Raw genomic sequence first — 57671 nt, forward strand, 5'->3', positions numbered from 1 at the left:
CTGCTGCGGATCGGTTGCGGCCGCTTCGCGGGGCGAGATCCCGAAGAAGCCCGCGTCGAAGTCGTCCACATCGGACAGGAAGCCGCCCTCCCGCACATAGGTGCGGCCCGGTGCGTCGGGGTCCGGGTCGTAGAGCGCGTCGGCGTCCCAGCCGCGGTCGGCCGGGAATCCGGAGACCAGATCGGCCTCGGCCACCAGCAGCCGCCAAAGCTGCTCCGGCGTGCGCACCCCGCCGGGGAAGCGGCAGCCCATGGCGACCACCGCGACCGGGTCGGGTGCCCGGTCCTGCACCTCGGCGAGCCGTCGGCGGGTCTGCCGCAGCTCCGTGGTCACTCGTTTGAGATAGTCCCGGAGTTTCTGTTCCTCAGCCATTTGCGCGGATCCCCCGTCAGGCACTGCCGAACTCGGCGTCGATCAGGTCGAATATCTCGTCATCGGTGGCGAGGTCGAGGCCGTCGTCGGCCGTCGGCTCCGCGGTACCGGTGAGGTCGGTCCACTTCCACACCATCGACCGCAGCCGGGCGACGATCTTGGCGGCCGCCTCGTCGCCGGTCTCCGCGCCGAACAGTGCCGCTTCGATCCGGTCGAGCTCGTCGAGCGCGGGTGTGGTGCGCGGGATCAGCCGCGCGTGGACATGGCGGGCCAGCGCCGCCGGGCTCGGGTGGTCGTAGACCATCGTGGCCGGCAGCCGGATCCCGGTCGCCGCGGTCAGCTTGTTGCGCAGCTCGACCGCGGTCAGGGAGTCGAACCCCATCTCCTTGAACGGCCGGGCGGGAGCCACGGCGTCGGGTGCGGAGTGCCCGAGCACGACCGTCACCTGTGCGCGGACGAGGTCGAGTACGACACGTTCGCCGTCGGCCGCGGCCGCCACCCTTCGCACGAGATCGGACCCGGCCGTTTCGGGCACGGTGCCGGCCTGGACCGCGCCTTGGCCCTCGGGCAGGTCGTCGAACAGCGGCCGCGCCCTGGTCGAGGTGAAGACCGGGAGGAACTTCGCCCAGTCCACGTGGGCGACGGTCAGGGTGGTCTCGTCGTGATCGAGGACATGCTGGAGCGCGGTGAAAGCGAGCTCGGGATCCATCAGCGGCAAGCCGCGGCGGCGCAGCTGATCGTTGTCGATGCCCTCGATGGCCCGGTCCGTGTCCCAGGGGTTCGCCGCGGCCCAGACGCCCCAGGCGATCGACGTCGCGGTGCGTCCTTCCGCCCGGCGCCGCGCCGCGAGCGCGTCGAGGAAGGCGTTGGCCGCGGCGTAGGCACCGTGGTCGCCACTGCCCCACACCCCGGCGATGGAGGAGAACAGCACGAACGCGTCGAGGTCGTCGTCACGGAAGATCTCGTCGAGATGTCGGGCGCCGTCCGCCTTCGCACCGACGACGTCGGCGAAGTCGGCCAGCGTCGTCTCGTCGAGGGAACCGAGGCCGATCTGGGCGGCGGCGTGGATGACGGCGCGGATCGGCGGACCGCTTCGCCGTACCCGCGACACGAGCTCCTCCAGCGCCGCCCGGTCGGCCACGTCGCACTCGGCCGGTATCAGCTCGACGCCCCGCTCGGCCAGTTCCGCGGTCAGCTCGGGCATGCCCGGCGCGGCCGGTCCGCGCCGGGACGGCAGCACGATACGGGTCGCGCCGTTGCCGGCGAGCCATCGCACGATATGCGTGCCGAGTACGCCGGTCCCGCCGGTGAGCAGGACCGTGTCGCTCGGCCGCCAGGTCCGGGGCGGCTTGCCCGGCCGCGCGGCCCTGACCAAGCGGCGGACGAGGATGCCCGCTTTCCTGATCGCCAGCTGATCCTCGGTGCCGGCCAGCACCGAGCGAAGACGGACGGCGGCCACCTCGTCGAACTCGGCGGGCAGGTCGATCAGGCCGCCCCAGCGGCTCGCGTGTTCGAGCCCGGCGACGCGCCCGACTCCCCATGTCTGGGCCTGTAGCGGGTTGGTCAGCGGGTCCCGCGGTCCGGTGGTCACGGCACCGCGGGTGAGAATCCACAGTGGAGCCTCGTGCCCGGCGTCCCCGAGCGCCTGGATCAGCTCGATGGTCCTGGCCAGGCCGTCGGGCAGTGCTGTGCCGGGGTCCGGCCGTTCGTCCAGCGCCAGCAGGCTCACCACCCCGCCGAGCGCGCCGAGCCCGCGCAGCCGGTCCGCGAGGGCGTCCCGGCCTGCGCCGACCGGTAGGACCAGGGTCTCGGCACCACCGGCTTCGAGGCTTCGGACGACCGGGGCCACGAGGTCGGACTCGGTGCCCGTGGGAACGGCGACCAGCCACCGCCCGCTCAGCGACGGTTCGGGAAGCGCGTCGATCGTCTTCCACGTCACCCGGTACCGGATGTCGTCCAGCGGGTCCGCGGCCGTGCCGCCGGTCGGCCGCTGGAGCCAGAACCGCTCACGCTGGAACGGATACGCGGGGAGGTCGGCACGGTGCGCGCCGGGGAAGGCCCGGGTCCAGTCGACCTCGACGCCCTGGACATACGCCTCGCCGAGCGACAGCAGGACGCGGTCCAGACCCCCTTCGTCACGGCGGAGCGACCCGGCCACGATCGCGTCCTCGACGGTCTGCTGGATGCTCATCGTCAGCACCGGATGCGCGCTCGTCTCCACGAACGCACCGAATCCCTGTTCCGACAACGACTTGATCGCGTGCTCGAACTCGACGGTCTGCCGCAGATTCCGGTACCAGTACCCGGCGTCCAGACCCGAGCCGTCGACCAGCTCGCCGGTGACGGTGGAGAACAGCGGGAGTCGACCGGCGGACGGCCGGACCGGGGCCAGCACGTCCAGCAGCTCGGCGCGGATCTCTTCCACCTGAACCGAATGCGACGCGTAATCCACCGGGATCCGCTTCGCCCGAACCCCATCCCGTTCGCATGCCGTCATCAGCTCGTCCAGTGCCGTGGGGTCACCCGACACCACCGTCGCCCCGGCGCCGTTCACCGCGGCGATCGACAGGCCCCCGGTCAGCCGAGCGCGGACTTCGGCCACCGGCAACGCGACGGAGACCATCCCGCCCTTGCCCGCCAGAGCCGTGATCGCCTTGCTGCGCAACGCGACCACCCGCGCACCATCGGCCAACGACAGAGCGCCACTCACACAGGCCGCGGCGATCTCACCCTGCGAATGACCGACGACGACATCAGGGCGCACACCGTAGAACTCCCACACCGCCGCCAACGACACCATCACAGCCCACAACACCGGCTGAACCACATCGACCCGCGCCAACGCGGCCTTATCACCGAGCACGTCCAGCAACGACCAGTCCACAAAGGACTCCAGCGCCACCGCACACTCATCCAACCGGGCAGCGAAAACCGGAGAAGATTGATACAACTCCAGCCCCATCCCCGCCCACTGCGAACCCTGACCAGGGAACACGAACACGACCTTGCCCGGGTCGGCCGCCACCCCCCGTACGAGACCGGCGGCGTCCCGACCGTCAGCGAGAGCGATGAGACGCTCACGGTCCGCACCCACCAGCGCCGCACGGTGCTCCCACGCCGAACGAGTGGTGGCCAGGGACAGGCCGACATCCGCCAAGCCCGCGCCGAGCGCGGGGACGAGCTGCCGCGCGGTCTCCCGGAGGGCGGCATCACTCTTGGCCGAAAACGCCAGTGGCACGATCGAGTCCACAGTGGATGGTTCGGGTTCCTCGGCCGGGACGTGTTCCAGGATCACGTGGGCGTTGGTGCCGCTCACCCCGAACGACGACACACCAGCCCGGCGCGGACGATCCACCTCCGGCCACGACCGAGCCTCGGTCAGCAACGACACCTTCCCCGCCGACCAATCCACATGCGACGAAGGCTCATCCACATGCAAAGTCTTCGGCAACACACCATTCCGCATCGCCAGCACCATCTTGATCACACCCGCCACACCCGCAGCCGCCTGCGTATGACCGAGATTCGACTTCACCGACCCCAACCACAACGGCGCCTCACGACCCTGCCCATAGGTAGCCAACAACGCCTGCGCCTCGATCGGATCACCCAACGTCGTACCCGTACCATGCGCCTCCACCGCGTCGACCTCGCCCGCCGAAAGACCCGCATTCGCCAGCGCCGCGACGATCACCCGACGCTGAGAAGGACCATTCGGCGCCGTCAAACCATTCGACGCACCATCCTGATTCACCGCCGAACCACGCACCACCGCCAACACCGGATGCCCATTACGACGCGCATCCGACAGACGCTCCAGCAACAACACGCCCACGCCCTCGCCCCAGCCGGTGCCGTCGGCGGCGTCCGCGAACGCCTTGCAGCGCCCGTCTTCCGCCAGCCCGCGCTGACGGCTGAACTCGACGAACGTGCCGGGGGTGGCCATCACCGTCGCGCCGCCCGCGAGCGCGAGCGAACACTCCCGCTGCCTCAGCGACTGGCACGCGAGATGCAGTGCGACCAGCGAGGAAGAGCACGCGGTGTCGACGCTGAACGCCGGACCTTCCAGCCCGAGGCTGTAAGCGACGCGGCCGGAGAACACGCTCGCCGCGTTGCCGGTGCCGGCGTATCCCTCGACGTCCTGGGCGGCCCCTTCCAGCAACGCCGGGTAATCCTGCCCGTTGGTGCCCGCGAAGACACCGGTCCGGCTGCCGCGCAACGACCGCGGCGCGATCCCGGCCCGCTCGACCGCTTCCCAGGCGGCCGTCAGCAGCAACCGTTGCTGCGGGTCCATCGCGAGCGCCTCGCGGGGCGAGATCTCGAAGAACGCGGCGTCGAAACCCGCCACGTCGTCGAGGAAGCCACCCTCCCGCACGTAGGACGTGCCCCGGCGGTCCGGATCGGGATGGTGGAGCGAGCCGGTGTCCCAGCCTCGATCCACCGGGAATTCGGCGATGGCGTCCACGCCATCGGCGAGCAACCGCCACAGATCCTCGGGAGACCGCACACCGCCGGGGAACCGGCAGCTCATCCCGATGATCGCGATCGGCTCGTGGTCGGCGGCCTCGGCCGCACGCAGACGCTCCTTCACCGACTGGAGCTCGGCGGTGACCCGCCGCAGGTAGTCGAGCAGTTTCGGGTCTTCCATCAGTCCGCCACTCCGAGTTCGTTGTCGATGAGATCGAGCAGTTCGTCCCGGTCGGCGTCCCACACGTCGCTCGCGGCCACCGGCTCCCCCGACCACCTGGCCAGCAGACCGTTGAGCCGGGTGGCCACACCCGCGCGGATCTCGTCGTCCGCCGCGGCCATCGCGGCCTCCAGCCGGTCCAGCTCGGTGAACGGGTCGGGCCGCCCGTCGTCCTCGTCCGGCAGCAACGCGACCCGCAGGTGGTCCGCGAGTGCCTCCGCCGTCGGATGGTCGAAGACGAGCGTGGCGGGCAGCCGCAACCCGGTCGCGGTGGCCAGCCGGTTGCGTAGCTCGACGGCGGTGAGCGAGTCGAAGCCGAGGTCCTTGAACGCCCTTTCGGCCCGCACCGAGTCCGGCGAGTGACCGAGCACGGTGGCCGCGCTCGCGGTCACGAAGCGCACCAACATGGCCTGACGTTCCGCGGGTCCGGCAGCGGTGAGCCGGTCCAGCAACGATTCCGGCTCGCCGCGCACCGTCCGCACGTTCGGCAGATCCAGCAACAGCCGGTTCGGGCGGGGCAGCCCGCCGTCGAACCGCGCCCAGTCGATGTCGGCGACGACGGCGAACGGGTCGTCCTGCCCGGCCGCGCGCCACAGCGCGTCGAGTGCCCGGTCCGGCGGCATCGGGGAGACGCCGTCGCGCCGCAGCCGCTCGGCCGCGGTGGCGTCGGCCGCCATGCCCGCCCCGGCCCAAGCGCCCCACGCCACGGTGGTCGCCGGAAGGCCGAGCCCGCGACGGTAGTGGGCGAAGGCGTCCAGGAAGGCGTTCGCGGCCGCGTAGTTGCCCTGCCCCGCGTTGCCCAGCGTGCCCGCGGCCGAGGAGAACAGCACGAACGCGGACAGGTCGAAGCCGCGGGTCAGCTCGTGCAGTTCGATCGTCGCGGCGACCTTGGGCGCGAGCACTTCGTCTAGCCGGGCCGGTGACAGCGAGTCGATGACGCCGTCGTCGAGCACGCCCGCCGTGTGCACCACCGCGTCGAGTCGCGGCAGCCGCCCGATGAGCGCGGCCAGCGCCTCGTGCTCGGTGACGTCGCAGGCGGCGACGGTCACCTGGACGCCGAGGCCGCCCAGCTCGGCCGTCAGCTCGGCCGCACCCGGCGCGTCCGGTCCCTGCCTGCTGGTCAGGACGAGGTGCTCGGCACCTCGGGCGGCCAGCGATCGCGCGACGTGCGCGCCGAGCGCGCCCGTGCCACCGGTGACCAGGACCGTGCCCCGCGGCCGCCAGCTCTCGCCCCTCGCGGGCGCACCGGGCACGAGTCGTTTGGCCAGCACCGAGGAACGGATCGCGACCTGGTCCTCCTCGCCGTCCGCGATGACGGCGCGGACCCGGTCCCACGTCCGCTCGTCCGGTTCCTCCGGCAGGTCGATCAGACCGCCCCGGAGTTCGGGGTGTTCGAGGGCGAGCACGCTGCCGAGCCCCCAGACCGCCGCCTGCCCCGGGTGGAGCGGCGTCTGCGAGCCGGCCGCCGTCGCCCCGCTCGTGACACACCACAGCGGGACTTCGGCCCCGATCTCGTTCAGCGCCTGGACCAACGCGGTGGTGAGGGCGAGTCCCGCGGGCAGCGCGCGGTGGCCGGGCAGCGTCTCGCCCGCCAGCGCGAGCAGCGAGACCACGCCGTCGATCCCGGCCGCCGCGACCTTGGCGACGACCGCTTCGCGCTCCGTGTCCGCCGCGGTGAGCACGACTTCGGTGAGCCGGGCGCCGCCGAGCGCGCGCCGCAGTCCCGCCACAGCCGGATCTTCGGTGTGCCCTTCCGGTACGACCAGCAGCCACGTCCCGGTCAGTCCGCGGTCCACCGGTTCGGTCACCGGCTTCCAGACCACGCGGTGGGTCAAGTCGTCCGAGGACGCTTGGGCCGTCGGCCCGGCCGTGAGCCAATAGTGCTTACGCTGGAAGGGATACGTGGGCAGGTCGACCCGGTTGGCGCCGGTGCCGTCGAAGAACCGGCTCCACGCGACGGGAACGCCGCGCACATGGAGCCTGCCCAGCGCGGACAGCAAGGCCTCGACCTCGGGGCGGCCGTCACGCGACACGGTGACCACGTCCGCCTCCGTCGCGAGACCGCCCAGCACGCCGCCGGGGCCGATCTCGACGAACACCGTGACGCCGTCCGCTTCCGCCGTGGCGATCCCGTCGCCGAACCGGACGGCCTCGCGGACGTGGCGGAGCCAGTAGCCGGCGGTGCACAGCTCGTCCCCCGCCACGCGGCCGGTCAGGTTCGACACGATCACCTTGTCCGGCGCGTGGAACTCGACCTGTTCGAGCACCTCGCGGAAGTCTTCGAGCATCGGCTCCATCAGCCCGGAGTGGAACGCGTGGCTCACCCGCAGGCGTTTTGTCTTGCGGCCCAGCGCTTCGAGCGCCGCGGCGACCGCGAGCACCGCCTCCTCCTCACCGGAGACGACCACCGCGTCGGGCCCGTTGACCGCGGCGATGTCGACGGCGCCGGTCAGCAACGGCGTGACCTCGTCCTCCGCCGCCTGCACGGCGACCATCGCGCCGCCCTCGGGCAGCGCCTGCATCAGCCTGCCGCGCGCGCCGACCACCCGGCAGGCGTCCGCCAGCGACCACACCCCGGCGACGTACGCCGCGGCCAGCTCGCCGATCGAGTGCCCGGCGACCACGTCGGCCGTGACACCCCAGGACTCCAGCAGCCGGTAGAGGGCGACCTCGAAGGCGAACAATCCCGGCTGGGTGAATTCGGTCCGGTGCAGCCGGTCGTCGGTGAAGATCAGCTCCCGCAACCCTTCGAAGTGCTCGCACACCTCGTCGAAGGCGGCGGCGAACACCGGGAACCGTTCGGAGAGCTCACGTCCCATGCCGACGCGCTGGGATCCCTGACCGGCGAACAGGAACCCGATCCGGTGCTCGACGCCGGTCTCGGTGCCGGTCACGACGGCCGGGTGCTGCTCCGCGCGCCCGATCGACAACAGCGCCTCGCGCGCCAGGTCCGTCGAATCCGCCACGACGACCGCCCGGTACTCCAGTGACGCCCTGGTAGTCGCCGCCGAGAACGCCACGTCGGTCAGGCTCTGACCGGGCTGTGTGCCGAGGTGGGCTCGGAGCCGGTCGGCCTGCTCCCGCAACGCTTTCTCGTCCGCGCCGGACACCAGCAGCGGCAGCGCGCCGACATGCGGTGCGGGAACCGGCTCGTCGGCATCGACCGCTTCGATGATCGCGTGCGCGTTCGTCCCGCTCACCCCGAACGACGAGATGCCCGCCCGGCGCGGCCTTCCCGTCTCGGGCCACTCCTCGGCATCGGTCAGCAGCCGGACGTCGCCGCGGGACCAGTCCACCCGCGGGGTCGGCTCGTCGGCGTGCAGGGTTCGCGGCAGGACACCGTGCCGCATCGCCTGGACCATCTTGATCACACCGCCGATCCCGGAGGCCGACTGCGTATGCCCGATGTTGGATTTGAGCGAGCCGAGCCACAGCGGGTGTTCCCGGTCCTGGCCATAGGTGGCGATGATCGCCTCGGCCTCGATCGGGTCGCCCAGCCGCGTGCCGGTGCCGTGTGCCTCGACCACGTCGACGTCGTTCGCGGACAGCCCCGCGGCGGCCAGCGCCTGCCGGATCACCCGCTGCTGGGCCGTGCCGTTCGGCGCGGTCAGCCCGTTGGACGCGCCGTCCTGATTGATCGCCGACCCGCGCAGCACCGCCAGCACCGGATGCCCGTTGCGGCGCGCGTCGGACAGCCGCTCCAGCAACACCATGCCGACCCCCTCGGCCCAGCTCGTCCCGTCGCCGCCGGCGCCGAACGCTTTGCTGCGCCCGTCCGGCGCCAGGCCGCGCTGCCTGCTGAACTCGACGAACACCCCCGGCGTCGCCATCACCGCCGCCCCGCCTGCCAGCGCCAGGGAGCATTCGCCCTGCCGCAGCGACTGGGCGGCGTAGTGCAGCGCCACCAGTGACGACGAGCACGCGGTGTCGATCGTGACCGCGGGCCCTTCCAGGCCGAAGGTGTAGGCGATCCGGCCGGACGCGACGGCCGACAGGTTGCCGGTCATCAGGTAGCCCTCGACGCCGTCGGCGGCTTCGTGCATCCGCGGCCCGTAGTCCTGGCCGACGGTGCCCACGAACACCCCGGATCGACTGCCCCGTACCGTGCCGGGGTCGATTCCCGCTCGTTCCAGTACCTCCCAGGCGGTCTCCATGAGCAGCCGCTGCTGGGGGTCCATCGCGAGGGCTTCGCGGGGCGAGATGCCGAAGAACTCGGGATCGAACTCGGCCGCGTCGTGGAGGAAACCGCCGTGCCGGACGTAGGACCGGCCCGCGCGATCCGGGTCCGGGTCGTACAGCCCGGCCACGTCCCAGCCGCGGTCGACGGGGAACTCCGAGATGGCGTCGCGGCCTTCGAGTACCAGTTCCCACAGGTCTTCCGGAGACCGCACGCCGCCCGGGTACCGGCAGCTCATCGCGACCAGGGCGATCGGTTCGTCGGTGGCGCCTGCCACGGCGGCGGTCGTGTCCGCCGCGCCGCCTGCCAGCTCGGCGGCGAGGAATTCCGCCATCGCCGCGGGGTTGGCGTGGTCGAAGACCACCGACGTCGGCAGCTTGAGACCGGTGGCGGCGCCGAGCCGGTTGCGCAGTTCCAAGGCCATCAAGGAGTCGAAGCCCGCCTCGGCGAAGGCCCGGGTGGACCGCACCGCCTCCGGCCCGGCGTGCCCGAGGATCGCGGCGACCTCGGTGCGCACCAGGTGCAGCAGGCGCCGGTCCCGCTCGGCCCCCGAGGCCCCGTTCAGCCGGGTGACGGACGGAGGTGCCGCCTCGGGCTTGCGCACCCGCGGCACGGCCGACGGGGTCGCGGACGAGGTCTCCAGCCAGAACCGCTCGCGCTGGAACGGATACGTGGGCAGATCGACCCGGCGGCCGCCGTCGAACGTGTCCGCCCAGTCGACCTCGACACCCTGAACGTGCGCTTCGGCCAACGACAGCAGGACACGGCCCAGACCGCCTTCGTTCCGGCGAAGGGTGCCGAGTGCCACCGCGTCTTCGGCGGTCTGCTGGATGGCCATGGTCAGCACCGGATGCGCGCTCGCTTCCACGAACGCCCCGAACCCCAGCCCCGACAACGATCGGACCGCGTACTCGAACTCCACCGTCTGCCGCAGGTTCCGGTACCAGTACGCGGCGTCCAGCCCCGCACCGTCGGTCAGCTCGCCCGACACCGTCGAGAACAACGGGATCCGGCCTGCCATCGGGCGGACCGCGCCGAGAACGTCCAGCAGCTCGGCACGGATCTGTTCCACCTGAACCGAATGCGACGCGTAATCCACCGGGATCCGTTTCGCGCGGACTCCGTCCTGGCCACAAGCCGCCACGAACTCGTCCAGCGCGGCGACATCGCCCGAGACCACCGTCGCCTCGGCCCCGTTCACCGCGGCGATCGACAGCGACTCGCCGAGCCGGACGCGCACCTCATCCACCGGCAACGCGACGGAAACCATCCCACCCTTGCCCGCCAGAGCCGTGATCGCCTTGCTGCGCAAAGCAACGACTCGCGCACCATCGGCCAGGGACAGAGCACCACTCACACACGCGGCCGCGATCTCACCCTGCGAATGACCGACGACGACATCAGGGCGCACACCGTAGAACTCCCACACCGCCGCCAACGACACCATCACAGCCCACAACACCGGCTGAACCACATCAACCCGCGCCAAAGCGACCTCATCACCGAGCACATCCAGCAACGACCAGTCCACAAAGGACGACAGAGCCCGGGCACACTCATCCAACCGCGCCGCGAAAACCGGAGAAGACTCATACAACTCCAGCCCCATCCCCGCCCACTGCGAACCCTGACCAGGGAACACGAACACGACCTTGCCCGGGTCGGCCGCGGTCCCCCGCACCACACCCGGTGCGCCCACGCCGTCGGCGATGGCCCGCATCCCGGCCTGGAAACCGTCCCGGTCCCCCGCCACGACGGCGGCCCGGTACTCGAAATCCGGCCTGCCGGTGAGCAGTGACCAGCCGACGTCCAGCACTCGCTCGTCGCGCACCGCCGCGCCGAGCCGGGCCGCCTGCTCCCGGAGCGCGGCCTCGCTCTTGGCGGAGAGCAGCCACGGGACAATCGCCTCCCCGGACGGCGGCTCGGTCTCTTCGGCGGGGGCTTGTTCGAGGATGGCGTGCGCGTTGGTGCCGCTGACCCCGAAGGCCGACACTCCCGCGCGACGGGCCCGGCCGGTCTCCGGCCACGGGCGCGCCTCGGTCAGCAGCGACACCTTCCCCGCCGACCAGTCCACATGCGACGAAGGTTCGTCGACGTGCAACGTCTTCGGCAGGATGCCGTGGCGCAGGGCCAGCACCATCTTGATGACCCCCGCCACGCCGGCGGCCGCCTGCGGATGCGCGATGTTGGACTTCAGCGATCCGAGCCACAGCGGGGTTTCGCGATCCTGGCCGTAGGTGGCCAGCAGCGCCTGTGCCTCGATCGGGTCGCCCAGCGTGGTACCGGTGCCGTGCGCCTCCACCGCGTCCACGTCCATTGTGGACAGACCGGCGTTCGCCAGCGCGTCCTTGATCACCCGCTGCTGGGACGGCCCACTCGGCGCGGTCAGCCCGTTGGACGCGCCGTCCTGATTGATCGCCGACCCGCGCAGCACCGCCAGCACCGGATGCCCGTTGCGGCGCGCGTCGGACAACCGCTCCAGCAACACCATGCCCGCGCCCTCGCCCCACGCCGTTCCGTCGGCCGCGGCGGCGAAGGGCTTGCACCGGCCGTCGGGGGCGAGCCCGCGCTGCCTGCTGAACTCGATGAACATGCCGGGCGCGGCCATCACCGTCGTGCCACCGGCCAGCGCCAGCGAGCAATCGCCCTGCCGCAGCGCCTGCGCGGCCAGATGCAGGGTGACCAGCGACGAGGAACAGGCGGTGTCGACCGTGACCGCGGGGCCTTCCAGACCGAAGCTGTAGGCGACCCGGCCGGAGACGACGCTGGACGACTTGCCGGTGACGAGGAAGCCCTCCAGGCCTTCTGGCGCCTCGTGCAGACGGGAGCCGTAATCCTGGTACACCATCCCGGCGAAGACCCCGGTACGGCTGCCGCGCAACGACACCGGGTCGATCCCGGACCGCTCGATCGTCTCCCAGGACGTCTCCAGCAGCAGCCGCTGCTGCGGATCGATCGTCAGCGCCTCGCGCGGGGAGATCCCGAAGAACTCGGCGTCGAAGCCGGCCGCGTCGTAGAGGAAACCGCCTTCACGGACATAGGACTTGCCCTGCGCGTCCGGATCCGGGTCGTACAACCCGGCCACGTCCCAGCCGCGGTCGTCCGGAAGATCGCCGACGACGTCGCGTTCGGCGACCAGCAGCTCCCAGAGCTCGTCAGGGGTGGTCACGCCGCCGGGGAAACGGCAGCCCATCCCGATGATCGCGATCGGCTCGTCGGCCGGTCCCCGGCTGACCGCGACCGGTGCGGCCGCCCGTCCGACACCCACGAGCTCGCCGCGGAGATACCCGGCCAGCTCGGTCACCGTCGGGTGGTCGAACAGGACGGTCGACGGCAGCCGCAGCCCGGTGGCGGCGGCCAGCCGGTTGCGCATCTCGACCACGGTCAGGGAGTCGAAGCCGATCTCCCGGAACGCTCTGGTGGTGTCGACGGATCCGGCGTCCTGGTGCCGCAGGGTCGACGCGGCGTGCGCGCGGACCAGGTCGACCAGAACGCGGAGCTGCTCAGCCTCGCCGAGTCCGGCCAGTTGCTCCGGCAGCCCCGCTTGCCGTCCGTCCGGCTGATCGGCCACCTCCGGCAGATCGCCGATCAGCGAGCTCGCCCTGGCCGCGGTGAACGCGGGAGCGAACCGGTCCCAGCGCACGTCGGCGATGACCACACAGTCGTCGCCGCGGCTCAGCGCGTCCTGCAGACCGGCGATCGCGCGTTCCGGCGCCATCCCGGGGAGACCGCGGCCGCCCATCCGGTCCTCGACGGAACCGTCGACCATGCCGCCGCCCGCCCAGATACCCCACGCCACGGACAGCGCGGGCAGACCGAGACCGCGGCGGTGCACGGCGAGGGCGTCGAGGTAGGCGTTGGCGGCGGCGTACGCGGCCTGGCCGCCGTTGCCCAGCACCCCGATGACGGACGAGAACAACACGAACGCGTCGAGATCGAGGTGCGCGGTGAGCTCGTGCAGGTTCTCGGCCGCGGTGACCTTCGGCCGGGCGACCCCGGCGAGCCGCTCCGGGGTCAGTGTCTCGATGATGCCGTCGTCCAGCACGCCCGCGGTGTGGACGACCGCGTTCGGGGTGACGGTGTCGAGCAGCGCGGAAAGCGCGTCCCGGTCGGCCGCGTCGCAGGCGGCCAGTGTCACCCGTGCGCCGAGCCGGATCAGTTCTTCGCGCAGTTCTTCCGCACCGGGCGCGGCGGGCCCTCGCCTGCCCGCCAGGACGATGTGTTCGGCGCCGGATGCGGCCAGCCAGCGCGCGACGTGCCCGCCAAGCGCGCCGGTGCCGCCGGTGACGAGCACCGTGCCGCGCGGTACCCAGGCCTCCGCCGCGGCCGGTGTCGTCGCGTGCGCGAGCCGCCTGGCGAACACTCCGGAGTCGCGCACGGCGACCTGGTCTTCCCTGCGCCAAGCCAGGACTGAGCGCATCCGCCGCCACAGCCGGTCTTCGGCGTCAACCGGCAGATCGATCAGGCCGCCCCAGCGTTCCGGATGTTCCTGTGCGACGACCTGGCCGAGGCCCCAGAGCCGGGCCCGCGCCGGATCGGCCACCTCGTCGCCGGGGCCGGTGGACACCGCGCCCCTGGTGACGCACCAGAGCGGCGCGCCGATACCGGCGTCTCCGAGTGCCTGGACCAAGGTCACGGTGCCGGCCGGGTCTTCGAGCAAGGACAGCACGCCGGTCACTTCGCGTCCGGCGAGCCGCCGAGCGAGCGGCTCCCGCCCCTCACCGGGTTCCACGATCACGACCTCGGCGTCGTCGAGCGGTGAACTGGTGTGCGCGGACGGCACCACGACCAGCCACGTGCCGGAAAGCGCCGCGGCCGCGGGCTCGGTGACCGGTTTCCAGGTCACCACGTAACGCCAGCCATCCGTCGTGGACCGGCCGCGGGCACGGCGGCGCCAGGCCGAGAGCACGGGCAGCGCGGCCGCGAGTTCGTCCCGGTCCGCGTGCTCGACCACGGCGGCCAGCGCGTCGAGGTCCTCGCTGTCGACCGCGTCCCACAACTCGACGTCGGCGGACGCCGAGGCGGGTGCTTCGAGCCAGTACCGCTCGTGCTGGAAGGCATAGGTGGGCAGTTCGACGCGGTTGCCGGACTGCACCGCGGTCCAGTCCACCGCGAGACCGGCGACGTGCGCTTCGGCCATCGAGGTCAGCAACCGCCGCCTGCCACCGTCTTCGCGGCGCAGCGAGCCGAGGACGACGGCCGGGGCGCCGTGGTCGCCGATCGTCTCCTGCACCCCGACGGTGAGCACCGGATGCGGGCTGGCCTCGATGAACGCGTCGTGGCCGTCGTCCAGCAGCGCGCGGACCGCCTGCTCGAAGCGGACGGTGTGCCGCAGGTTGCGGAACCAGTAGCCGGTGTCCAGCTCCGCGGTGTCGATCAGAGCACCGGTGACGGTGGAATAGAAGGGGATCTCGCCGGGCCGGGCCGTGATACCGGCCAGCGCGGTCATGAGGGTGTCGTGGATGGCGTCGACCTGCGGCGAATGGGAGGCGTAGTCCACCGGGATCGCCTTGGCCTGAACGCCGTCGCGGGTACATCCGGCGAGTACTTCGGCCAGCGCATCCGGCTCGCCCGCGATCACGGTGGAGGACGGGCCGTTGATCGTCGCGACACCGACCCGGTCCCCGTGGCCTTCGATCCGGGCGCGCACCTCGTCGACCGGGAGCGGTACCGAGACCATGCCGCCCTTGCCCGCCAGCGCGGACAGCGCCTGGCTGCGCAGGGTCACGATCTTGGCCGCGTCCGCGAGGCTCAGCGCGCCCGCCACGTGCGCGGCCGCGATCTCGCCTTGGGAATGCCCGACCACGGCGGCCGGGCGGATCCCGAGTGAACGCCACAACCCGGCGAGCGACACCATGACCGCGAACAGCGCGGGCTGCACGACATCGACGCGTTCGAGGGCCTCGGCGCTGCGGAGCGCCTCGGTGAGCCGCCAGTCCACGTACGGCTCGAACGCCGCCTCGCAGTCCCGCATCTTGTCCGCGAACACCGGCGAGGTCTCCATCAACTCGACGGCCATGCCGCACCATTGCGAGCCCTGGCCCGGGAAGACGAACACCGGTTTGCCGCGACGCCCCGCGACGCCTTCGACGACCGGGCCGCCGGGTTCGCCGGCGGCGAGCGCGCGCAGTCCCGCCTCGAGTTCGTCGCGGTCGCCGACGACCACCGCGCGCGTGTCGAAGCCCGGCCGGGCCGCCAGCGAGGCCGCGACGTCCGCCGGATGCGCTCCGGTCACGCCGAGCAGCCGCACGGCCTGATCGCGCAGCGCCTGGCCGGTGCGCGCGGAGATCGGCCACGCCAGCGGTCCCTCCGTCCGCGGCGACGGCGCCGGAGGCTCCGGCGCCGCTTCGAGGATGAGGTGGGCGTTGGTACCGCTGATACCGAACGACGAAACGCCGGCCCGGCGGCTGCGGCCGGGATCGGCCCACTCGCGGTTCTCGGTCAGCAGCGACACCGCTCCCGCCGACCAGTCCACGTGCGGTGTCGGCTCGTCCACGTGCAGGGTCTTCGGCAGGGTGCCGGCCCGCAGCGCCATCACCATCTTGATCACGCCGCCGACCCCGGCGGCCGCCTGCGCGTGGCCGATGTTGGACTTCAGCGAACCGAGCCACAGCGGGGTTTCGCGATCCTGGCCGTAGGTGGCCAGCAGCGCCTGTGCCTCGATCGGGTCGCCGAGCGCGGTTCCCGTGCCGTGCGCTTCGACGACGTCGACGTCGGCGGCGGTGACGCCGGAACGGGCGAGCGCCTGCCGGATCACCTGTTCCTGCGCGGGTCCGTTGGGCGCGGTCAGCCCGTTGCTCGTGCCGTCCTGATTGACCGCGGAACCGCGGATGACCGCCAGCACCGGGTGGCCGTTGCGCCGCGCGTCCGACAGCCGTTCGAGCACGACCATGCCGGCGCCCTCGGCCCAGGCGGTGCCGTCCGCGGCGGCGGCGAACGCCTTGCAGCGCCCGTCCGCGGCCAGTCCGCGCTGCCTGCTGAACTCGACGAACATACCCGGGGTCGCGAGCACCGCGACGCCACCGGAGACCGCGAGCGAGCATTCGCCGTCGCGCAGCGCCTTGGCCGCCAGGTGCAGAGCGACCAGCGAGGAGGAGCACGCCGTGTCGACGGTCACCGCCGGGCCGGAAAACCCGAGTGTGTAGGAAATCCTGCCCGAGGCGACGCTGACCGTGCTGCCCGTCAGGGAATAGCCCTCGTAACCGTCGAGCCCTTCGTGCAGGCGGGGACCGTAGTCCTGCGCCATCGCGCCGACGAAGACGCCCGTGTCGCTGCCGCGCAAGGCTCGCGGGTCGATGCCCGCCCGTTCCAGTGCCTCCCAAGAGGTTTCGAGCAGGAGCCGCTGCTGCGGATCCATCGCGGTGGCCTCGCGCGGGCTGATCCCGAAGAAGACCGGGTCGAAATCGCCCGCGTCGTAAAGGAATCCGCCTTCGCGCGTATAGGTTTTGCCGCTGCGCTCCGGATCCGGGTCGTACAGACCTTCGAGGTCCCAGCCGCGGTCGGCTGGGAAACCACCGATCGCGTCCCGGCCGTCGAGCACGAGCTGCCACAGCTCGTCCGGGGTGGTGACGCCGCCGGGGAACCGGCAGCCCATCCCCACGATCGCGATCGGCTCGTCCGCGGCCCGGCGCACCACCGTGCCGGTCTCGCGCGGCGCTTCGGTGAGCTCGGCCCGCAGGTGGCGGACGAGCGCGGCCGGTGTCGGATGGTTGAACAGCAACGCGGCGGGCAGCGACAGCCCGGTCAGCTCGGCCAGCGCGTCGCGGAGTTCGACCGCGGTCAGCGAATCGAAGCCGAGATCCTTGAACGTCAGCTCGGTGTCCACGGTGTCCGTCGCGGCGTGGCCGAGTACCGCGGCGACGTGGGTGTGCACCTCGTCGAGCAGCAACCGGTCCTGTTCCGCTTCGGACAGTCCCGCAAGCCGCTGCCGCAGCGGTGAGCCGTCCTCGGCGGGCCGGGGCGCGGCCGTGACCGGACCGTCGAACCAGTACCGCTGCCGTTGGAATTCGTAGGTCGGCAGGGCGACCCGCCGGGCACCGCTGCCGTCGAACAGCTTCGCCCAGTCGACGGTGACGCCGCGGACGTGCAGCCCGGCGACCGCCGTGACCAGTGCCCGCGCTTCCGGCCGATCCGCCCGCTGCGCGGGGTGGATCGCGACACCGGTGCCGGCGAGGCTCTCGCGGGCCATCGAACTCAAGGTGCCGTCCGGCCCGATCTCCAGGAACGTGGTGACACCCCGAGCCTCGGCCGCGATCACGCCGTCGGCGAACCGGACGGGCTCCCGCACATGCCGGACCCAATACTCCGGCGAGCACAACTCCTCCCCCGCCACCACACCCGACAGGTTCGACACGAGCACCTTCGACGGCGCCCGGAACTCCACACCCTCAAGCACACGACGGAACTCCGCCAGCATCGGCTCCATCAACACCGAATGAAACGCATGGCTCACCCGCAGCCGCTTCACCTTGCGACCACGCTCAGCGAACTCCGCGGCGACTCCCGCGACCGCGCTCTCCTCGCCGGAGACCACCACCGACATCGGGCCGTTCACCGCCGCGATACCCGCGCCTTCGGTCAACAGCGGAACCACTTCCGCCTCCGACGCCTGCACCGCCACCATCGCGCCGCCTTCCGGCAGCGCCTGCATCAACCGACCACGCGCCGCCACCACCCGGCACGCGTCATCCAGCGACCAGACACCGGCCACATACGCCGCAGCCAGCTCACCGATCGAATGCCCCACCAGCACATCCGCGACGACACCCCACGACTCCAACAACCGGTAGAGCGCCACCTCGAACGCGAACAACCCCGGCTGCGTGAACTCCGTCCGATGCAACCGATCATCGGCCAACACCAACGACCCGAACCGAGCACACACCTCATCGAAAGCCTCACCGAACACCGGGAACCGCGCCGCCAGCTCACGACCCATCCCCACCCGCTGCGAACCCTGACCCGCGAACAGGAAACCCAGCCGCCCGTCGGCGACGACCCTGCCGCGGACCACCTGCGCGGAGGGTGTCCCGGCGACGACCGCCGCCAGCCCACTGTCCAATTCGGACCGGTCCGCGCCGAGCACGACGGCCCGATGACTGTGCGCCGAACGGGTGGTGGCCAAGGACAGGCCCACGTCCACGGGATCGAGCGCCTCGACGTGCTCCCGCAACCGGGCGGCCTGTGCGCCGAGCGCCGCTTCACCGGCCCCGGAAACCAGCCACGGCACGAAGTCCATCGCGGTTCGCGGCTCGTCGGGACGATCGGGAAGCGGGGCGTCGGACAGCACCACGTGGCAGTTCGTGCCGCCCATGCCGAACGACGAGACTCCCGCCACCAGCGGCGCGTCGGGCCGGGGCCAGGCGGACAACGACCGTTGCACGGAGAGGTTGAGCCGGTCGAGCGGGATCGCGGGGTTCGGCGTCTCGAAGTTCAAGCTGGCGGGCAGTTCCCGGTGCCTGATGCTCAGGGCGGTCTTCACCAGCCCGGTGATACCCGCGCCCGCCTCCAGGTGACCGACGTTCGTCTTCGCCGAGCCGACGAGCAGCGGCGCGCCTTCCGGGCGATGCCGCCCCAAGGCCGCGCCGAGCGCCGAGGCTTCGATCGGGTCACCGAGCCGGGTGCCGGTCCCGTGCAGCTCGACGTACTGGACCTCCTCCGGCCGTACGCCGGCGCGCTCGCAGGCGAGGCGGACGGCCTCCTCCTGGGCGGCGGCGTCCGGCACGGTGAGGCCGGTGGTCGCGCCGTCGTTGTTGACCGCGCTCCCCCGGATGACACAGAGCACCTCGTCGCCGTCGGCGATCGCGACGGACAACGGCTTGAGCACGACGACGGCGCCGCCCTCACCGCGGACGTAGCCGTTGGCCCTGGCGTCGAAGGTGAAACACCTGCCGTCCGGGGACAGCGCGCCGAATTTCGCGGCCCCGATCGTGCTCTCCGGCGCCAGATTCAGGTTCACGCCACCGGCGAGGGCCACAGTGGACTCGCCGTGCCGCAGGCTCTCGCAGGCCAGGTGCACGGCGACGAGCGACGAGGACTGGGCGGTGTCGACGGTCAGGCTCGGTCCGGTCAAACCGAGTGTGAAGGAGATCCGGTTGGCGAGGATCCCGCGGTTGAGCCCGGTCAGGGTGTGCGGCCCGATGGCCTCCGTGCCGCGCAGGTTCGCCAGCGCGGCATAGTCGCTCGCGGTCGCGCCGACGAACACGCCCGTCTTCGTGCCCGCCAGACCGGCGGGCACGATCCCGGCGTCCTCGAGCGCCTCCCAGCTCAGTTCGAGCATGAGCCGCTGCTGAGGGTCCATCGCCGCGGCTTCCCGTGGCGAGACACCGAAGAACGCCGGATCGAATTCGTCTACCCGGTCGAGGAAACCGCCCCGCCGGACGGGAACCGCCGCCGGATCGGCGGCCACGTCCCAACGGCCGGCGGGCACCTCGGAGATCGCGTCCCCGCCCTCGCGCAGCAACCGCCAGAACTCGCTCACCCCGGGCGCGCCGGGCAACCGGCAGGACAGCCCGACAATGGCGATCGAATCATCAGTACCGACACCGACCTGCGTCAGAAAGTCCATCTTCCCCAGTCTTTCGGAACGAATTGGCGAAAATGCGCCCCAGGCGTACTCGCACGGCTCCCGAATTTCGAGGCTACTGGCGCCCGAGGGGCCGGAATCACCCCAACGTCACCCCCAAAGCACCCCTAGGGCGCCGCTGAAGCGCCCCTACAAGACCGATCCGCAGGACCTCTACCAGCGCATTTGCCATACCGGGCCGCCACGTCGCCGGGCGGCGAACCATTTCTCCGTCTCGCCGCTTGTGGCAGGATCACCGGCTGAAGTCTTCGCGCCAATCCAGGGGAGAAATCATGCGGGAATTGCCGGGAAGAATTGCCGCCGTCACCGGCGCGGCGAGCGGCATCGGGCGGGCACTGGCCGTCGAGTTCGCGGCACAAGGGATGCACGTGGCGATCGCGGACGTCGACACCGACGGTCTCGGCGGCACCGCCGACGCGGTGCGCGCCCACGGCGGACGAGCGCTGGCCGTGCCCACCGACGTCCGCGACGCCGCGGCCGTGGAGCGGTTCGCCGAGGCGGTGGTGACCGAATTCGGCGCGGTGCACGTGGTCTGCAACAACGCGGGCGTTTCGCGGATGGGCCTCTCCTGGGAAGTCCCGCTGGAGGACTGGAAGTGGGTGCTCGACGTCGCGTTCTGGGGTGTGGTGCACGGGATCCGCTCCTTCACGCCCCGGCTGCTCGCCCACGGCGAGCCCGGCCACCTGATCAACACCTCCTCGGTCGGCGGCCTGGCCCAGGTGCCCTACATCGCCCCCTACACGGCGGCCAAGCACGCTGTCGTCGGGCTGACGAGGTCGCTCCGGGCCGAGCTCGACGGCACCCCGATCGGGGTGAGCCTGCTGTGCCCCGGCCCGGTGGTGAGCAATATGGACCCGAACACCCCGCGGCCGGGCGAGGTCGAGCACCTCGCCGACGGCCCGGCCGCGCTGGCCGAGCACGCGCGCGCGTCGCATCACCAGGGCATGCCCGCCGAACAGGTGGCACGGATGACCGTCACGGCCATCCGAGAGGACCAGTTCTACGTGCTGCCCAACCTCGCGGACTTCCTCCCAGCGCTCGAAAAGGACTTCCGAGAGCAGCTCTCCGCCCCGACGCGCTAGGGCAAAAAACCCCTCTTGACCAGGGTCGCGAGGCGAGACGATGCTGGGAGTCTTGTCTGCTTTTCCGGAGGGGAACAATGCGACGACTCTTCGTACTTCTCTGCGCCCTTTTCCTGCTCGCGACGGCCGTCCCCGCGGCGGCCGATACGCCGTCCGATCCGGTTCCCGGCGAAAGACCCCCGCTGGGGATCACCTGGGCGACCGGGGATCCCTACTGCGTCTACCAATGGGGCGAGAACGCCGTGAAGGCCGCGGCGGACCAGCTGGTCAGCTCGGGGCTGCGTGACGCCGGATACGAGTACGTCATGCTCGGCGACTGCTGGCAGGCGGCCCAGCGCGACGCCGACGGCAAGCTCACCGCCCGCGCCAGTTTCCCGTCGGGTATCCCGGCGCTGGTGGACTACGTGCACTCGCGCGGGCTCAAGATCGGGTTCTACAGCGGCACGGGGGCGACGACCTGCAGCCGCCAGGCGGCGGGCTCGCTCGATCACGAAGACCTCGACGCCCGGACCTTCGCCGACTGGGGAGCGGATTACCTGCGCTACGACACTTGTCACAGCGTCAACGGTGACGCGCCGGCGCGGGTGAAGAAGATGGCGGACGCGCTCAAGCGCACCGGCCGTCCGATCACCCTCGAAATCGACGACTACGACCGCGAGCAGAAGCCGTGGCTGTGGGCGCGGGCGGCGGGCGCACAGGTCTGGCGCACCTACAAGAACTCGACCAACAACTTCGGCTACTCGGCGAACAGTCTCGACAAGCAGTACGGGCTCGAGGGCTACCAGGGCCCGGGCGGCTGGAACATGCCGGGCCCGTTCACCTTCAGCTATCTCGACACCGCCGAGCGCCAGGCCAAACTCGGGTTGTGGGCGGTGCTCAACGCGCCGCTGGTCGCCGACATGGCGCTGACGGCCGACACCACGCTCCCGGCCGCCGAGATGAGCAACCGCGACATCATCGCCGTCCAGCAGGACTGGGCGGGTGTCGCCGGGCGCAAGGTCCGCGACACCGGCTGGACCGAGGTGTGGACGAAACCGATGTCCGACGGCTCGGCCGTCCTGGTGCTGTTCAACCGCGGCGAACTGGCCGCACCGATCACCACCTCCGTGGCCGACGCCGGACTCCCGGCCGCGGCAGGGTATCGGGTGCGCGACCTGTGGACGGGTGACGAGACCGTGACGACCGGCGCGCTCGGCGGCACCGTCGGGCGGCACGCCGCCACCGTGCTGCGGGTGTGGCCGACGAACGTGGCTGCCGCACCGCGGACGTCGCTGACCGTCGACCTGCCCGACTCCGTGCCGCCGTCCCAGCCGGTGACCACCACGGTCAGGTTCACCAACTCCGGCTCGACCCCGGTCACCGGAGCCCACCTGCGCCTGACCGCGCCCGCGCAGTGGCAGTTCGACGGCCCGGCCGAAGCGACCACCGGGACCGTCGAGCCGGGTGCCACCTGGGAGACCGCGGTGACGCTGCACCCGGTTTCGACCGCCACCGAGCCGTTCAAGATGCCGGCCACGGTGACGTACACGACCGCGCACGGCCCGCGGACCGTGACCGCGTCGGCCGAGTCGCCGCTCATGCTCGCGCCGAATCCGCCGTACAGCAACGGATTGCTGAGCACCCAACCGTGGATCTCCACGGAGAACGGCCTCGGCCCGGTCGAGCGGGACAGCGTCGACAACGGCCACCCGTTCACGATCAACGGCAAGGTCGAAACGCGCGGCGGGCTGGGCGCGCACGCGCCGTCGGTCGTGCGGTACCACCTCGGCGGCAAGTGCAAGCAGTTCACCGCGACCGTGGGGATCGACGACCGCGGCCCGAACGGGACCCTCGGGTTCCGGGTGCTCGGGGACGGCGTCGAACTGGAGGCCACGGGGGACATGCGGCACGGGGACGCCGCGCAGCGTCTGGTCGTGCCGCTGACGGGCGTGCAGGTGCTCGCGCTCGCCGTGGACGACGCAGGCGACGGTTCCGCCGATGACTGGGGTGACTGGGTGCAGCCGTACATCAGCTGCTGACCGCAGTCGTGAGTGGCGTTTCGGGTTCTCTTGAGCAGTAAGTCAAACGTGTCGTGATCGGTGGTGGGTGAAGGCTCCCTTCGCCGCGTCTAAAGCGGTGAAGGGAGCCTTCGCCCCGGCCACTCGCCCGCGCAGGCCACCTCGCCACCGGCGCCCGTGTCGCGAAAGCCACTTTCGCGACGCCTGATGTCCCGAAAGTGGCTTTCGCGACACGTTCGACAGGCGGAAGCCTGCGCCCTCTACGCCACGTTTTCCTTGCTCCTCAATAACCCGAAACGCCACTCACGACCCGGGTGTCTGCCCCGGACGCAGAATGTCACCGCAGGACCGCAGATGCGCGACCGCGTTGACCGCGACGACCTTCTCCGTCTCGGTGGTGACGTACCTCCGCGCCTCGGCGAGCAGCGCGGGATCCCGCACGAGATCCTTGCGCACCCAGACCCCGACGTCACCGAACGCCGCCGGTCCACGCGGACTGCGGTAAAGCACCTCGTACTCCTGCTCGAACCGCGGATCCTGCGCGAAGCCGAGCGTGGTGTCCCACGTGCCGATGAGCGAAATCAGCTCCGGCCGGGCCTCGTCGAAGACGTAGCGGCGCTCTCCGGCGAAATCGGCGGTGCGGAGGAAGTCGGCGATGACGCGGTCGGCGAGACCGGCGAGGTCGATCACCTGGAGCCTGCTGACCAGTGCCATCCCGCCGAGGTCGATCACGCCGACCTTCGCGGAATCGGGCAGCCTCAACAGATCCGCCACACCGTTGGTCACCCTGGCGTCGCGCTCGACGACGCTGCAGAACGGCGTTTTCGGTGTGTCACGGTAGTTCTTGCCCTGTGTGTAGAAGCCGTTGACCGACGACGCCGCCGCGATGACGAGCGTGATCGCCAGCAGGACGCGGCCGCGGATACGGGCCCGGCGAAGGGTTTCGACGATCACGATCGAGCCGCCGAGCGTGCCGAGCGACCAGATCGGGGTGGCGAACCGGAGCTGCCCCATCCAGTCGGCCTGCAGGACGCAGAAGGCGATCACCGACAACGCGAACGGGACCAGCAGCGCGACCATCGCGGCGCGGAGCTTGGACGGCTTCTGCATCACCAGCGCGAGACAGACGACCGCCACCGCGACCAGCAACCAGCCCGCGTACTGGAGGACCGTCCCGGCCTTGGCGATGTCGCCGATGGCCGGGAGCGGCTGCGCCTTGGCGACCGCGGTGTTGGGCAGCAGGCGCCCGTACTCGATCCAGCGGAAGAGCAGGTAGCCGCCGAAGGGGACGACGAACCCGGCCGCCGACAGCAGTACCGCGCGGATGCCGGCGGGCACACCGCCGCGGCGGGTGAACAGCGCGACCACGATCGGGAACGCGGCCGCGTAGATGACCCCGTCCGGACGGCTCAGCCCGGCGAGGGCGGCGAGCGCTCCGGCCGGCACGGCGATCTTCGCGGTCAGGAGTGTGCCGGAGTCGACGCCGCACAGGATGACCACGGCGAGCGCGGTGGCCGTGAGCGCGTAGACGGAGTTCTCCAGACCGGAGAAACACCAGATGACGAACGAGGGGTTGGCCGCGAGCGCCGCACCGGCGATCAGCGTGACCAGGGCGGGCCGCGCTGTCACGCGCTTCGCCGCGACGTACACCAGCACCAGGATGGCCGCGCAGCAGAGCAGCGCCAGCCCCTTGGGGAACAGGACGTAATCGGGGATGCCGAAGATCGTGCCGCTGTCGAACAGGCCGAGCAGTTTGCCGAGTGCCAGCAGCACCATCCAGACCGGGTTCGAGAAGCCCTCGACGGGTTCCACCCCCGGCTGCAGCACCGGCCCGAAACCGTCGGCGAGGTTCCGGGAATACGCGAAAGTGATGGCCGCGTCGTCGATCATCCAGTTTCCGTAGAAACTCGCGTGGACGGCGATCAACACCGTGCCGACGACGACCGCGGCGAATGCTCCCGCGGACGACGGGAAACTCCGGCGTGAGGACGCCGCGCCACCGGGTCTCCGCCGATTTCCGTCGTGGCCGGGCTCCGCCATCGTCGGCGGGCCGGCCAGTTTCACACTGTTCACTCGAAGTACCCCCAATTGTCCCGGTTCGATAAGTCGGCGGCAGCACACCGATTGCCCGAGAAACACCATCGTCACTCAACAGATGATCCGACCGGCAGAAGCCGCGCCCGAAGATCATCACCCCGGATGGGGATACTACAGCACGGAAAAATGATCTTCGATTCCGGAAGACGGAACTCGTGAATTCATTTCGGTCGGACGCAGACGGATAATGGGAAAATCACCGAACCGCGTCGCGCCGGAAGGTGGCACGATAGTCCCTGGGCCGCCGCCCCGTGTGCTTCGCGAAAAGAGCGGCGAACGTCCCCGGGTCGCGGTAGCCGACGGCGGCACCGATCCCGGCGACCGTCCGGTCCGTCGTCTCCAGGAGGTGGCGGGCGCGCCGGACCCGGGAGGAATGCAGGTATTCGAGCGGGCTTTGCCCGGCTTCCGCCGCGAAGCGCCGCAGCAGCGTCCGGGTGCTGACGTTGAACCGCTCGGCCAGGGCGGCGAGGTCGTATCGGGCGGCCAGGTTCTGGTCGAGCCAGCGCATGACCGGGCGGGCGAACCCGTTGCCCGGCCTTGGAAGCAGCCGCGCGTCGACATAAGGCGTCTGCGAGGACCGCGCGTCGTCGACCAGCGCCACCCGCGCCGTCGTCCGCGCCACCCGGTCGCCGCTGTGTTCCCGGATCAGTCCGAGCGCGAAGTCGTACATGGCGCTGAAGGCCGCCGTCGTCGTCACTCCCCTGTCGGTGACGACGAGATGCTCAGGCTGGACCAGGGCTTCAGGACGACGTCGAGCCAGCTCGTCCGCGAAGAGCCATGCGGTGGTGGCGCGGCGATGGTCGAGCAGCCCGGCCTCGGCGAGCAGGAACGCGCCGACACAGACGGAGACGACGACGTTACCCACGGCAGCGTGCGACCGGATCGCCTCGATCTCCCCCGCGAGGTTCGCCAGCTTCGTGTCGATGTCCTGGCCAGGCGTGTACTCGAATCCCGGCACGACGAGGACGTCGACCTCGCGCAGCGGCGAGACGGTCAACGTGACACCGCCCGACGCGACGACCCGGCGGCGGGGCGAGACGACGGAGACCTCGTACCCGGCCTGGTCCGGGCCGGCGACGTACGTGGCCATGGTGAGCAGGTCGGGAACACCGAAGACTTCGGACGCGAAGCAGCCCGGGTACGCCAGGACACCGACTCGCAACACGTGGCGAGATTACCCCGATATCCGGCGATCCGGCCCATTCCGCCGACGGCCGCGCTGGTCGAGGCTGCTGCCATGCGCGAACAACCGAACGATGCGATCACCGATTTCTCCCGCCGCTCGCTGGAGGTGGACGGCGTGACGAAGACGGTTCACGTCGCGGGCTCCGGCTCCGGCGTGGTGCTGATGCCGGAAATGCCCGGCATCAGTCCCGACGTCCTCCGGTTCGCGCGGTGGGTGCGAGACGCCGGGTTCACCGTCTACGTTCCCTCGCTCTTCGGGGTCGACGGTGCCTATCCCACCGCCGAGGCAGGTGAGGCAGTGGTCCGCCGAGCCTGCGTCAGCGCCGAATTCCGGGCGTTCGTCGGTGGCGGCACCAGCCCCGTCACGCGGTGGCTGCGGGGACTCGCCCGGATCGCCCACGCGGAATGCGGCGGTCCCGGGGTCGGCGCGATCGGTCTGTGCTTCACCGGCAACTTCGCCCTCACGATGGCACTCGAACCCGCCGTGATCGCCCCTGTCGTCAACCATCCGTCCCTGCCGCTGGACGACCCGGGCGGCCTCGAACTCGGCGACGAGGACGCGGCCGCGCTGCGGGACCGGATCTCGCGCGACGGCCTGAAGGTGCTCGCCTACCGCTTCGAAGGCGACCGCTGGTGCACCGGACAGCGGTTCGCCGCTTACCAGGCGCTACTCGGCGACGCCTTCGACGGGCGTGTTCTGCCGGACACCGCCGCGAACACCGATCCGCCGCCGTTCTTCCGTGACGTGGTCGGCACACCGCACAGCGTCGTGACCGCCCATCTCGTCGACGCCGAAGGCCATCCGACGCTGCGGGCCAGGGACGAGATCCTCGCATTCCTCGCCGAGCGCCTGTAGAAAGGAGAACGACATGCGCCGAGCCGACGTCTCCGACCACAGTGCGATCGTCGACCGCGTCCAGCGGTGGTGGGGCGACTCGCGCACTCCCGCCGAGGCCCGCGAACTCTCCCTGCTGCTGCCCAAGCTGTTCCTCCAGTTCTTCTCCGGTACGAGCCTGGTCCTGGAAGACGAAACCGGTATCAGGGCGTTTCTCGTCGGCTTCCACGCCCCCGACAACGACACCGAGGCCTACATCCACTTCGTCGGCGTGGACCCGGAACTCCGCGGACAGGGGACGGCGCGCCGGCTGTACACGGCCTTCTTCCAGCGCGCCGCCGAGGCTGGCCGCACGGAAGTCCGCGCGATCACCTCTCCGGCGAACACCGGATCCATCGCCTTCCACCGCGCCATGGGGTTCACGCTCGAAGCCGGCGACCGGATGATCGACGGTCTTCCCGTGCACGGCGACTACGACGGCCCCGGCCAGCACCGGGTGTGCTTCTTCCGGAAGCTCACGCCCTAGCCGTAGATGGAGGCCGCCCATTCCGGGTGGTCGATGAACGGGTTGCGGTTGTGCTGGAACTGGTCGTGGATGACCTGGTTCCGGCGCTGCTCGGTGGCGTCGGGCGGGTCCTGGGTGTTCCAGGTCAGCAGCACCGAGAGCCTGCCGATGTGGGGTTTGGAGCCGTTGCCGACGGCGTCGTTGGGTTCGAGATCGGGGAAGCCGTCGGTGCCGTCGTAGCGGACGGCCATGTACAGGATCATGCGCGCCACATCGCCCTTGACCGCGTCGCGCGGCTCGAAGGAGTCGTCATCGGTGAGGCTTCCTGGCGCTTCCTCGACCGGAGAGCCACCGGCGTCGAAATCCTTGTTCCCCCGGGTGCTGTTGACCGAAGCGTCCTCCGCGCGCAGGTGGTGCAGGTCGGTCCCCGGCCCGACGGCCGTACCGAAGTCACCGTGCGACTTGGCCCAGACGTGTTCCCGGTTCCAGTCGTCGACTCCCCCGCCGTTGGCGGTCTTCGCCTGCGAACGACCGCTGTAGAGCAGCACGACGTTCGCCTTGTTGCCCGGATCCTCGTCGGTGGCCCTGATCCCGTCCCACACCTGTTCGTAGGTCAGTTTGGTGCTGGTACTGATGATCTTGTGCAACGCGGCCTTGAGTTCGGGGCCGGTCTTGCCCAGCGCGTCCTGGTAGTAGTCGTCACCGGGCACGGGCCCCGCGAGCGCCGGTGGCGCGAACGCGAGCCCCGCCGCGGCGCCGAGCGCGAGGACGAACGGGATTCGGCGGGCCGGCTGCATGCACAGTTCCTCTCCCCAGAGGCGCAGGCGCGGGCCGTCGACCGCTCGACCACAACCCGGCAACGCACTAGTCATCTAGTTGGAAAAATACTGTCATGCCTGTCAATAGCCGACGGTGACAATCCACGGCCGGTCACGCGACAATCGTCGTCCTGATCGACGACTCACTGGAGGGCCGTGTGGCCGGGTTGAGCGAGCAGATCCGCGACTGGATCGTGGCACCGAACTTCTGGCATCTGGCCACGGTGAACCTGGACGGTTCCCCGCAGGTCTCCCCCATGTGGATCGACGCCGAAGACGACTTCATCGTGTTCAATACCGCCATCGGGCGGGTGAAGGAGGAGAACCTGCGACGCGATCCCCGTGTGTCGTTGTCGTGCCTGGACACGACGAATCCCTACGACCGCGTGGTGATCCACGGCCGGGCCGTCGAGTTCGTCGAAGGCGACGAGGCGGATCGCTGCATGGACCGGCTGGCGAAGAAATACGTCGGCACCGACCGGTTCGAATGGCGGATTCCCGGAGAACGGCGGGTGAAGATTCTCGTCCAGCCGACCCGGGTCCGCCACGTCGTCGGCGTCGAGCCTTTCCGGCGCGGGCGCCTCGGCCCCGGCTAAGGTTGGTCCTTTGTGGACGCTCGCGCGGATGGCGTGTTGCGAAAGCCACTTTCGCAACGTTGAAGGTTGCGAAAGCCACTTTCGCAACGCCGGCGCGAGGCCCTCACTGCCGGATACCAAGGCGACGCAACCGAATGACCCACTCACTACGTCCTCGCCACATGAGATGGATCGCAGTGTGCCTCCTCCTGGTCCTGGCGGGATGCGGCGCGGGCGCGGGTCAGGCGAGACTGGAGGCCTTCGTCGAACTCGGCTCGGCCCCTCTCCCGGCGGGCCCGAGGTCCGCGGAACTGGGGACGCCCGAGGGGCAGGAGTTCCAGAGCGCCCTGGAACGCGCCAAGACCTCGAACCGGGACGAGGTCCGTGCCGCCCTGTCGTTCGCGCCGACGGCCGATCGGCGCGCCTTCGCCTTCGTGCTGCCCGGTTGTGCCGAGGACGGCGCCGAACTGACCATCGAGCGCGACACGCTGACCGCGAAGCTCACCGGCGGGGAGAACGTCAACTGCGCTACGGCGAACTACTTCCTCACCGTCTTTTCCGTCGACCGTGACTCGGTCCCGGCAGCGCCGACGTTGATGCCACGCTGACTACGAGACAGGATCAGGCAGTGCCAGTGCGGTGTGCGCCGGACGCCCGGTGTCCGGCGTCAGCGCGGTCATGCCACGAAGCCGGCTGTCGCGACCCGCCAGGGCTTCGGCGGTGGCCGGGAAGAGTGCCGCGTCGCCCACGCCGACCTCCGCTTGGTTCAGCTCGACGAATTCCCGCGTCTCCTGTTCGTAGGCTTCGAAAGCGCCCGTGGCGGCCAGGGACCTGGCGAGCATGTACGCCCCGACGAGAGCGAGACTGGAGCCCTGCCCCGTCAGGAACGACGGCGCGAAGGCGGCGTCACCCACCAAGCCGACCCGGCCCCGCGACCAGCGCGGCAGGTGGATCTGGCTGACGGTGTCGAAGAACAGGTCGTCCGCGTCGCGCAGCGCGCCGATCATGGCCGGGATCTCCCAGCCGTCGCCGTCGAAGGTCGCGGCGATGAGATCACGTTGCGCGCCGGCATCGCGGAGCACCTCGTACGGCGGTTCGGGACGGGCGGCGACCAGGAATCCGTGTACCTGATCGCTTCCCTTGACCGCGTAGAGCGCCGCCCCTCGGCCGGGCGCGTTCCAGATCACGCCCTCCCGGGAGAGGCCGAATTCGTTGGGCATGGTGAATCCGGCGAAGCAATATCCCAGATAACGGTGGAATCGGTGCTCCGGGCCGAAAACGAGCTCCCTGGTGCGCGAGTGCAGGCCGTCCGCTCCCACCACCAGGTCGAAATCGCGCCGTGTTCCGCTGCGGAAGGTCACCTCGACACCGCGCTCGTGTTCGATGAGCGTTTCGATCGAATCGCCGAAGACGTACTCGACGTCGTCGCGCGTGACTCCATAAAGGATTTCGGCCAGATCGCCCCTCCGCAGTTCGACGTCGTGCCCGTCGACTCCGCCGGTCACCGTCTGCGGATTCAGCGAAGCCACCTCGGCGCCCTCGGTGTCGACGAAGGTCAGCGCGCGCGTCTCGATGTGCGCTTCCCGAAGCAGCGAAAGGATTCCCATCCGGCGGGACACCTCCAACGCCGTGCCGCGGATGTCGATCGGGTAGCCGCCGCCGCGCAGACCGCCCGCCTTTTCCACCACCGTCACGGAGAACCCGTGCCGTCGCAGCCAGAACGCGACCGCCGGACCGGCGATGCTCGCGCCGGAGACCAGAACCGTGCCCTTCATTCTTTCCCTCACTTCTCTCAGAGTGCTGCCAGGATTTCGTTGCTGGAGCGCGACTTTCGCACCAGCATGACGACGAGGACCGCGGCCATCGCGAAGGCGACCGAGGCGATCGTGATGTAGGTGAAGACGCCCGCACCCGAGTTCACCGTTTCGCCGCCGACGGACACGGTGGTCGACTTGAGCACCGCGGCGCCCACGAAATCCAGGACCACGGAACCGATCGCGATGACGACCATGACCAGGCTGGAGACGACGCCCTGCCGCTCGGCGGGCGCCAGGCTGCCCGCCAGGTTGAAGCCGGAGGTCCCGAGCGCACCGACGGTGAAACCCAGCAGGAAGGCGAAGAACACCGCGACGGGGAACTGCGAGACACCGGCGAACATCCCGATGGTTCCCACGGTTCCGAGCGCGATTCCGCCTGCCAGCGTCATCGACGGCCCGACCCGGGTGGCGAGCACCCCGGCGACCGGGCCGCCGATCATGACGCCGACACCGGGCGCCGCGAGCAGCAGCGCCAGCGTTCCCTGGCCGGCCAGTCCGTATCCGAGCCCCTGGTCCGCCGAGACGTCGCTGACCAGCGGGATGAGCTGGAGCATGCTCTGATAGGAGCCGGTGCTCAGCACCAGCACGAGCAACGTGAGCGCCAAGGGCGCCCCGATATCCCGGATGTCGATCAGCGCATCGGGCTTGCGGCTTGAAACCAGGAGCCACCGCGACAACGCGGCGACACCACCGGCGAGCAGGACCAGCGGAGTGAGGGCGAACCAGCCGAACTCCGAGCCGAGGCTGATGTAGCCGAGCACGCCGGCCAGGCCACCGCCCAGGAGCAGCGCGCCTCCGACGTCGATCCGGCCCGGCGTCCTGACCACGGATTCGGGGATGACGCCGCGTACGCAGATCGCCATCGCGATCGCGACGACGGCCGACACGACGAACAGGATCCGGAAGCCGGACTCAGCGGCCAGTTTCTCGGTGAGGAACCGGGAACCGATGTTGAGCACCGCGGACCCGGAGGTCACGATGCCCACCACGACCATCGCGATCCGGGGCGCGCAGATCTCGCGGACGATCGCGACCGAAAGGAACAAGGCGGCCACGGCCGCCCCTTGCAGCAGCCGCCCGGGCACGAAGATCCACAGGTTCGGGGCCACCGCGCAGACCAGCGCGCCGGCGCAGCTGAGCAGCAAGGTCAGCACGAGCACCTTGCGTTTGCCGTGCACGTCGGCGCTCTTGCCGAGCAGCGGCGCCCACATCACGCCCGCCAGCATCGCGCCGGCGTTGAGCCACGCCGCCTGATCGGTGCCGAAGTGGTCGAGCATTTCCGGGAGGACGAGCAGCGGCGCGGTGATCGCCGTGTCGACCATGAAGTTGACGAGTACCAAGACCGCGACGAGGCCGACGAGCCGCCCGCTCCACCTGGTGTGCGGTTTCGAGCCGATCCTGCTCTCCTGCATGAAGACTCCTTGTGCGGGATTCAGGGAAAGGCGGTCCCCCCGCCTCAAAAACTACACTACACGGTGCAGTTTTCTACGGCTGAGAATACGATGAGAACATGGCGACCCCGCGAGCGACCGCGCGAACACCGGGCAGGCGGCTGCAGGCCGAGGCCAAGCAGGCGGCGATCCTCGACGCCGCCGAGGCGTTGTTCGTGTCGGACGGCTACGAACTCACCAGCGTCGACGCGATCTCCGCACGGGCCGGGGTGTCCAAACGCACCGTCTACGACCACTTCGGCGACAAGCAGACCCTCTTCCGCGCCGTTCTCGGCCGCGCCAACGACGCCGTCGTGGCGACCGTGCGCAAGGCGATCGACGAAGAACTCACCGAAGACCGCGACATCCGCGACGCGTTGCTCGGCTTCGCGCGGCGGGTGACGACTGGGATGTTCCCGACGTCGGACTACGCGACGTTCCGGCGGCTGAGTTCCCAGGCCCCGGTGGCGCCGCGGCTGCCGGAAGCGGCACGCGACCAACCGGAACGACTGATGGAGGAACGGTTCGCGAAGTTCGCCGCGGACGGCAAGCTCCGGCCGTGCGACCCGCGACGCGCGATGCAGCATTTCGTGGCCCTGACGATGCGTTTGGTCCTCGACGTGACGGACGAGGACCACGCGGTGGGCAAGGCGGAGATCCTCGAGATCCTCACCGACGGGGTGGACGTGTTCCTGCGCGCCTACCGCTGACGCGCCTTGTCACCCTTGAGAGCTACCCGCAGGTGCCCTCCGCATGGTGACGATTCCCGGCCGCCGGATCCGTAGCGTGCCCGGTGAATCGTTCCCCGGTACCAGGAGTTCACCATGTCCCGTAAGGCATCCGCTCTGATCGCGCTGTGCTGCGCAGTGGCAGGCGTCGCGCTGTCGGCCTGCGACGAAGCCACGGAAGCGGAATCCGCGTTCACCGGAACACAGAAGATCAAGGTCGGCGAGCGTTCGGTGAACGTGTCGTGCGCGGGGAACGCGGTCGAGGGACGGCCGGTCGTCGTCCTGCTGCACGGCGGAGGCGACGATCTCGGGAAACTGAGCGGGCTCCAGAACACCCTTGCCGCGCAAGGCCGGGTCTGTTCCTACGACCGGCTCGGCGCGGGCGCCAGCGACCAGCCCGACGGACCGCAGAGTTTCGAAAGCACCGGGAAGATCCTCACCGGCGTGCTCGACCAGGTCGCCGGTGGCGAGCCGGTCGTCCTCGCCGGGCATTCACTCGGCGGGCTGATCGCCGCCAGGTACTCCCCCGACCACCAGGACCGGGTCAAGGGCCTGGTGCTGATGGACGCCACCTCGCCGACCCAGGAAGCCGATCTGCGGCAACGGATTCCGGAGTCGGCCACCGGGATGGCGGCCGAACTGCGGGCACAGACCTTGGCGGTGTTCGCCGGGCAGGGTCCCGAAAAGCTGGTGGTCCCCGACGGCGAGGTCCGCTCCGCCGGGGACATCCCGGTCGAGGTGATCCAGCACGGCAAGCAGTATCTCGCGGCCGTCCCCGAGTACGGCGCGGGCCTGGAGCAGTCGTGGGCGGAGGGGCAGCGGAAATGGCTCGCGCTGTCCGGCCGCAGCAATCTGAGCACCGCGGCGAACAGCGAGCACTACATCTACGTCGACCAGCCGGATCTCGCCGTCCGGGCGATCCAGCGTGTCGTGGACGAGGCCAAGTCCGAGTAGGACTCAGGTGACGAGGCCGTGGCGGAAGGCGTAGATGACCGCCTGGACCCGGTCGCGCAGCCCGAGTTTGGCGAGCATCCGCGAAACGAAAGTCTTGACGGTTTCCTGGCTGATCATCAGTGTCGCGGCGATCTCGCTGTTGGACCGGCCGTCCGCGATGAGCCGGAGGACCTCCAGCTCCCGCGGTGTCAGCGGGGTTCCGGCGGGGTCTTCGTCCTCGGCGGGCCGGATCCGGGAGGCGTAGCGGCCCACCAGCTGTCGTGTCACCTCGGGATCCAGCAGGGCCGCGCCGGTCGCCACGGTACGGATCCCGTGCAGCAGCCGGTCGGGCGGGCTGTCCTTGAGCAGGAACCCGCTCGCACCGGCGCGCAGCGCCCGGTAGACGTACTCGTCGAGGTTGAACGTGGTCACCACCAGGACCTTGCCTGGTTCGGCCACGTCGGCGCCCGCCAGCAGGCGGGTGGCCTCGATACCGTCGAGCACCGGCATGCGCACGTCCATCACCACGACGTCCGGGCGCAGCCGGGCGGCGAGATCGACCGCGGCCCGGCCGTCGCCGCATTCGCCCGCCACTTCGAGGTCGGGCTGGGCGTCGATGATCGTCACCAGGCCGGTACGCACCAGCATCTGGTCGTCGCAGACCAGCACCCGGGTCGGCGCGGTCACGACGCGTTCCCCGCGGGAATGCGGGCACGGACCGAGAATCCGCCGTCTCTTCTGCGGCCCGCGCTGAATTCGCCGTCCAGGACGTCGATCCGTTCGCGCAGCCCGGCGAGGCCCCGTCCGCCGCCCGGGGATTCCACTGTGGACACTGCTTCCTCCGTGTCCACCGCGACGGTGATCTCCCCGTCTCCGTGGTGCACCAGCACCGAGGTGCGGCTGCCGCGAGCGTGTTTCAGCGCGTTGGTCAACGCCTCCTGCACGACGCGATAGGCCACCGGTCCGGCGGACCCCGCCGCGGGCTCGCCCCGCTCGGAGAACTCCACCGGCTGCCCTGCTTGGCGCGTACGCTCCACGAGCGTCGGGATCGCTTCGGCGCCGTGTCCGGGATCGATCACGTCGAGCAGGTGACGCAGATCGGCGATGGCCAGCCGTCCGGTGCCTGCCACGGCGGTCAGGCTCTGGTCGAGCCGTTCGCCGGTGAGATACCGGGCCGCTTCGGCCTGCACGACCATCGCCGTGACGTGATGGGTGACGACGTCGTGGAGTTCGGCGGCGATGCGGGCGCGTTCGGCCGCCCGCGTCTCCTCGGCGACACGGCGGCGACGTTCCGCTTCCGCGACCCGGCCTGCCCGCAACGCCGTCCCGATCCCCCAGGCCAGCACCAACGCCAGATAGAAGGTCACATAGCCGGCGAGGGGTTCCGTCCCGCCGAGTGAAGCGAACGCGATCGCCGAAGCGAGGTACACCGCGGTCGACACGATCGCCATCACGCTTCGGTGCCGCTCCAGCCGAAGTCCCACGGTCAGCAAGGCGATCGGCAGCGCCGTGCCGGCGAACGAGTGATAGCCGCCGAACTGGTCGACGGCGAATCCGAGCGCCACCAGGGCGAAACCGGCGACCGGCCACCGGTGACATACGACGAGGGGGACGCATTGCAGCGCGATCCCTGCGACGGCAAGTGCGTCGTACGGGCGGTTCGGCAGCCCGCCGAACTGCGTTCCGTGGCTCTGCAACGCCGGGATCAGCGATCCCACGAAGAGGGTCACCGCGACCGGGAGGTACCAGACCGGGCCACATCGCCACTGTGTCGAGACCCACCGAAGGTTGACCACGAAGCGGATCCTATTCCGAACGGGCGACGTTACGGACGTAACATGACCTTGTGACCGACGAATCACGCGAACAGGGCTGGCTGGTGATCAGCGTGTCCACCGCCGGCGGACCGGACTCGCTACGGGTCCAGGTCTGGCGCAAACTCCGCTCCCTGGGCGCGCTTTACCTGCAGCAATCGGTGTGCCTGCTGCCCGCGCGGGTGGAGGTGGTGCGCGAGATCCGCCGTCTGCTCGACCGGGTCCGGCACCAGGGCGGGACGGCGCGTGCACTGCCGATGGCGTTCACCGAGCCGGCCGAGGAGCGGGCGGTGATCGCGGAACTGAACGACGCCCGCGACTCCGAGTACGCCGAAGTCCTCGAGCGGCTGCCCGAGCTTCGGCGGGAACTCGCGGACGAGCAGGCCCGCGGCAACGCCACCTACGCGGAAGTCGAAGAGTCCGAAGCCGACTTGAACCGGTTTCGTAGTTGGCTGGCCAAGATCGCCGCTCGCGACTATTTCGCCGCACCGCTCGGCCAGGAGGCTCGCGACGCCGTCGAACTGGCCGCGGCCGAACTCGCCGCCTTCGAGGAAGCCGCCCTGCGCGCGGAAGCGCCCGAGCGGCGATGACCGGGTCGTTCTGGTGGGATCTGCTGCTCGGCCTCGCGGGTGCGCTGCTCCTGGCCTGGCTCGTGCTCGTCGTGGCGCTCGTACTCGCCCGGCCCCGTGGCGGACTGCTCCGGGAAGCGCTGCGGCTGCTGCCCGACGTGCTGCGGCTCATCCGCCGCCTGGCCGCGGACAAGACGCTGCCCCGCGGCGTCCGGGTCAGGCTCGGGTTGCTACTGGCCTACCTCGCCCTGCCCGTCGATCTCGTCCCCGATTTCATTCCCGTCCTTGGCTATGCCGACGACGCCATCATCGTCGTCCTCGTCTTGCGTGGCGTCGTCCGCCGCGCCGGGCCCGCCGCCGTCCGCGCGCACTGGCCCGGTACCGACGACGGTTTCGACGCACTCGCCCGCCTGACCGGTTTTCCCACCGCCACAACCTGATCCCGTTTAGCGAGTTGTGCGCATTTCTGTCAGAGGCGTAACAACTTTCGGTCTTCCCACGGCATACCGGAGAGCTGTCTTGTTCTGTCCGGTCCCCGCCGCAGGAGGATTCGCGTGCTGAGTTCCCGTCGTTTCCCGTTCCCCCGAAGATCACGGCGCGCGCTGGCGGTGGGCGTCGTCGGCCCGCTCGTCGGAGCGCTGGCGGTCGGGCTCGTCACCGTGGCACCCGCCGAAGCCGCCGTGCCCACCGGTTTCACCGACACGGTGGCGATCGGCGGGCTCAGCTCGCCGACCGCCACCGCTTTCGCGCCGGACGGCCGGGTGTTCGTCGCCGAGAAGAGCGGTCTGGTCAAGGTCTTCGACTCGCTCGCCGACCCGACGGCGACGGTGTTCGCCGACCTCCGGACGCAGACGCAGGACTTCTGGGACCGCGGCCTGCTCGGGCTCGCCGTCGACCCCGCCTTCCCCGCCAGGCCGTACGTCTACGTCTCGTACACCCTCGACGCGGAACCCGGCGGCACCGCGCCGCGCTGGGGTGACACCTGCCCGACCCCGCCGGGCGCCACCGACAAGGGTTGCGTCGTGACCGGGCGTGTCTCCCAGCTGACGATGGGTTCGGCCGGCACGGCCGTCAGCGAGAAACCACTGGTCACGGGCTGGTGCCAGCAGTTCCCCAGCCATTCGGTCGGCGCCCTCGCGTTCGGCCCGGACGGCGCCCTGTACGCGGGTGGCGGCGACGGCGCCAGCTTCACCTTCGCCGACTACGGCCAGGCCGGGAACCCCTGCGCCGACCCGCCCTCCCCCGCCGGGACGAACCTGACGCCGCCGGCGGCCGAAGGCGGCGCGCTGCGTTCGCAGTCGCCGCGACGCGCCGCCGGGCAACCGGTCCTGCTCAACGGCACGGTGCTGCGCATCGACCCGGACACCGGCGAAGGCGTCCCCGGCAACCCGTTCGCGAACAGTGGCGACGCCAACGCCCGGCGTGTGATCGCCTACGGCGCGCGGAACCAGTTCCGGTTCGGCTTCCGGCCGGGTACCGGCGAGCTCTGGGCGGGCGACGTCGGCTGGGACACCTGGGAGGAGATCAACCGCATCGCCGACGTCGGTGACGCCGTCGCCGAGAACTTCGGCTGGCCCTGTTTCGAAGGCAGCGCGAGACAGGCCGGTTACGACGGCGCGAACCTCGACCGGTGCGAATCCCTGTACTCGTCCGGCGGGCACTCCGCGCCGTACTACGCCTACAACCACCGCGCCAAGGTGGTCGCGAGCGATCCGTGCCCCACGGGCGGCTCCTCGATCAGCGGCATCGCGTTCGAATCCGGCAGCAACTACCCCGCCGAGTATTCCGGCGCGCTGTTCTTCTCCGACTCCTCCCGTGGCTGCATCTGGGCGATGCAGACCGTAAACGGTCAGCCGGACGCGAGCCGTCTCGTGCCCTTCGTGACCGGTGTCAACATCCCGGTGCAGGTGCTCACCGGACCGGGCGGCGACCTGTTCTACGTCGCGCTCGGCAGTGGCGAACTTCGTCGCGTCAGCCACCCCGGCGGCACCAACCGGCCGCCCACCGCGGTGGCCACGGCGACCCCGTCGAGCGGACCGGCCCCGCTGACGGTGCGCTTCGACGGCACCGCGTCCACCGACCCGGACGCCGGCGACACCCTGTCCTACGCCTGGGACCTCGACGCGGATGGCGCGTACGACGACTCGTCGGCCGCCGCCCCCACCTGGACCTACACCGCGGCCGCCGCCGTCGACGCCGGGCTGCGGGTGACGGACTCCCACGGCGCGAGCGCGACCACGACGGTGCGCGTGACCGTCGGGAACCCGGAGGGTCTCGACCCGGTGCCGGTCATCGACAGCCCGGCGAGCACGCTGACCTGGTCGGTCGGCCAGACCGTGTCCTTCTCCGGCCGCGCGGTCGACGCCCAGGACGGGCAACTCCCGGCGTCGGCGCTGTCGTGGCGGCTCGCGATCCGGCACTGCGCGACCAACGGCACCTGCCATACGCACAACGTCCAGGACTTCCCCGGCGTCGGGTCCGGCTCGTTCGTCGCGCCGGACCACGACTATCCGTCGTACCTGCAACTGACCCTCACCGCGACCGACTCGACCGGCCGGACCGGCAGCAAGACCGTCGACCTCCAGCCGAAGACGGTGTCGCTGAACTTCGCCTCCAGCCCCAGCCAGGCGACGCTCACCGTCGGCGGCACGCAACAGCGCACGCCGTTCTCCCGGACGGTGATCGCCGGATCCACCAACTCGATCAGCGCGGACAGCCCGCAGAAACTGCCCCCGCTCAACCTGAAGTACGCCTTCACCGGCTGGGCGCACGGCGGCGCGCGGACGCAGAACATCGTCGCGCCCGGTACGTCGACGACCTATCAGGCGAACTATCGGCTGTGCTGGCTGTTGAACCCCTGCTGAGCGTTCGTGAGGGCGATTCGGGGTCTCCTGCTGCTGTCGGCGAGTGTGGAGGATGATCGGGGACGTTGAGTGTCCCCCGATCCTCCGCTGATCAAGCTCCGAGACTCGAAGCGCCCCTCGACGATGTGGGAATCGGGACACTCAACGTCCCGATTCCCACATCGTCAACCCCAGGAACGCCAACCTCGTGCTGACCGGATGATTCGAGTGTGGAGGATTCGGGACATTGAAGGCAGTGAAGGCCTCCTTCACTACCTTCAGGGTAGGCAAGGAGGCCTTCACGGACCTGACCCGCGATCACCCCAACCCAAGGCGCTCTCGGCCCGAAGCACCCGGCGCCTAAACCGTCCATAATGGAGCACCCCAGCCCACTTTCGCGAAGCCGTAAGATCCCCGAAAGGATCGGAACCCCCACCGGAAAAGCTCCGTCGGATCGCCCATCAAGATCCCGCACGGAAGGTGACTCCGATGACCTATCCAAGCTTTCCCGAGCAGCAGAACCCCCGCCCCGCGACCGTCAAGCCCGGCGTGGCCGTCGGGATCCTGGTCGCGGTGATCGCGCTGGTCGCCTTCTGCATCACCGGTTTCGCCGCGCCCGGTTTCCTGCTCCGCAAGGGGCCCGGGCTCTCGTTGCCCGTCCCCACCTCCAGCCCGACGACGACCTCCTCGCCCACGAGCACCACGGAAAGCCCGACCAGCACCAGGGTCAGCCGTCCACGGATCACCACCACCCGGCGTCCGGTCCCGCCGCCGGAGCAGGGCGTTCAGGTGATCGTGGACTTCCTCGCCAAGATCGCCGGGAGCGACAAACCGGGGGCGATCGCGTTGGCCTGCGAGGCGCAGAAGAGGTTCATGGACGACAAGATCGATTCCCTGATCCCGCTGGGGTCACGTGTTCAGGTGACCTCGGTCAACGGGACGTCCCGATTCGTCCTCGCCGACGTCGCCGGAGTCGCCAAAGGACGGTCGGCGAAGGGCATCGTGATCTCGGATCGCAAGGCGGACGGCGGTTTCTGCATCACGACGTTCAGCATTCGCACCACCGGCTGAGGTCAGTCGAGGCAGAACTCGTTGCCCTCGATGTCCTGCATCACGATGCACGACTCGTTCTCCTCGTCGGCGAGCAGGACGCGCTGCTGCACCGCTCCGAGTGCCGTCAGGCGGTCGGATTCGGCCTGGAGCGCGGCGAGGCGCTCGTCACCGACGAGACCGGTGCCCGCCCGCACGCAGAGATGCACGCGGTTCTTGACGACCTTGCTTTCGGGAACGCGCTGGAAGTACAGCCGCGGTCCCACTCCGGTCGGGTCACTGCAGACGAAGCCGGCGTCCTGCTTCTCGGGCGGCAATGTGCGGTTGTAGTCGTCCCAGGTGTCGAACCCCTCCGGCGGCGAGGGCACGACGTAGCCCAGGATCTCGCACCAGAATCGGGCGAGACGCTCGGGTTTCGCGCAATCGAACGTGACCTGTACCTGTTTGACCGACACCATCAGTCCACCCTAATCGCTGTCGAACGGATCAAGCCCGCGGCCCGCAGATCGGCCCAGACCTGTGCTGGCACCTTCACATCGAAGGATTCCAAGTTGCTTCGTGCCTCTTCGGCGGTCCGCATCCCGACCGCGATGCCGGCGACAGCCGGATGCTGGAGCGGGAAGGCCATCGCCGCCTGGGGAAGCGTCACGCCGTGCGCCTCGCACACGTCGGCGATCCGGTTCGCCCGCTCCACGACTTCAGGTGTGGCGGCCGCGTAATCGAAGTACGCGTCCTCGGCAGGCCGCGGCACGGCGAGCAGCCCGGAGTTGAAGATCGACGCCGCGATCACCGAGACACCGCGTTCCTCGCACGCCGGCAGGAAGGTGTCGAGCGCGCTGTGGTCGAGCAGGGTGTGACGGCCGGATTGCATGACCACGTCGACATCGGCCTCCCCGACCAAGGTGGTCAGCATGGCCGTGTCGTACATGCCGGCGCCGATCGCGCCGACGATCCCTTCCGACCGCAGCTCCGCGAGAGCCGGATAGCCGTCACGCAGCGCGTCTTCGAAGTACTCCTCGGCGTCGTGCAGATACAGCACGTCGATCCGGTCCAAGCCCATCCGCTCCAGCGAATCCTCGACACTGCGCCGGATCCCGTCACGGGTGAAATCGCGGACCCGGCGGTGCGCCGCGGGGACGTGGAAGCCGGCCGGATCCAGCTTCCCGTCCGGGTCCTGGGGAATCAGCAGGCGGCCGACCTTCGTCGACAGGACGTAGGAATCACGCGGCCGCGAGCGCAGGAACTCGCCGATGCGGCGTTCGGAATGCCCGATCCCGTAATGCGGAGACGTGTCGTAATACCGGATCCCGCCGTCCCAGGCCGCGGCCAGCGCCCCCGCCGCGGTGTCGTCGTCCAGTGGCGCGAACAAGCCCCCGAGCGGTCCACCACCGAAACCCAGCCTCGTCACCTCGACGTCGGTGCGCCCGAGTCGCTTCGTCTCCATTCGTGGCCCCCTCGATCAGCTCGCCGATCACCGTGCCACATCCGAGCCCTTCGCTCGCGCGATTTATTCGCCGGGCCAGTCCGCGCACGTCACGACCCTGAACCCCCGGCTCGGGAAGACCACGTCCACGAAGAAGTCGTGCATCGCCTGATCGCCATCGGCGCAACCGTCGCGCAGCACGGTCACGTGATAGCCGCGATCCGCCGCGTCGTAGGCCGTCGCGGCCACCATCGCGCTGGTCGCGACCCCGGCGATCGCGACGGTGTCGACGCCACGGGCACGGAGCACCAGATCGAGATCGGTGCCGGCGAACGCGCTGGCCCGGCGTTTCAGCACGACCACGTCCTCGTCGGCGACCGGCAGATCGATCTCGGTCCCGGCCGATCCCTCGTGGAAGGTGTCCCCCGCTTCGTGGAACGACTTGAACAACGCGTTCCCGGCGGGCAGGTCGGCCCCGTTGCCCCGGAGTGCGAAGTGGACGAACACGACGAGCGCGCCCGCCGCCCGCGCACGCGGCAGCAGACTCTTGATCGGCGGCAGGACTGTTCCGGTGAACGGGTAATCGCCCGTGATGCCTCGTTGCAGGTCACCGATGATCAACGCGGTGGTCATGCGGGCAAGCTACCCGATCGTCCGTATACAACCGGCCACGCGAGTGGCTAGCCTCCGGCGGGTGAGGATCAAGAGTGTGCTGCTCGCCGTCCTGGTGACCGCCGGAATCGTGATTCCCCCGCCCGCCGTCGCCGCGGCGGATCCGTCGGGCTGGGTGGCGCCGCTCAGCACACGCGGCCGCTACATCGTCGACGCGGCGGGCGACCGGTTCAAGCTGAAGGCCGCCAACTGGCACGGCGCGAGCGGGACCTGGACCGGTTCGGGCGACGTCGACGATCCCGCCGCGCACCACGCCGGTGAGATCGCCTACCAGACCCCGCTCGGGCTGGACCGGGCGTCGATCGACGCCGTCATCGACGGGCTCGCGGAGCTGGGTCTGAACAGTGTCCGGCTGCCCTTCTCCAACGCGATGATCCACGACACCAGGCCGGTTCCCGACCTCCCGGCGAACCCGGAACTGCGCGGCCTGACCCCGTTGCAGGTCTACGATCGCGTCGTCGCGAGGCTGACCGCACGCGGGTTCGCGGTGATCCTCAACAACCACACCACGACCTCCCGCTGGTGTTGCGGTCTCGACGGCAACGAGCGCTGGAACACCGCGCAGACGGAGCAACGCTGGCAGGACGACTGGCTGTTCATGGCCCGCCGCTACGCCGCGAACAAACGGGTCGTCGGCGCCGACCTGTACAACGAGGTCCGCCGTGACGTCTTCGACGATCCCAACTGGGGCTGGGGAAACGGCACGGACTGGCAACGCGCGAGCCAGCGGGTGGCCGACCGCATCCAGACCGAGGCCAATCCCGATCTGCTGCTCATCGTCGAGGGCATCAACTGGACCGGCCTGCCCGTCGACGGGCTTCCCCACGGCAGACCGACACTGGAGCCGGCTCGCACGCTCTCGCATACGCTCGTGGACTCCGGGAAACTGGTCTACGCCGCGCATTTCTACGGCTACACCGGTCCGAACCATTCCGGGGCGACCGGCACCGGCGAGACCCACGACCCGCGCTACCGTGACCTCTCACCCCAGCAGTTACGCGATGTCCTTCACCGGCAAGCGTTCTTCGTCTCGGCGGAGACCAGCAAGCACTACACCGCGCCGCTCTGGATCAGCGAGTTCGGCGAAGGCCGTCACACCACCGACGCGGCGAGCCGCGCCTGGTTCGAGAACTTCGTCGGCTACCTCGCCGAGACCGACACCGATTTCGCCTACTGGCCCGCGGTCGGTTTCCACGAAGGCGAAACCGGCAACGGATGGTCGTTGCTCTCGTGGGACGCCGGTGGCAGGCGCGTCGACGTGCTCGACGGTACGGACTGGCGTGGCCCGGCGTGGCGGCGGCTGGTGGACGCGCCGTCCCGCTCCGGCCGGATCCCGGAAGCCGAGCGTTGGTCGATGCTGAACCTCGACTACGCCGATTTCCAGGCCTCGCGCGGAGTTCGTGCCATGGCGGACTGGAATCCGGGCGCCCGCAAGGGTGCCTGCCCCGACGGTCAGCGCCTCAGCGGCCTCGCCCACACCGGGAACCGGGGCCTGTGCACCGGAACGCTCGCCGCGCCGACGGGATACGCCGTGGTCCGTGACGAGTCCTATGTGGACACCGATTGGGCGTCCGGCTACACCAAGGTGCAATGCCCGCCAGGGCACGCCGCCGTCGGCCACAGCGTCACCGGCGCGGCGTTCTCCGCGCTCCTCTGCGGCCGGTCCGCCACCCCGCTGGGCCGCACCGGCCGGACGGTCTGGTTCGACCGCGGCGACAACCGGCCGTCCGGGAATCCCGGCGGCGACTTCGCGTCGGGCCACTACAAGGGGCAATGCGCTCCGGGCGAATACGTCGCCGGTGTCGCGTACACCGGCCGTGTCGGCTCGAACCGCACTCCGGACGCGTTGCTCTGCCGTGCCTGAGCGCGTTCAGGCGACGAAGACACAGAACGGATGCCCCGCCGGATCCGCGTAGACGCGCAACGGTTCTTCGGGGTCGTCGCTGCGGTCGTACCGGAGCCGCCCGCCGAGTTCGAGGACGCGGGCGTGCTGTTCGTCGAGTTCCTCGACCGAATCCACGGTCAGGTCCAGGTGCAGTTGCTGGGGCACGGGTTCGGGATCCGGCCAGCTCGCCTCTTCCAGCCGATCGACCTGCTGGAAGGCGAGTTGCGCCCCGCCGTCCGGGTTCCGCAGCACCAGCCAGTCCTTGTCCACGGCGCCGGGCGGGGGCGCTTCGTCACCCGGGCGGTAGTCCCAGACCAGCAGCCGCCGGTAGAACTCCGCCAGCGCGCGGACGTCGGTGCCGTCCAGCACCACCTGACGGAACTTCGGACCCTTTTTCCGCTCGACCAAGCCGTTCACCTCTGTTCGAGCACCGCGAGAACCTGCTCGCACCAGCGAATGTTCTCCTGTTCGAAGATGATCCCACGGGCCAGGGTCAGATACGGCCCGACGCGAGGCGCGGTGGCGAGGAACTCCGCCTCGGCGGAGTCGCCGAGCAACCGCTCCCGAAGCCGCTCGAACCGTTTGAGCTTCGTTTCGGCGACGGCCATCCTGTCCGCGACGGCACGCCGGACCTCCTCGGCGTCGCCCGCTTCGACCGCCTGGACCTGAACCAGCAGCTCGTCGCGGATCGCGGTCGGCTTCGGCGCCCGTGTGGTGAAGTCGGCGAGTTCGGCGGCGCCGGCGTCGGTCAAGGAGAAGAGCCGTTTGTTGGGTCGCCGTTCCTGCTCGACCACCCGGGCCGCCACCAGGCCCTGCGATTCCATCTTGTCCAGTTCGCGGTAGAGCTGCTGCGGTGTCGCGGTCCAGAAGTTGGCGACCGACGCGTTGAAGCTCTTCGCCAGGTCGTAGCCCGAGGACTCGCCGTCCAGGAGCGTCGCGAGGATCGCGTTCCGCAGCGCCATGGCGCGATGATAGGCACCGCGCGGACTAGTCGCAAAGTTGAATAGTCACTTCGATGGACAGCGGCACGGTGATCACCTACGCTCGGCGGCATCTACTCAACAAGTTGACTATGAGGAGATCGCCATGCCCACGTTCCGTGAAGCAGTCGAAGCGAAGGACGCCGCCGCGATCGAGGCGTTGCTCGCCGACGACGTGGTCTTCACCAGCCCGGTGGCGTTCAAGCCCTACCAGGGGAAGGCGATCACGGCGGCGATCCTGCGCGGGGTCCTGCGGGTGTTCGAGGACTTCCGCTACGTCCGCGAGATCCAGGACGGCGCGCACCACGTGTACGAGTTCGAAGCGACCGTCGACGGGCTCCAGATCAACGGCTGCGACCTGCTGACCTTCGACACCGACGGAAAGATCACCGACTTCAAGGTGATGGTCCGGCCGTTGCGGGCGGCCGAGGCGCTCGCGGGGCGCATGGGTGCCCAGTTCGAGGCCATCAAGGCGGACGCGCTCGGCTGAGCGGGCCGGTCACCTCGGTGCCTCCGGCTAGGTTGCGAAAGCCACTTTCGCAACGTTGAAGGTTGCGAAAGTGGCTTTCGCAACACGACCGCGAGCCGGCCTTCCGCCGCATCACTCACGAACGCGCGGGGTCTTGCCGCCGCACCATCTCCGCGATCCAGACGGGCGCGAACGGCGAAGTGCAGTTCGGCGGGGTCGGATAGTCCTTGAGCACTTCCAGCCGCTCCCCGATGCCGATCGCCCGGGTCCGGTGCTCCGCGTGCTCGATGCCGATCTGCGCGAGGCAGTGGTTCATCGCCCACTGCAGGCGATCCGGCGCGGTCTTCATCTTCGCCTCGATGACGTCGAGCAGCCCGCCGAGGTCGAGGCCCTCGGGTTTCTTCGCCACGCGTTCGGTGGTCAGCGCCCAGCCGGCGCTCGCGACGACGGGGTCCGCATCGGCGAACCACGCCAGGCGCAGCTCTTCGGCGTGCGGATTCTTCTTGACCACGTAGTTCACGAGCCAGTCGTGCACCTTCGGGGTGCGGGCCTCGCGCACCATGCGGTCCAGATCGTCGCGCCCGAACGCCTTCGGGCGGCAGATGAGGAGCGCGAGCAGTTTCGCGGCGGTGTCGTCCGTCGCCCAGAGCTCCAGCGCGAGGTCTTGCTGGGTTTTCAGCCGTTTGGCGAGCGCACGCAGCTTGCCGAGGTTCACCCCGTGGTCGTCGCCGTGCTTCTCGTTCACCTGGCGTGCGCGCGGATCCTCGAGCGCGGCCAGTTCGGCCAGCACCTCGGCCGTCGTCGTCCCGGTCACCCGTCCAGCCTACGAGGCGTGCCGGGTGGAGGAGCCGCTCGACCCCTCCACCCGGCCGACCGCTACCCGCGTCGTGCCAGGTCGTCGGCGTGCTCACGCAGGAGGGCGGCGACTCGCGGCCAGCCGACGTTGATCCGCCGCGCCCAGCCGCGATGACGCTGCGCGAGTTCCCCCGCGTCGCCGTCCTGGACGGTCAATCCGGTGGCGAAGCCCTCTCGGAGGTACCCGCCGTCGGCGACGTCCAAGACGTCCCGGACCGGCTCCGGCGGCCACCCGTCGTCGGAAAGAGGGGAACCGCTCGCCAGCAGGGTGCCGATCGCCCGGTCGCCGAACTCGGCCCGCCCTCGTTCGGCGAACTCCGTGCGGGCACGTGAAACCCAGGTTTTGAGGGCGGCGGCGTCGGTCCCCGGCATGGTGCGCGTCTCGAAGATCGTCAGCCAGGCGCCGACCAGTTCGACGCTCGGCGCGCCGTCCTCCGAGGGCTGGATCCGGGTGCAGAGATCGACGAACGCGCCGGGGTTCTCGGCGAGGATCCGCTGGAGGCTCCGCGGTTTCCGGTGGTGTTTGAGCGCCGCGTGGAACCGCAGCTCCAGCCGGGCGACCGCGACGTCCGAACCACCGGCCTCGGCCAGCTGGTCCAGCAGCGGACCGACGTTCGCGACGGCCTTGCGGTCGGGGGCCTCGACACCGTCGGCGGACGCCTGGAGCAGCACTTCCTCGATCAGGGACGCGGGCAGGGCCGCCCCGTCGCGCACCCCCGCGGCGAGCGCCTTGACCGCGGCCCACGGCCGACGCCGCGCGAGTTGCGTGACGAAGAACGATTCCTGTCCCTCGGGAAGCGGCCACGGACCGACGTGCGTCCAGTAGCCCTCGAGAACCTCTTCGTCGGCGGAATCGAAGAGCTCCAGCGCGTGATCCACCGGAATGGCCAGGAGATAGTCGACCAGCCGGTCCTGCTCCTTGAGCTGGGTCGCGACCTCCTGCCGCCACTCTCCACCCTGGGACCGGGCCATCTCCCCGGCCCAGCCCGCCGCCCAGTCCTCACGCCCGAGCTCCGCGAGCGCGTCTTCCCGGAGGTCGTCCGCGGCGACGTGGGCCGCGACCACACCGACCAGCCTGGGCAGGGCACTCTCGGCGGCGAGCGCGCTCAGCCCGGCGGCACCGTGCTCGCGCAGGACACCGCCGACGGCGTCACGGCGCAGGCGCCCGATCTCCGCTTCACGCGCCTCCGGGTCGAGGGATTCGCCGCCGTCCAGGTACGGGTTCCGGCCGAACAACAGGCCGTGCCGTCCGGGATTGACCGCGGGCTCGATCAGCTCGGCGCAGGATTCCAGCCATTGCAGCAACTCCTCCGGCAGCGTCCAGCCGGCGCCGGCGTGATGACGGTGCTCGGCGGTCACCCCGGTGAGCAGGCCCCACAGGCGAAGGCGTTCGTCCGCCGAGAGCCGTTCGGTGTCCAGCCGGGTGAAGGCTTCCACGACGCGGTCCCACTGCGCGGCGTTCAGCTCGGGCAGCCGCTCGAAGAACTCGCACCACCGATACGGCCGTTCCGCCAGCGCCGACAACGCCGAGGCGACCAGCTCGTCCTCGAACTCCGGCCCGTCGGCGACGGCCACCGGCGCCGCCGGGACCGTCCATTCGAGACGGACCTGGGGCCGCCTCGGGCTCGCGAGCAGATGTCCTCGCGGGCCGCGCAGCAGCGCGAGAGCCAGGCGCCAGCCCGCTTCCGGCGAGCGACGGCCGATCGCCTTGACCAGTTCCGTCCGCTGCCCGCCGGGCAGGTCGAGGTACGGATACCACGGCTGCACGAGGGTGATCAGGGATTCGAGCGGCCGGTCGCCCGCCTCGCGTCCCGGCCGCGTCAGCTCGGCCAGCAGGGAGACCGCCATCGGCAACGCGTCCTCGGACCAGCCGACCGTTTCCAAGGCCGCGATCAGCCCTTCGGAGGTGCCGCACAGCGGCGACGGATCGCTGGTCAGCGCGTGGTCGACGGCACTGAGGAACTCGTGAGGAGCGGCTTCGGCGAGCAAGGGCAGCACGTCGGCGAGCGCCTGCCAAAGCTCTCCGTCCTCGTTAGCCCGCCCGAGAACTTCGCGGACGAGCCGCGTGGCGTGGTCGGCGCCCGAGACGCCACCGGAGAGCGCCGTCGTCCCCTCGGCGGCCAGCAGCGCGGCACTCCGCGCCAGCCCGTGCCTCATCTCCGCCGACCACTTCCGCCCCGGCTCCCGCTCGGTGAGCACCTTGACGGCTTCCTCGTGCCAGCGCCGCAGATCCTGCGCGCTCAGCCTGCCGTGGAGAAGCGCCCAAGCGTCGTGCGGATCCGCCAGCCGCACGACGTCGCCCGAGCGGGCGAGCAGCGGGTCTTCGCCGGACTCGGCCCTGGCGAAGAACCGCGTGAGCTCGTCGGTCTCCCGGCCGGCGATGGCGGCGATCTCATCCAAGTCGTGCCGCGATCCCGCCGACCACCGGCCGATCAGCAGCAGCGGCGCGGCGAGATCACGCTCCAGCGGGTTCACCCACTTCGGGAAGTCACCGGCGACGGCGAGCTTGCGGCGCAGGGCACCGAGACTCCGCCGGGCGAGGTCCGCGCAGGCGGTCGCGTCGGCGGACGGGACACCGGCCGCCGCGAACGCTTCCGCCGCCTCGTCGCGCGGAATCCGGGGCAGCACCAGGACATCGGCGCCGTCGCGGTCCGGCGTGCTCCGCACCGCCACGACATGGCCGCCGATCCTCTCCTCCCCCACCTCGACGCCGTCCACCACGGCGACGAACGGCCCGTCCAGGTCGCGGCACTGACGCCAAGCCTCCGGGGTCGACACCCGGACCGCCCGGAGCCCCGGGCGGTGGGCCGCCACCGTGGTCGCGACGAACGCCGCGGCCTCGGTACGGCTGCCCGCGTACACGGGCAGGACCGACGGCTCCGCGTCCAGCCAGTCGCACAGCCGGTCCATTTCGCGGGCCCGGCCGAGCACCGGGAGGCTCTCGGGCAGGACGGGACGCGTTTCGTCCCGCCAAGATTCGAGCCACTCGGCCAGGTCTTGGAGGCCCGGCACGACACCGATGCCCAGCTCCGGGGCGACCCGGGTCAGTTCGGTGATCAGGCCCGCGATGTCCTGCTCCGCCGTGCGTCCGCGGAGCCGCCGGTGGGAATCAGCGACGATCTCCCCGGGCATGACGGCGTCGTCCACCAGGACCGCGACGATCTTCTTCCCGAGCCGCGAGGCCTCGGCGATCTCTTCTTGGACCGCGTCGTCGAGCCCCTCGGTGCCGATCGGCACCACGAGGACGGACGCGGCGTCGCCGGACCGGACGATCCGGTCCTTTCCGAACACGTGACCGAGACTCCGGTCGAGACCGCGGAGCCGGTCCTGGCCGTCACCGGCTCGGACGGTGATGAAGATTCCTGCCATGGTGCGAAATCCTTTCCAGCGAGCACAGTTGTCGATGCGTACGGGCTGTGGTTTCACTCGGCTTCGCCGCGGGCGCGGGCGAGCACCTCCTCGACGCTGAGCGGGCTGGCCGGATGGTGGGTGAGGCACAGCGGGGTGGTCACCCGCTGGAAGCCGAACGCCTCCCCCGACACGTAGAACTGGGCGCGTTCCAGCCGCGAGATGTCGTCGACGGGGCTGCCCTTGGCCCTGGCGAGTTCGTTGGCGGCGGCGATCTGCGCCGGGCTGTTGAGCCTGCCGAAGAACTGCGTCATCGCGTTGCCGACGACCTGGTTGTGCAGCCCCTTCGGCGCCTGTGTCGCGAACAGCAGTCCCAGGCCGTACTTCCGCGCCTGCGAGGCGAGCACGATGGTGCTGCGGGTGCTCGCCGTGAGCGTCCCCGACGCGGCGAGCATCTGCGCCTCGTCCATGACGAAGAGGGCGCCGAGCGGCCGGTCGCCTGCCGGATTCCGCTTGGCCCAGGCGAAAAGTTCCATCTGGAGCTGGTTGACGAAGTTCTGCCGCTGCTTCTCCGAAGGCAGCCCGATGAAGCTGATCACCGAAACCCTTGCCCGCTTGCCTTCCCCGGGAGCGAGCAGGAGCGCCGGATCGACCGGCTCGCCGCCACCCGCCAGGAGCGGGTCGTTGACCATGGAGGCCTTCAGCAGCTCGGCCAACTCGGCCGCCCGCTTTCGCCCGTCGTTCAACGTGCTCACCCCGTCGGGCAGGTCTTCGAGCACCTCGATGAGCCCGGGCAGGCTCCTTGATCCGGTCCTGGCGTGGTGCACGACGGCCTGCCGCAGCACCGCGAGCCCGACGGTGGCCTTCCCCGTGCTGCCGGTCAGTTTCACCTGGGGTGCGAGGGTCGCCACCGCGACCTCGACGGCCGCGTTGAACTCGTCCTCGTCGTCGAGGACACCGGCGAAATCGGGCAACGGCTGGAACGCGAGCGGCCTGCCGCCCGCCCGTCCCGGCGTCCACACGACGACGTCGGTCTCGGCCAGGTAGCGCTTGGCGAGTTCGGCGTCGTCCGCTCCCCAGGCCTCGGGCGGCTCCGGCCAGGCGTCGCCGAGGCGGGCGAGGTCGTTGTTCGGGTCCAGCACGATCGCGGAAACGCCCCGCAGCGCGCACTCCTCCACGATCCGCCGCAGCAGCACCGTCTTCCCGGAACCCGAACCCGCGAACACCGCGGCGTGCTTGCGCAGGGCCGCCAGTTCGATCCGGACCGGTTTCCCGCTGCCGGACACGGTCCCGAGGGTGATCTCGCCTTCCGCCGCCGGGGTCGCCTCAGTGGACGCCGCCCGTGGCGACGGTTCCGGCAGGACTTCCGCGAGGAGTTCCGACCGGCCGGCGGGCCGGCGGTCGACGAGCCACTCGTGCAGTTCCCGGCTTCCCTCGGCGAACATCTTGTCCAGTGCCCAGAACGTGCGGACGTCCGCATCGGACATTCCCCGGGATTTACCGCCCTGCTTGAAGAATTCCTTGAGTTCCGCCTGGGTCTTCACCCCTGGCGACCACGCCGGGTTGCGCAGCAGCACCAGATGCCGGTTCTCCGCGCCCTTCCGGACCCCGGCCGCCGATCGCGCCTTGCGGAACCGGTGCAGCGCGGCGATGTGATGCGACGCCGCGATGGCCCGGAACGCCCAGTGTTCCTCCAGGTCCGACGCTTCGTCCACCGTTCGGGTGAGCCAGGCGTGCAGCTCGTTCCGGTCGCTCTTCGCGCCATGGACCCATTCCATGTTGTCGTTGCCGACCTCGGTGATCCATCCCCGGATCGCGGCCGACAGCAGCCGGGGCATGACCTTGTCCTCGACCTTCGGATCCAGCAACGCCGACGGCTCGGCCTCGGACCGGTATTCCTCGAACCGCTTGTCCAGTTCCGCGAACCGATCGGCGGCCATCGCCGGACGCGGCGGCCCGGCCGAGCGCACACCGCCTTCGTCGAACGTGGTCAGCTCGATCACCCGGCCCGCCCGGACGCAGGCATCGATATGCGCACCGATCCGTTTCAGGACGTCTCGCGGCGACATCTCCTCCCATTCCCCGTCGAAGGCGGACGGAGACACCGGCCAAGTGGGATAGGGAGGCACGAACTTCATCGCCTCGTACGCGACCCCAAGCCGCTTCTCGACCAGGGCCCTGCCGACTTCGGCATCGGTGACCCGGCCGAGGATCAGGGCTTCACGGAAGCGATCCGGGACGGTGTCGGTGGCCTTCGCCTTGAGCAGCTCCCACGTGCCGGGGAGACACGCGAGCACCGTCATGGTCCTTCTGGTCACTTCCCGCAGGCCCATCAGCCCGTCCGCGATCTGGGCGACGAGCAGGTCCTGTTCTTCGCTGTCGTGCACTTGCCGCTGGCCGACGGCGGACCGGGCGACCAGGGTGTCGAGCTGATCGACGGCGATCACGATCGGGCCGGTGAGCGCGAGCAGCCGCGTGATGTTCCTGACCTGCGTCTTCGCGGATTTGGGGTCCGACCGGATCCCCCATTTGCGGCGGTCACCGGATTTCGACTCCGGGAACACGCCGAGGTAGTCGTCCCCGACGTAGTTCTTGCTCGGGTCTTCGCTCGCGTAGAGCACCAGTGCCCGCGCCGTGTCGGCGCATTCCCTTGCGACGTCCCGATCGAGGGCGCGCAGCCCGTCGACGAACGCGTCGACGTCGGCCTTCGACAGGCCACGCCCGTCCAGGATCTTCTTGGTGACGTTCGCGTCGAGGCTCGCGCGGAGACAGACGCGGCGGAGGAAGCTGGTGAGCTGGGGCACGCCGGAGCCGTCGAGCCGCGAAAGTCCCCGGCGCATCGCCTCGGCGGTGTTCTCCCAGAACGCGTCGCCCGCCGTGAGGTCGTTGAGGAAGAAATAGCCGCGGACACCGTGGGCCTGCTTCCGGACGAGGCCGAGCAGGTGGGTCTTGCCCACGCCCTTCTTCCCTTGGAGGACCAGCCCGATCGGACTCGGGCCGTCGCTGGAGACGGCCTCCTTGATACCCGCGCTGACCTGCTGCAGCACGCCGGTGTGCAGGCCGTCGACGTGGTACGGCGAGTCACGCCACACGTGATCGGGAGTGTCGGCCCAGTCGAACCGCAGGGCCGCGAGCGCGGTCAGCTCGTCCATCACGGCGCCTCGATCGAGATCAGATGGTTGTCCTCACCGCCGATGCGGATCGCCGCCGCGTGATCGGCGGCGGTGAGCGCCTTGCGATTCGATTCCGGCACCAGATGCGCCTGTCCCGACCGGCTGAGCTCCTTCAAGACCGCGTCGACGTCCACAGTGGACGCTTCGCCGAGCATCGGCCGCAGCTCCACCAGCGAGACCCAGTCGCGCGGCGAACGGGACAGTTTGCGGTAGGCGATCCGGATCCGGGACTCGATCTCCTCCACCGTCAGGTCGACCTCGGGCATGAAGAGGTCGGCGAGCCGGAGTTTCTCGCGCCGGAGATGTCTGCCGAGCCCGCCGAGCACGACGTACAGGGCACTGCCCAGGCTGCTCCGGGGCAGCGGCGCCTCTTCCTGGCTCAATTCCTCCTCGCACCAGGCCCAGCCGCGCTCGGTCAGCTCGTGGTAGAAGGGACGGCCGCGCTGTTCGCTGGCGACCAGATCGAGGCCGTTGAGCTGACGGCGTTCCTTGCCGTCGAGGGCGAAGCCGACGATCTCGCGCAACTCCGGGTTCGACACCTCGCGGGCGACCACCATCAGCGCGAGCATCGCCGCGGTCTGCTTCTGTCCCAATCGATCCGTCATCCGTGATCCTTCCCGTACCTGATTGCTACTGATCGAGGAATCCGCTGAATCCTTGGCGGGTCACCCTGGCCTCCGAGGTGCGAACGGCCCATTCGATCGCCTCCCGCGTCTCCGGCGGGGCGAGCACGCGATGCCCCCGCGCCGCGGCGGTCGCCCGGACCCGCGTCGCCGACATGAGCTCCTCGGCGAGGTCCTGCACCCGTTCCCGGTCCCCCGCGCCGATCGCGATCTGCAGCTCGGCGACGATCTCGTCCACGAATCCCCACATAAGTGGCCGGAGCCGGGCGTGCGCGGTTTGCCGGAGCACGCCGGCGACGTCGAGGTCACCCGGTTCGACGAGTGCCGTCGTCCCGGTGAGCTGGTCCACGAGATTCCGTGCGATCTCCATCGGCCCGCGCGAGGGGCCGAACCGGAGATGCCGCAGATTGCCGACGTATCCCGGCAGGCTGTTCGGCTCGGTTCCCTTGGTGAGCACCGGGACGACGCGGCGGTCCTGCCCGAGTGTCCGGTGCAGGAACAGTTCGACCTCGGCCGACTGCCACCGGCTGACCTCGCGGTCGACGATCAGGCACAGATGCTTCGCGTCGTCCGCGGTCTTCTCGAGCAGCGACCGCTCCCCCGACAGCGACAGCACCGGCCGGACGCCGAGCTCCACCAGGTACTTCATGAGTTCTTCGGCGAGGTACATCGTCGGCCTGGTCGTGCTGACCCGGACGTCGTGGGTGAAGGTGCGCTTCTCCGCCCGGACCGCGGCCACATAGGCGTCCCGGTTCTCCGCGAGGAGGTCGGTCCGGTCGAAGTCGTGCGCGACGACCGCCGCGACCGTTTCCAGCGCGAAACTGATCTGGTCGGCGGTCGGGCTGATCTCCGTCATCACCGGGAGCTGTTCGCCGAAGGTCCAGAACGAGACGTACGGCAGCGTCAGATGACGCGACATCACGTCCGGTGAGACCTCGCGGTCGAGCCAGCTGCGAAACAGGTCCTTGGTCTCTTCGAGACAGATGCGCCGCCACTCCTCCGAACGCGCGTACTCCTCGCGGGCGTCGAATCTGGACAGCACGGGAAGGACGGTGAGCTGTGGACGGTCGTAGGGCATGCGGTCGCGTGCGGCGTTGGCGCGTTCGGCGATGTCGACCGCGCCCCGCATGCTCTGCACGTTCGCCGTGAAGAGGACGACGAGCCGGTCCGGAAGATGGGCGGTGCAGATGCCCCCGATGTCGGAGATACCCGTGCGGCTGTCGATGAGGACGTAGTCGTAGGCGGCCGTCCACTGGTCACGGCATTGTTCGAGGTAGTCGCCGAAACCCTGTTCGTACAAGCCTTCCCAGTCGAGATCCTGCACTCGCCGGACGTAGGCGTCGTCACCGCGGCCGGCGGTGATGACGTCGAGCTTCACCTTCCCGGTCAGCCGGGTCGTATGCGCGCCCGGAGCCAGCCTGCCTTCCCGGAAGTCGTCGATCAGGTCCATGACGCCGCCGGACGGGGGCGCGCTCATCATCGGCCGGAAGTAGGTGTCCAGACCGGGCGCTTCGAGGTCCCAGTCCAGGCACAACACCCGATATCCCCAGCGGGCCAGGAGAACGGCGATATTGGCCAAGGTGAAGCTCCGGCCGACACCGCCCTTGTAGGAGTAGAAGGTGACCACGGTTCCCGGCATGGATCAGAACCTCGGCAGCTTCGACGGTCGTGGCGGCTCGGGCGGCGGTGTCTCGATCGGCCACTCGGGAGACCACGGCGGTGCCTGCGCGATGATCTCCACCAGTTCCTCCACCATCCGCCCCAGTTCGTCTTCGAACTCGATGTACTCGGGGGTCTTCTGGTACTGCGGATGCGGTTTGTTCCAGTCCCGGAAACTGCGCATCCGGCGTTCGTGGGCCCAATCGGGGTAGTAATCCGAGTCACTGAAGATCACCGGGTAGATCAACGGGCCCGCCTTCGTCACGCCGTCCCGGGCAACGATTTCCTCCCGCTTCGCCATCGTGTGCCATTCGGCCATGCACCGCTCGTCGCGAAAGTACTTCGGCGAACAGACCGGGATCAGGATCCGGGCACGCTGCAACGCGTCGCGTACTTCCTGAGGCCAGTTCCCGCCGACGGCGACACTGTCTTCGAGAAATATCTTGACGTCGTAGTCGACATTGTCGTCCAGAAGTCTCTGCAGCCGAGGGTGGAAGTGATTCCGCACCCAGTCCGGGGCGTCGCCTCCGCCTCGGCGATAGCTGATGAACAGGTGGTACTCGTACACGAGCGCCATCGCCCCTTCGCACCCCGATCCGTTTGACAGCCCCGATCGTAGGGGCCGACGACGCTTTCGAAAAAGGTACAAAAACACGACAAAAACTGGACACGGCCGCGCATACGAAGGCGCCGAAGACAAAAAGATGACAAGCGGGAGACAATGGGTGCCCGCGCGCGTTCGATCGTCGAGAATGCGACCTGCCGGGCAACCTTCACGCGACAGGAGTTTCGATGGCCGACAACGAGCCGCCGCAGGTGTTCGTCACTTACGCACATGATTCACCGGAGCACAAGGAGCGGGTCCGCCGCTTCGCGGATTTCCTGCACGGCCGGATCGGTCTCGAAGTACACCTTGATCAATGGGACGACGGCGAACGTCGCGACTGGTCGTTATGGGCGTTGAAGCACCTCGACACGGCGAATTTCGTGGTCGTCATCGCCTCGCCGGACTACAAACGCCGTGCCGAGGGAAACGCGGCCTTCGACGAAGGGCGCGGCTCGCAGTTCGAGGCGGCCCGGATCCGCGATCGCCTGACGAGGGATCTCGGCGGCGAGCTCAAACGGATCCTTCCGGTCGTGTTCCCGCAGCAGTCCGTCGACGACATCCCGAACTTCCTCAACCCGCACTCCACCACGAGGTATCCGGTCGACGTGTTCACCGAGGAGGGTGTGGAGGATCTTCTGGCCGCGATCACCGGCAGGGCCCGGCACCAGCGGCCAGAACGCGGCCAGTGGCGCGGCGGCGCGACGAGTACGGCGAGCCCCGGCAAGACCTCGCTGGCGACCGGGCTGGAATGGCGGGCGTGCAGCGACGGCATCCGGACCGAAGGCGCGCGGATCAACGACGTGCACTACGCGGACAGCATCGTCTTGCGGGCAGCGGAGCGGCTCGCCTTCGTCGAAGTGGATCTCGGGATGGCCTACCGGAGGCTGACCTCGGTGGCCGGCGTCCTCGACGACGCGGTCGAGCCGTTCCAGGTCGGACACTTCCGCGTCCTGCTCGACGGACGGCCGTCACCGGAGGTCAAGGTGGCGCTGGGGAGGCCGGCGAAGATCGACGTCGGCGTGACGGGTGTGCTGAGGCTCCGGCTGGAGTTCCACCGTCCGGGTACGACGGAGAGCAAGTGGCTGCCGGAACTGGCCTGGGGCGATCCGGTGCTGGAGTAAGTACATGATGGCCCCCTTCCTTGCGCTAGACGCAGTGAAGGGGGCCATCATGTACTTGGGGAAGGTGTGAAGGTCGAGTTTCCTCGGCTGAGCCGAGGGAAGGGGACCTTCACGCGCGGTCGACTGAATCCTCATCCGGCTGGGCGGGTCTCTGCTGTCGGCGTGAACGGGCGCTGCGCGGTGGTCGATTGCGTCGTTGGCAGAGGGGACGTTGAGTGTCCCGAACCTTCCGTTGACCAAGGTCCAAGACCAGGCGTCCCCGGCGACGATGGAGGATTTGGGACGTTCAACGTCCCAAATCCTCCATCGTGGCGCCCGGCAGCCGCGGAACCACCACTCTCGCCCAGTCAGGTAGGCAGATACCGGTCCGCTCTAACCCGAACGCCACTCACGACCCCCGCTCAAGAGAAGTCGCCCTCCTCCCGCACCAGTTCACGCAGCTTCACCAGCCCCCGGTGCTGTTTCACCCGGACGTTCCCCGGCGTCAGCCCGAGCGCGGCCGCGGTCTCGGTGGCGGTCAGCCCGACGACGATCCGCAAGGTGAGCACCTCCCGCTGCAGCTTCGGGAGCCGGGCGACGAGCCTGCCCAGCCGCGTGCCGAGGTCGACCTCGAGCATGCGGCTTTCGGGTTCGTTGCGGACCGGCCCGGCCTCCGGCAGCTCGGGCACGGGGTCGGACCGGTCGCGGGACACCGCGCGGAAGGCGTCGGCGACCTTGTTGGCCGCGATCGCCCGCACGAGATAGAGGAACGAACCGC

Annotated in this window: 36 protein-coding genes and 1 pseudogene (2 of these 37 cut by a window edge); 15 read left to right on the forward strand and 22 right to left on the reverse strand. The window is 69.9% G+C overall.

Going from position 1 to position 57671, the window contains the following annotated elements; genetic code table 11:
- The 3 genes and pseudogenes from AVR91_RS32495 to AVR91_RS42530 form a co-directional block, all read right to left on the reverse strand.
- Positions 1 to 372: the start of a type I polyketide synthase gene (locus AVR91_RS32495; protein ID WP_076857480.1), read on the reverse strand. The gene continues 4905 nt to the left of window position 1, outside the view; only the first 372 of its 5277 coding nucleotides appear in the window; its start codon is at positions 370 to 372; the stop codon falls past the left edge of the window.
- A 16-nt stretch (positions 373 to 388) separates the two neighbouring features.
- Positions 389 to 5023 carry a type I polyketide synthase gene (locus tag AVR91_RS44455; protein ID WP_394329977.1) on the reverse strand — a complete coding sequence of 1545 codons (4635 nt, stop codon included), beginning with the start codon at positions 5021 to 5023 and terminating at the stop codon, positions 389 to 391.
- Positions 5024 to 5253: 230 nt separating this feature from the next.
- Positions 5254 to 19803, reverse strand: a pseudogene (locus AVR91_RS42530) (type I polyketide synthase); the annotation flags it as partial.
- A 290-nt stretch (positions 19804 to 20093) separates the two neighbouring features.
- On the opposite strand from AVR91_RS42530, the gene AVR91_RS32535 reads away from it, so the two are divergent.
- Positions 20094 to 20903, forward strand: coding sequence for an SDR family NAD(P)-dependent oxidoreductase (locus AVR91_RS32535; RefSeq protein WP_063271579.1), 810 nt, complete (start codon positions 20094 to 20096; stop codon positions 20901 to 20903).
- A 77-nt stretch (positions 20904 to 20980) separates the two neighbouring features.
- Positions 20981 to 22921, forward strand: a complete 1941-nt coding sequence (locus AVR91_RS32540; RefSeq protein WP_063271578.1) for an NPCBM/NEW2 domain-containing protein — start codon at positions 20981 to 20983, stop codon at positions 22919 to 22921.
- 282 nt (positions 22922 to 23203) lie between these two features.
- On the opposite strand, the gene AVR91_RS32545 is transcribed toward AVR91_RS32540, so the two are convergent.
- Both AVR91_RS32545 and AVR91_RS32550 read right to left on the reverse strand, forming a co-directional pair.
- The gene (locus AVR91_RS32545; protein ID WP_143254174.1) at positions 23204 to 24973 is read right to left on the reverse strand and encodes a hypothetical protein; all 1770 of its coding nucleotides are present in this window, start codon (positions 24971 to 24973) and stop codon (positions 23204 to 23206) included.
- 220 nt (positions 24974 to 25193) lie between these two features.
- A complete protein-coding gene (locus tag AVR91_RS32550; protein ID WP_063274663.1) occupies positions 25194 to 26162 on the reverse strand; it encodes a GlxA family transcriptional regulator in 969 nt (322 codons plus the stop codon).
- A gap of 72 nt (positions 26163 to 26234) precedes the next feature.
- On the opposite strand from AVR91_RS32550, the gene AVR91_RS32555 reads away from it, so the two are divergent.
- Positions 26235 to 27038: a dienelactone hydrolase family protein gene (locus tag AVR91_RS32555; RefSeq protein WP_063274662.1), complete on the forward strand. Its 804-nt coding sequence runs from the start codon at positions 26235 to 26237 to the stop codon at positions 27036 to 27038.
- A gap of 13 nt (positions 27039 to 27051) precedes the next feature.
- The gene (locus tag AVR91_RS32560) at positions 27052 to 27543 is read left to right on the forward strand and encodes a GNAT family N-acetyltransferase (RefSeq protein WP_063274661.1); all 492 of its coding nucleotides are present in this window, start codon (positions 27052 to 27054) and stop codon (positions 27541 to 27543) included.
- Here AVR91_RS32560 and AVR91_RS32565 read toward each other — a convergent pair.
- Positions 27540 to 28319: an endonuclease I family protein gene (locus AVR91_RS32565; RefSeq protein WP_063274660.1), complete on the reverse strand. Its 780-nt coding sequence runs from the start codon at positions 28317 to 28319 to the stop codon at positions 27540 to 27542. The genes AVR91_RS32560 and AVR91_RS32565 overlap by 4 nt on opposite strands.
- A gap of 179 nt (positions 28320 to 28498) precedes the next feature.
- Here AVR91_RS32565 and AVR91_RS32570 point away from each other — a divergent pair, with 179 nt between their 5' ends.
- Together AVR91_RS32570 and AVR91_RS32575 are read left to right on the forward strand one after the other, a co-directional pair.
- Positions 28499 to 28936 (forward strand): PPOX class F420-dependent oxidoreductase, encoded by a 438-nt coding sequence (locus AVR91_RS32570; RefSeq protein ID WP_063274659.1) that lies wholly within the window; start codon positions 28499 to 28501, stop codon positions 28934 to 28936.
- A gap of 161 nt (positions 28937 to 29097) precedes the next feature.
- The gene (locus AVR91_RS32575) at positions 29098 to 29523 is read left to right on the forward strand and encodes a hypothetical protein (protein WP_228709405.1); all 426 of its coding nucleotides are present in this window, start codon (positions 29098 to 29100) and stop codon (positions 29521 to 29523) included.
- Here the strand turns inward: AVR91_RS32575 and AVR91_RS32580 are convergent, their stop codons facing one another.
- Positions 29524 to 30702, reverse strand: coding sequence for an FAD-dependent monooxygenase (locus tag AVR91_RS32580; RefSeq protein WP_323807904.1), 1179 nt, complete (start codon positions 30700 to 30702; stop codon positions 29524 to 29526).
- A 5-nt stretch (positions 30703 to 30707) separates the two neighbouring features.
- Positions 30708 to 32144 carry an MFS transporter gene (locus tag AVR91_RS32585; protein ID WP_063274656.1) on the reverse strand — a complete coding sequence of 479 codons (1437 nt, stop codon included), beginning with the start codon at positions 32142 to 32144 and terminating at the stop codon, positions 30708 to 30710.
- Positions 32145 to 32242: 98 nt separating this feature from the next.
- Between AVR91_RS32585 and AVR91_RS32590 the strand changes: the two genes are divergently transcribed.
- Both AVR91_RS32590 and AVR91_RS32595 read left to right on the forward strand, forming a co-directional pair.
- Entirely contained in the window at positions 32243 to 32872 is a 630-nt protein-coding gene (locus AVR91_RS32590; RefSeq protein ID WP_063274655.1) for a TetR/AcrR family transcriptional regulator, read from the forward strand.
- Positions 32873 to 32986: 114 nt separating this feature from the next.
- A complete protein-coding gene (locus tag AVR91_RS32595) occupies positions 32987 to 33844 on the forward strand; it encodes an alpha/beta fold hydrolase (protein ID WP_063274654.1) in 858 nt (285 codons plus the stop codon).
- Between the two features lie 3 nt (positions 33845 to 33847).
- Here AVR91_RS32595 and AVR91_RS32600 read toward each other — a convergent pair whose 3' ends face one another.
- The gene (locus AVR91_RS32600; protein ID WP_063274653.1) at positions 33848 to 34510 is read right to left on the reverse strand and encodes a response regulator; all 663 of its coding nucleotides are present in this window, start codon (positions 34508 to 34510) and stop codon (positions 33848 to 33850) included.
- Complete coding sequence (locus AVR91_RS32605) at positions 34507 to 35619, reverse strand: sensor histidine kinase (protein WP_063274652.1); 1113 nt, start codon at positions 35617 to 35619, stop codon at positions 34507 to 34509. Before AVR91_RS32605 ends, AVR91_RS32600 begins: the two co-directional genes overlap by 4 nt.
- A gap of 50 nt (positions 35620 to 35669) precedes the next feature.
- Here AVR91_RS32605 and AVR91_RS32610 point away from each other — a divergent pair, with 50 nt between their 5' ends.
- From AVR91_RS32610 to AVR91_RS32625, 4 genes are all read left to right on the forward strand, one after another.
- Positions 35670 to 36227, forward strand: a complete 558-nt coding sequence (locus AVR91_RS32610; RefSeq protein WP_063274651.1) for a Chromate resistance protein ChrB — start codon at positions 35670 to 35672, stop codon at positions 36225 to 36227.
- Positions 36224 to 36646: a YkvA family protein gene (locus AVR91_RS32615; protein ID WP_063274650.1), complete on the forward strand. Its 423-nt coding sequence runs from the start codon at positions 36224 to 36226 to the stop codon at positions 36644 to 36646. The genes AVR91_RS32610 and AVR91_RS32615 overlap by 4 nt, the downstream gene beginning before the upstream one ends.
- Before the next feature lie 114 nt (positions 36647 to 36760).
- Entirely contained in the window at positions 36761 to 39070 is a 2310-nt protein-coding gene (locus AVR91_RS32620; protein WP_211282801.1) for a PQQ-dependent sugar dehydrogenase, read from the forward strand.
- Positions 39071 to 39538: 468 nt separating this feature from the next.
- Positions 39539 to 40120, forward strand: a complete 582-nt coding sequence (locus tag AVR91_RS32625; RefSeq protein ID WP_063274648.1) for a hypothetical protein — start codon at positions 39539 to 39541, stop codon at positions 40118 to 40120.
- A 2-nt stretch (positions 40121 to 40122) separates the two neighbouring features.
- On the opposite strand, the gene AVR91_RS32630 is transcribed toward AVR91_RS32625, so the two are convergent.
- From AVR91_RS32630 to AVR91_RS32640, 3 genes are all read right to left on the reverse strand, one after another.
- Entirely contained in the window at positions 40123 to 40557 is a 435-nt protein-coding gene (locus AVR91_RS32630; RefSeq protein ID WP_063274647.1) for a VOC family protein, read from the reverse strand.
- Positions 40557 to 41543 carry an aldo/keto reductase gene (locus tag AVR91_RS32635; RefSeq protein ID WP_063274646.1) on the reverse strand — a complete coding sequence of 329 codons (987 nt, stop codon included), beginning with the start codon at positions 41541 to 41543 and terminating at the stop codon, positions 40557 to 40559. The genes AVR91_RS32630 and AVR91_RS32635 overlap by 1 nt, the downstream gene beginning before the upstream one ends.
- Before the next feature lie 63 nt (positions 41544 to 41606).
- Positions 41607 to 42155, reverse strand: coding sequence for a cysteine hydrolase family protein (locus AVR91_RS32640; protein ID WP_063274645.1), 549 nt, complete (start codon positions 42153 to 42155; stop codon positions 41607 to 41609).
- Between the two features lie 61 nt (positions 42156 to 42216).
- Between AVR91_RS32640 and AVR91_RS32645 the strand changes: the two genes are divergently transcribed.
- On the forward strand, positions 42217 to 44058 hold the full coding sequence (locus AVR91_RS32645; protein ID WP_063274644.1) for a glycoside hydrolase family 5 protein: 1842 nt from the start codon (positions 42217 to 42219) through the stop codon (positions 44056 to 44058).
- A 6-nt stretch (positions 44059 to 44064) separates the two neighbouring features.
- Here the strand turns inward: AVR91_RS32645 and AVR91_RS32650 are convergent, their stop codons facing one another.
- Positions 44065 to 44487, reverse strand: coding sequence for a VOC family protein (locus AVR91_RS32650; RefSeq protein WP_063274664.1), 423 nt, complete (start codon positions 44485 to 44487; stop codon positions 44065 to 44067).
- A 5-nt stretch (positions 44488 to 44492) separates the two neighbouring features.
- Positions 44493 to 45041, reverse strand: coding sequence for a PadR family transcriptional regulator (locus AVR91_RS32655; RefSeq protein ID WP_063274643.1), 549 nt, complete (start codon positions 45039 to 45041; stop codon positions 44493 to 44495).
- A 124-nt stretch (positions 45042 to 45165) separates the two neighbouring features.
- Here AVR91_RS32655 and AVR91_RS32660 point away from each other — a divergent pair, with 124 nt between their 5' ends.
- Complete coding sequence (locus tag AVR91_RS32660) at positions 45166 to 45549, forward strand: nuclear transport factor 2 family protein (RefSeq protein ID WP_063274642.1); 384 nt, start codon at positions 45166 to 45168, stop codon at positions 45547 to 45549.
- 115 nt (positions 45550 to 45664) lie between these two features.
- On the opposite strand, the gene AVR91_RS32665 is transcribed toward AVR91_RS32660, so the two are convergent.
- From AVR91_RS32665 to AVR91_RS32690, 6 genes are all read right to left on the reverse strand, one after another.
- The gene (locus AVR91_RS32665) at positions 45665 to 46342 is read right to left on the reverse strand and encodes a DNA alkylation repair protein (protein ID WP_063271514.1); all 678 of its coding nucleotides are present in this window, start codon (positions 46340 to 46342) and stop codon (positions 45665 to 45667) included.
- Positions 46343 to 46404: 62 nt separating this feature from the next.
- On the reverse strand, positions 46405 to 49752 hold the full coding sequence (locus tag AVR91_RS32670) for a hypothetical protein (protein ID WP_063271513.1): 3348 nt from the start codon (positions 49750 to 49752) through the stop codon (positions 46405 to 46407).
- Positions 49753 to 49805: 53 nt separating this feature from the next.
- Entirely contained in the window at positions 49806 to 52883 is a 3078-nt protein-coding gene (locus tag AVR91_RS32675; protein WP_063271512.1) for an ATP-binding protein, read from the reverse strand.
- Positions 52883 to 53509: a hypothetical protein gene (locus tag AVR91_RS32680; RefSeq protein WP_063271511.1), complete on the reverse strand. Its 627-nt coding sequence runs from the start codon at positions 53507 to 53509 to the stop codon at positions 52883 to 52885. Before AVR91_RS32680 ends, AVR91_RS32675 begins: the two co-directional genes overlap by 1 nt.
- Before the next feature lie 25 nt (positions 53510 to 53534).
- Positions 53535 to 55166 carry a CATRA system-associated protein gene (locus AVR91_RS32685; RefSeq protein WP_063271510.1) on the reverse strand — a complete coding sequence of 544 codons (1632 nt, stop codon included), beginning with the start codon at positions 55164 to 55166 and terminating at the stop codon, positions 53535 to 53537.
- A gap of 3 nt (positions 55167 to 55169) precedes the next feature.
- A complete protein-coding gene (locus AVR91_RS32690; protein ID WP_228709406.1) occupies positions 55170 to 55763 on the reverse strand; it encodes a TIR domain-containing protein in 594 nt (197 codons plus the stop codon).
- Positions 55764 to 55978: 215 nt separating this feature from the next.
- Here AVR91_RS32690 and AVR91_RS32695 point away from each other — a divergent pair, with 215 nt between their 5' ends.
- Positions 55979 to 56914 (forward strand): SEFIR domain-containing protein, encoded by a 936-nt coding sequence (locus AVR91_RS32695; protein WP_063271509.1) that lies wholly within the window; start codon positions 55979 to 55981, stop codon positions 56912 to 56914.
- A 401-nt stretch (positions 56915 to 57315) separates the two neighbouring features.
- Here the strand turns inward: AVR91_RS32695 and shbA are convergent, their stop codons facing one another.
- A protein-coding gene (shbA, locus tag AVR91_RS32700; protein ID WP_063271508.1) for an RNA polymerase sigma factor ShbA crosses the window boundary here: on the reverse strand, positions 57316 to 57671 show its 3' portion. Its footprint extends 298 nt past the window's final position; only the last 356 of its 654 coding nucleotides appear in the window; its start codon lies beyond the right edge, outside the window; its stop codon occupies positions 57316 to 57318.

Origin of the sequence: Amycolatopsis keratiniphila subsp. keratiniphila (genome assembly GCF_001620365.2) — a bacterium.
Lineage (GTDB): Bacteria > Actinomycetota > Actinomycetes > Mycobacteriales > Pseudonocardiaceae > Amycolatopsis > Amycolatopsis keratiniphila.

Coding starts and splice junctions, on each gene's coding strand:
- AVR91_RS32535 (WP_063271579.1), top strand. CDS start 20,094: ATGCGGGAATTGCCGGGAAGAATTGCCGCCGTCACCGGCGCGGCGAGC.
- AVR91_RS32540 (WP_063271578.1), top strand. CDS start 20,981: ATGCGACGACTCTTCGTACTTCTCTGCGCCCTTTTCCTGCTCGCGACG.
- AVR91_RS32555 (WP_063274662.1), top strand. CDS start 26,235: ATGCGCGAACAACCGAACGATGCGATCACCGATTTCTCCCGCCGCTCG.
- AVR91_RS32560 (WP_063274661.1), top strand. CDS start 27,052: ATGCGCCGAGCCGACGTCTCCGACCACAGTGCGATCGTCGACCGCGTC.
- AVR91_RS32565 (WP_063274660.1), bottom strand. CDS start 28,319: ATGCAGCCGGCCCGCCGAATCCCGTTCGTCCTCGCGCTCGGCGCCGCG.
- AVR91_RS32575 (WP_228709405.1), top strand. CDS start 29,098: ATGAGATGGATCGCAGTGTGCCTCCTCCTGGTCCTGGCGGGATGCGGC.
- AVR91_RS32585 (WP_063274656.1), bottom strand. CDS start 32,144: ATGCAGGAGAGCAGGATCGGCTCGAAACCGCACACCAGGTGGAGCGGG.
- AVR91_RS32590 (WP_063274655.1), top strand. CDS start 32,243: ATGGCGACCCCGCGAGCGACCGCGCGAACACCGGGCAGGCGGCTGCAG.
- AVR91_RS32595 (WP_063274654.1), top strand. CDS start 32,987: ATGTCCCGTAAGGCATCCGCTCTGATCGCGCTGTGCTGCGCAGTGGCA.
- AVR91_RS32615 (WP_063274650.1), top strand. CDS start 36,224: ATGACCGGGTCGTTCTGGTGGGATCTGCTGCTCGGCCTCGCGGGTGCG.
- AVR91_RS32625 (WP_063274648.1), top strand. CDS start 39,539: ATGACCTATCCAAGCTTTCCCGAGCAGCAGAACCCCCGCCCCGCGACC.
- AVR91_RS32630 (WP_063274647.1), bottom strand. CDS start 40,557: ATGGTGTCGGTCAAACAGGTACAGGTCACGTTCGATTGCGCGAAACCC.
- AVR91_RS32635 (WP_063274646.1), bottom strand. CDS start 41,543: ATGGAGACGAAGCGACTCGGGCGCACCGACGTCGAGGTGACGAGGCTG.
- AVR91_RS32640 (WP_063274645.1), bottom strand. CDS start 42,155: ATGACCACCGCGTTGATCATCGGTGACCTGCAACGAGGCATCACGGGC.
- AVR91_RS32655 (WP_063274643.1), bottom strand. CDS start 45,041: ATGGCGCTGCGGAACGCGATCCTCGCGACGCTCCTGGACGGCGAGTCC.
- AVR91_RS32660 (WP_063274642.1), top strand. CDS start 45,166: ATGCCCACGTTCCGTGAAGCAGTCGAAGCGAAGGACGCCGCCGCGATC.
- AVR91_RS32670 (WP_063271513.1), bottom strand. CDS start 49,752: ATGGCAGGAATCTTCATCACCGTCCGAGCCGGTGACGGCCAGGACCGG.
- AVR91_RS32675 (WP_063271512.1), bottom strand. CDS start 52,883: ATGGACGAGCTGACCGCGCTCGCGGCCCTGCGGTTCGACTGGGCCGAC.
- AVR91_RS32680 (WP_063271511.1), bottom strand. CDS start 53,509: ATGACGGATCGATTGGGACAGAAGCAGACCGCGGCGATGCTCGCGCTG.
- AVR91_RS32685 (WP_063271510.1), bottom strand. CDS start 55,166: ATGCCGGGAACCGTGGTCACCTTCTACTCCTACAAGGGCGGTGTCGGC.
- AVR91_RS32690 (WP_228709406.1), bottom strand. CDS start 55,763: ATGGCGCTCGTGTACGAGTACCACCTGTTCATCAGCTATCGCCGAGGC.
- AVR91_RS32695 (WP_063271509.1), top strand. CDS start 55,979: ATGGCCGACAACGAGCCGCCGCAGGTGTTCGTCACTTACGCACATGAT.